Genomic DNA, 57671 nt, shown 5'->3' with positions numbered 1-57671 from the left:
AGTATTTTATATTATACGGGTATTATGGGACTCGCTCGATTATTAAAAAAGCCGTATTATATTTATTCACAAGGAATAGGGCCAATTACAAAAGGATATAATCGTCTATTAGTAAAATGGAACTTGTCAAAAGCTTCCTATGTATCCGTTCGAGATGAGGATTCGTTTTTATATTTAAAAGGACTTGGCATAAAAAATGATATTGAAATTGTTCCAGACCCTGTTTTAACATGGAAACGGACAAAACAATCGGATTGGTTACAAAAGCATTCGATACATGGAAAAGTAATCGCGGTTAGTGTGCGTTATTGGAATGCAAAAGAAGATTATATAAAAAAATTAGCTATAGCATTAAAAAAATTAAAGCAAGAAGGATACCAAATTTTATTTGTTCCAATGCATGAGCCATTTGATCAAAAAGCTTCACGTGAAGTAGTAGACTTAATGGGAGAAGAGACCTATATGCTTCCATATAAAATGGATATTGACGAGAAAATATTCATTTTATCACAATGTTCACTGCTAATTGGTATGCGTCTTCATGCACTTGTTTTTTCTGCTGTAGCCAAAACTCCAATGGTCGGGATTTCGTACGATCCAAAAATTGATTCGTTTTTAAGTCAAGTGAATCAGCCAGTTATAGGAAGTGTGGATGGCGAATGGAGTGCTGAGTATTTATATGAGATTGCGAAAAAGCAATTAATGCAACAAGGAACTGTGCAGCAAGAGTTACAATTGACAATAGATAAGCTTCGGTTGCAAGGCGAACAGGCAACAAAGAAACTCATTGGTCATATGGGAAAAGGCACTTTATTAAAAAAATAAAGTGTCTTTTGTTTTGTGTGGAATTTAATGAAAATTCTAAGTATAAAAACGTTTTATGTTAATTTCTATTTATTATGCTAAATTGATTGCGATTATTATATAATCAAATTTGTGATAATAAATTCGTAGATTACGAGGAGGATAACCTTGAAGACTTTTTCAAAAGGTATAACAGCAGTGGCATTAACGGGATCATTACTTTTAACTCCTATTTCAAGTTATGCGGCAAATGATGATATTACAGGACATATGTTTGAGACTCATATGCGTTCACTTATTACTAAAGGAGTTTTAATGGGGTATGGTGAGAATGTATATGCGCCTGATAAATTAGTAACAAGAGCAGAGTTTGCTACATTCATAGCAAGGGCTTTAAATTTACCGAAAGCTGATTCGAATTTCGAGGATGTGCCGAAGACTTACGGTTTATATGATGGTGTAAGTAGAGCATATGGAGCGAAAATTATTAATGGTCGTACTAACGAGACGTTCTCACCAAATGATGTGATTACACGTGAAGAAATGTCGATAATGGTAAAGCGAGCGTTAGACTATAAAAATATTAAAGTAGCTGTAAGTCCGCTTACCTTTACTGATAAAGATAGTATTAACTATAAAGAGCATGTACAAGTTATGGTAGCTACTCAAATTATTAAAGGGTATCCAGAAGATAATACATTTAGACCACATTTATCAGCTACAAGAGGTATGGCTTCAGCTATGTTGGATCGTATGCTTCAGACGATTGAAAAAAACGGAAATAGCAATCCTGTAGAAACTAAGAAATATGTCGTGACAAACGTAAGAGAAAACGGAACAGAGCAAGAAGTAGAGCGCTATAATACGTATAAAGAAGCGGTTACGGCTGCTCAAAATAAAGGTATGAATGCGGTGAAATACGAGAACGAATTTTTATGGATTAAAGATGGTTTTGCAATTGCGAAGAGAATAACTGGGCAAAACATTATTAATATTTATGATGAGAATTTGTCAACAGTATATACGTATCTTCAGTATGGAACAGAATTTAAAGTGTTAGAAGTTAGCGAAGATCGTGTGAAAGTTCAACTTTCTGGTTTAACAGGTTATGTGAAGAAGAATGAAATCAATTTAATTCCTACAAATGAAATGAAACAGTCGTCTTATTATGTGAAAACAGATGGATATTTATACCATAAATATTATACATATAATACAAGCTCACCTGGATATACAGAATTTAGATATGGTGTGGCACCTTCTTTCATGAAGCAAGGACAGCAAATGTATAGTGTAGATGGAAAGACATTTGGAGACGAAACTTTCTATCAATATTTCAATTATTTATCATTACGTTCGAAAACAGATTATACAGCTGAACAATTAGATAGTTATGTGAAATCGATTAAGCCAGACTCTCCATTAATTGGTTTAGGAAAGAAAATTAAAGAAGTAGAAAGTAAGTATAATGTAAATGCATTATTCTTATATTCATTAGCAATTCATGAGAGTTATTATGGAACAAGCGCTCTTGCAAAAGACAAAAATAATTTATTTGGTTTAAAAGCAACAGATGATAGCCCATATGGTAATGGGGAAGCATTTAATTCAAAAGAAGATTGCATTGAACATGCAGCGAAAGTATATATGAATGAAGGATATTTAAATCCAGGGCATTGGCGTTATACAGCAACATATACAGGTGATAAAGCCGCTGGTTTAAATGCGAAATATGCATCTGATGCGAACTGGGGTAAAAAAGTAGCGGGGCATATGAATCGTTTTGATTCTTATTTAGGTAAAAAAGAATACAACAAGTACAAACTTGCACGTGTGATGAATAACGTGGAAGTGAAAAAGAATCCTAGCATATCAAATGAGCGACTGTATCGTTTAAATACAAATGCGGTTGTCACAGTTACTGGTGAAGAAATAATAAATGGAAAAGCATGGGTTAAAGTTATTTCAGATAATCCTACTGTAACTGAAGCGTATATCGCAAAAGAAAGTTTAGAATACGTAAAACATTAATTAAATAAAAAAGAAGGTGCTACTGATAGTTCGTAGCACCTTCTTTTTATCCCGCATTAACTGCCCGTAAAACCCCCGCTAAATAAAGTTTCACTTTATTCAATTTCAAAATCAACAATGATATAAGCGAGTATAACAACGAAGAAAATACTAACGGCTGGCGCTGTTAATACGTGGCCAGACATAAAGCCAATACCCAGTGATAGAATGAGTGTGCTCGCTAATAGCATATACTTTACGGTCATGATTTTCTTAAAGTTCGTGATCATGCGGATGAATAACTTAATACCAAAGTATAGAAGCGGTATTAAGTAAATAAGGAAACCGACAATTCCAAATGCGAAAAATAGGTCATGGAAGTCCATTTCAATTAACTTAATTTTATCTGTGTAGTTACCAGCGTAACCCATTCCGAATAGTTTTTGTGAGAGCGGTGCGTCTTTATAGTATTGTTTGTATGTTTTTAAGAATTTGTCGCGATCACTGTAAATCAAACTTTTCATTTCAGAATCTGTAAGTTCACCTTTTGCATGTTTTTTTGCATCTTCTGGATCTTCTTTAATTACTTTGCCTTCTTTTCGATCTATTTCTTCTTGTACTGATTTTTTGTATTCGTATATTTGCATGTGAATACCCATATTTTTTGCGATAGGAGTATGCGGTGTAAGAGCAATTAAACCTCCTAGTATAACCGCGGTAACAACGGTATTTACAATATGTGTGAATCCTTTACCTTCTTTTTTACGATTTATCATATATTCAATGAATGAGAAGAAAAGTGCTACGCCTAATGTAATAACAATTGCGCCATATCCGACTTTCGTTCCGACCATAATACTTGCATACATCGCAAGTATTGTTGGAATCCAGTAATATATTTTCGAGAAAGAAGTTGTTTTATGAATCGAATATAAGACAATGATTGGGAACATAATGGCGAAAAGAGAACTTAAATCATTTCCAGCGAAGAACCAACCTCTTGAGCCGATTTTTGAGTGAGGATAGCTTGGAAAATCCGTTCCAGTTTGCATTGCGACAATCATTGTAATGCTTAAAATTAAAGTTGCATATAAGAAATATGTAATGATTTTATGAAACACATACTCTTTATTTTTTAGCTCTTTAAAGGCGATAATATATCCAAACAGTAGCACAATTGGATATACGCTCTTTAAAATGAATTTAACTTCTTCTCCAAATGAAACTGGAGATTTAACCATCATATTATTTACAAGACCGATTGCGAGTGCGATTCCAAGTAAACATAAATAGAGAATGTACTTTTTCGTATCTTGTTGTTTGTGATGAAGAAGTAGGTATCCTAATGCAAGAAGCATAAAGGCGAAACGGACTACAACTCCAACTGTTGCGCTCATGTGTAATATATAGATTGAAAAAGATGTTAATAAATCTAAGATTGGTTGAAACACAATGAATAGCAATAGGAGATGTGGGAAGTAGTTATCCGTTTGTTTCAACTTATTAACCATATGTTCCTCCAGTTCTTCATTCCTTTATTACAACACCTAAAATAGGGGTATAAAGCCTTTTTTTACATAGTAAGGCGAATGAATTTCAATATTTGTTTTTTATCAAACTTAAGAATACACCATTTCATTGTAATGGTAAATAGATGAAAAGCATGGATAAACCGACTTTAATTTCTATATTTTTCAACGGAATTGTATGTTTTATACGATATATGTACAAATTGTGAGAATATTAGACAGAAAATTAAGAAAAAAGAAGGATTTTTCAGTCGCTTTCTATAATTATATAAGTATAATCTTTATGGAGAAAAGAGGGGTATGTAATGGAAGTAACGAGTAAAACAGAATCTGTTATTGTGAAATATGAAGGTAACGTTGCAACGGTTATGGTCAATCGCCCAGAGGTGTTAAATGCGTTAGATGAGCCGACATTAAAAGAGTTATTACAAAAGTTGAAAGAAGTAGCGGAAAGTTCTGCGCATATCGTTGTGTTATGCGGGAACGGCCGTGGTTTTTCTGCGGGTGGAGATATTAAGTCGATGCTTTCAAGTAATGATGAAAGTAAATTTGATGGTATTATGAATACTATTTCTGAAGTCGTTGTGACATTGTATACGATGCCGAAGCTTGTTATTAGTGCAATTCATGGACCAACTGCAGGTCTTGGGTTAAGTATTGCGTTAACAGCTGATTATGTAATGGCGGATATATCATCTGTTATTGCGATGAACTTTATTGGAATCGCTTTAATTCCAGATGGAGGCGGTCATTTCTTCCTTCAAAAGCGCGTCGGTGAAAACATGACGAAGCAAATTATTTGGGAAGGCAAGAAATTATCGGCGACCGAAGCGCTTGATATCGGCTTAATTGATGAAGTAATCGGTGAAGAGTTCCAAACGGCTGTGAAGAAAAAAATTAATGAATGGTCACAAAAACCGATTAAAGCAATGATTCAAACGAAGCAAATTTTATGTGAAGTAAATCGCTCTAATTTAGAGCAAACATTACAACTTGAAAAACGCGGTCAATATGCGATGAGACAAACAGTGGATCATAAAGAAGGAATTGCTGCGTTTTTAGAAAAACGTCTACCGGCATTTAAAGGAGAATAAAGTGAAGTGGGGATTTTGTCCATTCCTCACTGATTATTAGTCCGTTAATTCTGGATAAAAGGGAGAAAGTGCTAACACATTTTAGTATAATTGTGTTAGCACTTTTTTTAAGGAGTAATAGATGAAAAAAATGATAGGTGTTATTGGTATAATCTTGTTTATATATTATGCTTTGCACAGTACACCATCTATGGCGGTGCGGACTGCATTGTTTTTTGAAGGGCATCCAAGCGTTGCATTTTCTGGCGGGGTGACGAAAGAAAAGGACGTGAAAAAAGAAGCAATTCCGGATGAGTACCAAACTTTATATGGTAAGGAAGAAGAAGGATCAGAACACTATTTCTTTCCGCATGTAAGAGCACACGGATCAGGAATTGATATGATTAGTGCATGTGTGAAGAAGGAATGGTTTTTCTATAAAGCAGAGCTCGGGTGCTATTAAATATAGGAGGATGAATGATGTCGACGTATAATAAATTAGTAAGAGATCGTGTTCCAGAGAAGATTTTAATGTCTGGAAAAACGTATACAGCACAAAAATTAACAGGGCAAGCATACATACAAGCTTTAGCGAAAATTGGAACGGAAGAAATTCGTGAATTTGCTTCTATGAAAGAACGCGAACATGCACTAGATTCTCTTGCAGATGCGCTAGAAGTTATCATCTCATTAGCACGTGCAGAAGGTGCATCGATTGAAGATGTAGAACGTCTTCGTAAGAAAAAAGAAGTAGAGCGCGGTGGATTTGAAAGAGGGATTTATTTATTAGACGTTTCGGAAGAATAGTTTTATAGGAAAAGCATAGCGTTAATGAGTAACGCTATGCTTTTTTGTTGCAATGAAGCTAATAATGAAGAAGATAGCTGTTAATATCCAGCCAATTGTAATAGAAGTAGTGGTATGAACGGCATAAGAAACCTGTAAACAAAATAATGATGCTAAAAACCAAATGAGTGCAATGTGTATATATTTTTTTGATATATTCATATCTCAGGACTCCTTTTGTATATTAAAAAGAATTTTACTATAATTTAGAAAATTAAGCTATATAAGTAGAGGTTTTCTGGCGAATTTTGTATACTGAATAGTAGAGAAAATGAGGAGGAAACGACAATGGCACATCATACGAAAGAAACGATGGAACTGATTAAGGAGCTTGTCTCTATTCCAAGTCCATCTGGAAATACAGCAAAAATTATTAATTTCATTGAAAACTATGTAAGTGAGTGGAATGTAGAAACGAAACGTAATAATAAGGGTGCTCTTATTTTAACGGTAAAAGGGAAGAATGATGCGCAGCATCGTTTATTAACTGCTCATGTTGATACGTTAGGTGCGATGGTAAAAGAAATTAAATCTGACGGTCGTCTTCGTTTATCTATGATTGGCGGATTTCGCTGGAACTCTGTAGAAGGAGAATATTGTGAAATTGAAACGTCAAGCGGCAAGACGTATACAGGAACGATTTTAATGCATCAAACATCTGTACATGTATACAAAAATGCAGGTGAGGCGAAACGTGATGAGCAAAATATTGAAGTGCGTATTGATGAGCGTGTCTCTTCTGCAAATGAAGTACGCGAATTAGGAATTGAAGTAGGAGACTTCGTTTCATTTGATCCGCGCGTTCAAATTACAGAGAGTGGATACATAAAATCACGTCATTTAGATGATAAAGTAAGTGTTGCGATTTTATTAAAATTAATTAAAAGATTACAAGATGAAAACGTAACATTACCATATACAACTCATTTCTTAATTTCTAATAATGAAGAGATTGGATACGGCGGTAACTCTAACATTCCAGAAGAAACTGTTGAATATTTAGCGGTTGATATGGGAGCGTTAGGTGATGGACAAACATCTGATGAATATACAGTATCTATTTGTGCAAAAGACTCTAGCGGCCCGTATCATTACGCTTTACGTAAACATTTAGTAGAGCTTGCGAAAACGAATCATATTGAATATAAAGTAGATATCTATCCGTACTACGGATCTGATGCATCAGCTGCGATTCGCGCGGGATTTGATGTGAAACATGCGTTAATTGGAGCAGGTATTGATTCTTCTCACGCATTTGAACGTACGCATGAAAGTTCTATTGCGCATACAGAAGCATTAGTGTATGCATATGTAATGTCTAATTTAATTGAAGAATAATTTCATAGATAATAGAGAGCTGATTAAAAATACTATTTTTAATCAGCTTTTTATTTGGCGAAGCGATTAGGAGATATGTCCTAATCGCTTTTTTAGCCCGCTATTTGCAGGCTGATTAAAGCTTTACTTTATATACATTCACTATAAGTTATATATATGCGATTTTTGTTATACGGCGGGAAACGTGTTTACTATAGATATATAATGTTATACACTATGAAAGGAATTAATTGATAGTTAATATATTTTAGTTAGATTGATTGAAAAAGTTGTATGAATATGAAGTTTTGAGAGGAGATTTATTTTTTATGAAGTACAAAGCAATAGCCGCAGGTTTATTAGCAGCAAATTTACTAGCACATCCAATTAGTAGTTTAGCAGAAACGAAGAAATTTCCTGATGTTTCAGATAGTGCGTGGTCGAAAGACGCAATTTATTATTTAGTAGAGAGAAATGTAATTAATGGTATGCCAGATGGTAACTTTATGCCATACGGAAATTTAACACGTGCCCAGGCTGCAAAGATTATTGCAACAGCAATTGGTGCTAAAGTAGATCCAAATGCAAAACCGTCTTATAATGATGCAAAAAATAATTGGGCAGCTCCATTTATTGCAGCTATGGAAAAAGAGAATATTATTAAAGGGCGAGAACCAGGAGTATTTGATCCTGAAGGAAAAGTAACTCGTGCTGAAATGGCAGCTATGCTTGTAAGAGCATATAATTTGAAAAGCAAAGTAACAGGACCAGTGCCTACAAAATTCGCCGATTTAGAAAATCATTGGGGTAAAGAAGAAGTTAATATTTTAGTAGAATTAAAACTTTCTTTAGGTACAGAGGATGGCTGGAAACCGAATGATTCTATTACGCGTGAACAAGCAGCTCAGCTTACTGCCCAAACAGATAAATTTAGCAAAAATAGTGATCGTCCAGTAGAAACAAAGAAAATGTACATAGATAGAAAATTCATTACATATCACGCACCATCATTAAGTTCAGGTATTAGTGCAAATCAGCATAATCCACAAATGGTTGAAATTAAAGAAGAACGAGATGGATGGATCAAAATTGCAACAAGTAACGGTGATAAATGGACACCTTTAGTAGAGAAAACAGAAGCTATTAAGGAAGGATTCACTACTTATGCAGAAGCTTCTTCTTCTTCAAAAGTAATGGGAACACATAACGCACAACAAGTAACTGTTATTGAAGAGAATGGCAGCTGGATTCGTATCCGCATGGGCGCTGGTTTCCAATGGGTTAATAAAAGCCAATTAAACCCAGTGAAGCAAGGTAACTTCTTAGAAGGAAAAGCGATTATCATTGATCCAGGTCATGGTGGAGCGGATTCAGGTAATCCAGGTTATTATGAGAAAGAAAGTCAAACTGTATTAGATGTATCATTACGATTACAGAAGATATTTGAGAAAAAGACACCATTTACTGTGTTATTCACTCGTACAGATGATACACGTCCAGGAACAAGTGCTTCTGATTCTTTAAAGAAACGTGTAGAATTTGCTCAAAAAAATAATGGGGATATCTTTGTAAGTATCCATGGTAATGGTACGGAAAGTAAAAATGGACAAGGTACAGAAACGTTCTACTATGAATCAGCGACAGCAAGAGGAACAAATCCTAACGTATCAGAAAGTCGTTTACTCGCAGAAAAAATTCAAGAGCGTCTTGTAGATGCACTGGGAACAAAAGATCGTGGTGTGAAAAAAGGCGATTTATACGTAATTAGAGAAAATACAATGCCAGCTGTATTAGCAGAATTAGCATTTGTAGATAATAAAAGTGATGCAGATAAAATAGCTACACCAGCGCAGAGACAAAGTGCAGCGGAAGCTATTTATCAAGGTATTTTAGATTACTATGAAGAAATGGGTAACAACGTGTCTTCTTTCCGTTAATAAATAATAAGAGATTGCCATTGGCAGTCTCTTTTATTTATTAACGTTTCTCTTTATTTCCGGCATATGATATCATTTAATTTTATATACAAAAGAAAAGTATTTGAGTAATTGTAATCATAACAATTTTAAACGATAAAGGATGATAATAGATTGAGTAATCATAGTAAAACACCTGCCTGTATATATACGTATGCATTTCGTGAGGAGGAGCGTGCTTTATGTTACTTGGAAATGCGCTCGTTCTTTGGAATGGAGTCCCACGTTAATATTTTAAAAAGTGATGTCAAAATTGACCCGAGTAGAAGTGCGTTTATTAAAGAGCGAATTGAAGTTATGTATGAAGGAGACGACTTAGAAAGTATCTTAAAACAAGTGGAACAAATTGACTTGGCAGGAGCGACGTTCAAAGTCATCTTCGTTAAAATCAATGACCTCGTTGGGGAGAATAAAATTGAATATGGAGAAAGACGTCTTATTGAACGAGACCTTGGCATGCATATTGAAGGAGAAGCGGATGTTCGTAATCCAGAGCGTGTCTTCGGGATTGTTCCTCTTGGAGGACGCTGGTACTTCGGGCACTATGTAGAAAGCGAACCAGTTTGGTATCATCACATAAAAAAACCGCATAGTTATTCGACATCTCTTAGCACACGTGTTGCGAGATCAGTTGCAAATATCGCTGTACCAAATCCAGAGGGAGTACGAGCAATTGACCCGTGCTGCGGTATTGGAACAGTAGTAGTAGAAGCACTTTCTATGGGGATTAACATCGTTGGTAGAGATATAAATCCACTTGTAGTTCTTGGAACGAGAAAAAATATCGCACATTTCGGATTTGAAGGAACAGTAACAAAAGGTCCAATCGAGGAAATTACTGAGAACTACGACGTTGCCATTATCGATATGCCGTACGACCTATTTACGCATGCCACACCAGAAGACCAGCTCTCCATTCTTTCAAGTGCGCGCCGCATCGCTAAAAAGGTAGTCGTTGTAACGATGGAGACAATGGACGACATGATCCATGAAGCAGGATTTGAAATTGCAGATCGCTGTATTACAAGAAAAGGATCATTTACTAGACAAATTCTTGTTTGTGAATAAGAAAGGAAGGTCACCCGTTTGGGTGACCTTTTTAGTGTAGTTTGATGTGTGATTGATTGGCAGTTTGCAGGTGGCGTTTACTGTGAGGTGTCGATATTGTGATATGGGTCTATTACTGTTCTTTTAATTTTTCTTGTTGTGCGATGAGTAAATTGCGTAATATGTGTCCGCGGTAACTTTCTAGTTTTCGACCTTCATGATAGCGCACGCCTAATTTTTTTAGTTCAGCTACGTACCAGCCTTTTGTTCCGTAATACATGGGATCACTTCCTTTTGCTTTTGAACAGTATATGTTGGGGTGCGAAGTAACTTTACATTGAAAATAATAATGGTAAAAGGAATCCTGCATGTGTGTACCAGTGAAATTGCAAAGTTATCGAGGTGTTTTATAACGTAACATCCACGCCGTGTATAAAAAAGTAGACAGTTGTATATGGATTTGTTGAAAAAAGAATACACATTGCTGAGGGGATTTGAAAAAAGTAATGCTATACGATTTGGCATGATACTTGCGTTGGAAATAGTATCAACGTATAGGGGAGAGATAGAAATGAAGGTTAGTAAAATATATACAACGATTGATGCACATGTAGCTGGGGAGCCGCTTCGAATTATTACGGGCGGAGTGCCAGAAATAAAAGGAGAAACGCAGCTGGAAAGACGTGCCTACTGTATGGAACATTTGGATTACCTTCGTGAAGTTCTGATGTATGAACCGAGAGGACATCACGGAATGTACGGTTGTATCATTACACCGCCAGCAAGTGCCCACGCTGATTTTGGTGTTTTATTTATGCACAATGAAGGCTGGAGTACGATGTGTGGTCACGGCATTATCGCCGTTATTACAGTTGGGATTGAAACGGGCATGTTTGAAGTAAAGGGTGAAAAACAAAAGTTTATTATTGATAGCCCTGCTGGGGAAGTTGTTGCGTATGCAAAATATAACGGGAGTGAAGTAGAATCTGTATCATTTGAAAATGTCCCTTCCTTTGTATACAAAAAAGACGTTCCTATTCAAATAGATAACTATGAATTTCAAGTAGATATTGCGTTTGGTGGAGCATTTTACGCTGTTGTAGACTGTAAAGAATTTGGTTTGAAAGTTGATTTTAAAGACTTGCCCGCTATTCAAACGTGGGGCAGTAAAATTAAACATTATATAGAGAGCAAAATGGAAGTGAAACATCCACTTGAAGAAGGTTTGAAAGGAATATACGGCGTTATCTTTTCAGATGAACCGAAAGAAAAAGGTGCTACGCTACGAAATGTAACAATTTTTGCTGATGGGCAAGTAGATCGTTCTCCTTGCGGCACAGGAACTTCTGCGAGAATCGCAACTCTTTTTGAAAAAGATGCCTTACAAAAGGGAGAAATGTTCGTCCACGAATGCATTACTGATGGGAAATTCGAGGGAGAAGTATTGTCGGTAACCGTAGTAGATACATATAAAGCTGTCGTTCCGAAAGTAACGGGGAATGCATTTATTACAGGGTTTCATCAGTTCGTTGTAGATCCGAGGGATGATTTGAATCGGGGATTTTTGTTAGGATAAAGTGAAACTTTAATCAGTGGAGGGGTTCCCCACTGATTATTAGTTGAACCAATCGGGTTTTTACGGGCAGTTGATCTCCCGTGTAACTTCTTTGTCCAACCGAATTTTTAGATGGGAGTCTTACTGCCCGTTAATACGGGATAAGAGGAGGAGGTGAACAAATATGCTAGTCATAAGCGCGAACGAACAAAGAAACTTAGTAAATATGAATGAAGTTATTGAATACGCGGCGCTTGCTTTACAAGAATTTTCCGCAGAAAGAACGATCACACCAATACGTACTTCATTACCATTTGCAAGCGAACAAAATACTGCATTAATTATGCCTTCAGTAGCGGAAGGGCTTGAGGCACTTGGAGTAAAAATAGTAACGGTAGTTCCGCAAAATAAACAGGTAGGAAAGAAAACGATAAACGGGATTGTGATGCTATCAGACTTTCAAACGGGAGAACCGCTCGCACTTTTAGAAGGATCGTACTTAACGATGATCCGAACAGGCGCCTTATCAGGAGTAGCGACAAAACATTTAGCTCGTCATAACGCAAAAACTTTATGCATTATCGGCACGGGCGAACAAGCGAAAGGAATTGCCGAAGCAATATTTGCAGTTAGAGATATCGAAAAAGTCATTTTATACAATCGAACAGAAGAAAAAGCATATGCATTTGCGCAACATATACAAGAGAAATTTGGTAAACCTGCTTACGTTTACAGGGATCCAAATGAAGCAATACGTGAAGCAGACATCATCGTCACAACTACGAACGCAACCACACCAGTCTTCTCAGAAACACTACAAAAAGGCGTCCACGTAAACGCCGTCGGCTCATTCAGACCGAGCATGCAAGAACTACCCTCACACGCCATCACAAGCGCAAACAAAGTAGTAGTCGAATCAAAAGAAGCAGCACTAGACGAAACAGGAGACCTTCAAGTTCCGATAAAAGAAGGTCTATTCAAAGCAAACGCCATTCACGCTGAACTTGGTCAAATTATAAGCGGAGAAAAAGCTGGACGCGAAAATGATGAAGAAATTACTATTTTCAAATCAGTTGGTTTAGCGGTAGTAGATATTATCGTTGCGAAGTATTTGTATGAGAAAGCGTTGGAGCAAGGGGTGGGGAATAAGATTGAGTTTTGAGACTGCCTTTTGGTGGTCTTTTTAATTTGGGTTATAAGTTATTCTATTTGGTGCTTCGTATATTTTTGTGTATGAAAGTGTATTGAGATTGTGGTGTTCTTTTTGTTTGTAATGCGCTTTTGCATCTCAAATGTAATGCAAAAGCTAGTGTTAAAGAGCAGTCACAAATAGTTGTTGAACTCCTGGGAAAGGGGGAGCTTGAATGATAAGAAAGCAGCCGACTTTTATACAAAGAGTCGGCTGTTTTTCTGTTTATTTAATAATCTAAAGATACACATCTAAAAAAATATAAGATATTTATGTTCAAAATACCTTGGTAATTGATTAAAAAATGAGTTTGGGAAATAGATTAATTTTATTTAGAGAAGAAGAACTTAGAAAAACATCTAATCATATTATTAATTTGAATAAAAATTTTAATATATGTCAGTATTGGGTTCTATTGGAGTTGTCTTTGTTTGTCCCTTATTTTCTAATTGAAGAATAAGGGGACAAAGTTTTATGAAGGAGTAAATTTAGACGCCACGTATGCAGATTTTTTTACCATTCACGCCATTCTTCTGTTATGTCTTCTTCGGATTCTAGACCCGCTAATCGTGCTGCTGTATCGATAAATTCATAGAGATCTTCTCGTTCCGTTGTTTCGATAAAATAGTCATGTTCGTCATTTAATTCATTTATGTTAATAACAACCTCTTTAACAACATGCATTATTTCGACTTCGGTTGGATTCTCTCCCAATTGCTCTAAATTATTTATGTAAGTATCAAGAACTTTATTTGTTGCGCTTATATTTTCTTCAGTGAAAAATTCCCCATCTTCATCATTTTCAATCCATTGGGTTGTTGGTTTGTTTTTTTTCAGTTCATTAAACGTCATAATAGCCCCCTTAAAATATCTTTAATCCCATTCTACATTTTTGATTATATATAACAACCATTTTAGAGAGATTTCTTGTAGGTTGTTAGTTTTTAATCGTACTTTAATAATGGAGGTATGGAAGTTTTCCATTTTTACAAAAAAGTTTGACTTTACATACGGGTAGTGGTAATTTAAAACTTATAAGAAAACTCGGGATTAATTCCGAGTTTTCTTATGGGCATAAACAGTTCGAGGGGGCCGAAAGATGAAACAGAATTTATTTGCATTACCATTTGTTCTAATACTACTTATTGCATTAGCTGCTTGTTTAGGGGAAAAAGATTCGAAGCAAGCAGGAACTAGTAAATCAGGGACTCCGAAAGACGGAGGGGCGTTAACGATTGGTGTTAGCGATAATCCAGATACGATGAATCCGCTTTATGCGAATGATCGTGTGTCATTAACTGTGCAGCAAGCTTTATATGCGCCGCTATATCATATGGAAGACGGTAAGAAAAAGTTTGTTCTTGCTGAGAGCTTTACGCCTTCAGAAGATCAATTAACGTGGACATTGAAATTAAAAGATAATTTGAAATGGCATGATGGTAAGAAAATTACATCAGACGATATAGCATTTACATTCCAATCTATTTTAGATGAGAAGCAAAATAGCTCAAGTCGTGAAAACTTTATTTTTAAAGGAAAGCCGCTTGAGGTGAAAAAGGTAGATGAGTTAACAACTCAATTCGTTTTACCACAAGTAAGCGCATCTTTCGAAGGTGTGATGAATGATTTCTTCCCAATTCCGAAACATGTATTTGAGGGGGAAGCAGATTTAGCGAAGAGTAAGAAAAACTTACAACCTGTAGGGTCAGGTCCGTTTAAGTTTAAAGAATATAAATCAGATGAGTACGTTGCATTAGATCGATTCGATGATTATGTAGGTGGGAAAGCTAAATTAGACTCTATCGTATACCGTGTTGTAAAAGACCGTAATACAGCAAATGTTTCACTGCAAAATGGTCAAATCAACATGAAGATGATTGAGCCGCAAGACTTTAAGAAATTGGATAGCACTGGGAACTTCTCAATGGTGACATTCCCTGAAGGTAGATTATTCTACTTATCTTATAACATGAATACAGATTTGATGAAGAAAAAAGAAGTGCGCCAAGCAATTGCGCATGCGTTAGATAAAAAAGAAATGATTAACTCAGCATTCGTTTCAGGTGAATTTGCAGAACCAGCAAATTCAATCTTAACGCCAGACGCTATGTATTATGCGAAAGATATTAAAGACTATAAGTATGATAAAAAAGAGGCGAAAGATTTATTAGCAAAAGCTGGCGTGAAAGATAAAGAAAAAGTACGTGTGATGTATGTAACGAATAATAAAATTATGGAAAGCTTAGCCCTTTATACACAACAAAAATTAAAAGAAGTTGGCTTAGAAGTTGAACTAAATGCATTAGATGCTAGTGCGGCAAGTGAAAAAGGCTTAGATAAAGAGAATAAAGAATATGACATTACATTTGGTGGTTACATAATGGGACCTGAGCCAGATTCATATAAGAGCTTATTCTTAAGTAATGCTGAATACAATTATGCACGATATAAAAACGCTGATTTCGATAAGTTATGGGAAGAAGCTGCAGTTGAAACAGATAAAACAAAACGCGCAGAGCTATACCATAAAATTCAAGAGACAGCTAGAGAAGACGTACCTTATCTACCAATCGCGTATCCGAAAGCAGTTATTGCAGTAGATAAAAAGTTTGATGGATTAAAAGAAGCGAAAGCAATTCCTGTCACAATGTTTGAAGATCTATCTAAGATTTATGAAGTGAAATAAGAAACAATAAAGAAGCTGGTGGAAATCAGCTTCTTTATCCCGCTTTAACGGGCAGTAAGGCTCCCACCTCAAAATTTGACGAATGCGAGGAAGTAGATGGGAGATCAACTGCCCGTAAAAGCCCGATTGGTTCAACTAATAATAAGTGGGGGATGGACACCCCCCACTTATTAAAGTTTCACTTTAGCTTGAGGGGGGAAGTTTGTGTATAAAGTAATTACGAAGAGGTTTTTAAATGCAATTCCGCTTTTATTTGTTATTTCTATTATTTCTTTTCTATTAATAAAACTAGCACCGGGGGATCCCGTTCGAAACTTTGTCACACCGAATATGAGTCCAATTGATGTGGAGCGTATTCGCAAAAGTTTAGGACTAGATCAACCAATTTACGTGCAGTATTTTTTATGGTTAAAAAACATTTTAACAGGAAACTTTGGTTACTCACTTCAAAATCATCGTCCTGTTTTGGAACTTATCACAGAAAGATTACCTGCAACAATTGGGTTAATGGGATCATCTTTACTCGTCTCATTCGTAATCGCAATACCACTTGGACTATTTACAGGTGTGAAAAAGAATTCATTCTTTGACCGCATTGTAAACTTTATTTCATACGTTGGTATTTCTATGCCGGTTTTCTGGTTTGCATTACTATTAGTCTACTTATTCTCTTTAAAATTGAACCTACTTCCGAGTATGGGTATGCGCACCGTTGGTAAAGACTCTGTGTGGGATATTGTGCAACATGGTATTTTACCTTGTATGGTGTTAGCGTTTCAAAACGTATCTGTTTATATGAGATATATTCGTTCAAGTACGATTCAGCAATTAGAAGAAGAATATGTGCAAATTCAATATGCATACGGCGCTTCAAAGAAAACGGTTTTATTTAATCACGTACTTCGAAATGTATTAATCCCGATCATTACAATTTTCGGATTATCGATTCCAAGTTTAGTAGGCGGAGCGTTTATTACGGAAACAGTATTCTCATGGCCGGGTCTTGGTTCACTTGGGGTAAATGCTATTTTTAGATTTGATTATCCGATTATCATGGCAATTACATTACTATCATCATTCATGTTAATTCTCGGTAACTTAATTGCTGATATTTTATATGGCGTAGTAGATCCGCGCATTCGAATGAGGGGGTGATTTGGAATGAATAATAGGAGATTTCAAACGATAAAACATAGTTTTACGAAAAATAAGTTTGTTGCAATGGGAGTTATCATACTTGCGGTTTTAACGGTCGCATCAATTTTCGCATTCGTATCACCGTACGATCCTAGCAAAATGTCGATTCCAGATCGCTTACAAGAACCGAGTATGAGTCATCCTTTCGGAACGGATGATTACGGAAGGGATTACTTAACGAGAGCGCTATATGGCGGACGAGTTTCGCTTGCAGTTGGTTTCCTTGCGATGGTTGTGTCTATTACAATCGGTACAGCAGTTGGAGCCATTAGCGGCTATTTTGGCGGAAAGTTAGACAACTTTTTAATGCGAGTTGTTGAAGTACTGATGTCAATTCCATCATTCTTCTTAATGCTACTATTAAATGCGTATTTAAAACCAGGAATTACAACGTTAGTTCTTATTATAGGATTACTAACATGGATGGACACCGCCCGTATCGTAAGGGCAGAAACGCTATCTGTAAAAGAGCGTGAGTACGTTTTATATGCAAAAGTGTCAGGACAAAAATCACTTATGATTATTGTAAGACATATCATTCCTAACATTTTATCGACGATTATAATCGCAGCGACATTAACGATTGCGACATCGATTTTAATGGAATCATCACTTAGCTTCTTAGGATTAGGTATTAGAGAACCAGATTCTTCTTGGGGCAGCATGCTAAACAATGCGCAAGGATATATAGGTGAAGCTTGGTATTTAACACTCTTCCCAGGATTCCTTATCCTTTTAACGGTACTTAGTTTTAACGTAATTGGTGAAGCATTGAAGAAAGCTTTCGCACCAAAAGGAGCTGGACATGAAAACTAAAGTGTTAAGTGAAAGGAGTGAGAAGCGTGTCTGAAAAACTACTAGAAGTGAAAAATTTAAAGACTTCTTTTTTCATAGAAAGTGGCGAAGTCGAAGCGGTTCGAGGCGTTACATTTCGCTTAAATAAAGGAGAAGTAGTTGGTATCGTTGGGGAATCTGGAAGCGGGAAGAGTGTAATGGCGAAGTCCGTTATGTCTCTCGTTACGTCACCAGGGAAAGTGAAAGAAGGAGAAATCCTTTTTCATAATGAAAACATACTTTCTAAATCTGAAAAAGAATTGCGTTCTATTAGAGGAAATCAAATTTCACTTATCTCTCAAGACCCAATGTCAGCGTTAAATCCAGTCGTAAAAATTGGGAAACAAATGACGGAAGTAATTATAAGGCATCAAAAAGTGAAAAAGAAAGAAGCTGAGCAAATCGCAGTCAATTTGTTAAAACAAGTCGGCCTTTCGTCGCCAGAAGAAAGGGTAAAACAATATCCGCATGAACTAAGCGGCGGTATGAAACAGCGGGTTATGATCGCAATGGCTATGTCGTGTAACCCAGACCTTCTCATTGCGGACGAACCGACGACTGCACTTGACGTAACGATACAAGCACAAATACTAGATTTAATGAAAAACTTAAAAAACGAAACGAATATGGCGTTACTTCTTATTACGCATGACTTAGGAATAGTCGCGCAAAACTGTACACGCGTTATCGTTATGTATGGCGGGCTTATTATGGAAGAAGGACCTGTACTTGATATTTTTCAATCGCCGAATCATCCATATACGAAAGGGTTATTAAACTCTTTGCCAAAAATATCGAACGGCGTAAAAGAAAGACTCGCTCCTATTCAAGGTGTAACACCAAACTTATTAAACCCGCCACAAGGTTGCCCATTCGCAGAGCGTTGCCCGCATGCGATGGACATTTGTGAAAAAGAACGTCCGCCATATTTTGAAATCGGAAACGAAAGACGTTCTATGTGCTGGTTAAACGATAAGACAGTAGGTGATTTCCATGCATGAAGAAAACTTAATTGAAGTTCGGAACTTAAAAAAGTATTTTCCTATTAAAAAGGGGCTATTCGGCAGAAAAACAGAGCAGTTAAAAGCAGTTGATGACTTAAGCTTCACAATTAAAAAAGGTGAAACATTCGGATTAGTAGGAGAATCTGGCTGCGGAAAATCAACGACAGGAAGAAGCATCATTCGCTTACACGATGTCACTTCAGGTAACGTTTTATTCGACGGAAAAGATATCGCAAGTTTAAAGGAAAGTGAACTAAAAGAATATCGAAAACGAATGCAAATCATTTTCCAAGATCCATACGCATCATTAAACCCGGCAATGAACGTATTCCAAATTATTAGCGAACCGATGAACATTCACGGTTCCTACGAAAAAGAAGAACAAAAAGAAATCATTTTAGACCTTCTGAAAAAGGTAGGATTAAAAGAAGAACACTTATATCGCTATCCGCATGAATTTAGCGGAGGCCAAAGACAGCGCATTAGCATCGCGCGCGCACTATCTGTAAAACCAGACTTCATCCTATGTGACGAACCAATCTCAGCACTCGATGTTTCAGTCCAAGCGCAAGTCGTAAACATGCTGCAAGACATCCAAGAAGAAACAGGAGTCACATACTTATTCATCGCACATGACCTATCGATGGTAAGACACATATCAGACCGAATCGGAGTCATGTACTTAGGAAACATAGTAGAAATTGCCGACAGCGAAGACCTATACACAAACCCGGCACATCCATACACACAAGCACTACTCTCATCTATGCCAGAACCAGATCCAACAAACACGGGCATAGAACGGATCATCCTAGAGGGAGAAGTACCAAGTCCACTAAACTCACCATCCGGCTGCAAATTCAGAACGCGCTGCAAATTCGCCACTGAAAAATGCGCACAGGAAGTACCGAAGATGGTGGAGATTGCGAAAGGGCATGAGGTGGCTTGTCATTTGTTTTAGATTTGAGGAAAAGCATTGGGGGGACCTGGTGCTTTTTTTCTTTGTAGGTGAACGTGATGTGGGATTGGTTGTTAGTTTAGGAGATAACGCGCTCGAAATTTGTCGGTAAATCGATATGTTGTGTCGAAACGTTGATATATTCGGAGTTACGATCGATATAATCGAATAATCGTTGATATATTTTTTTAAAGAGTGGGATTGGTTGTAGATTAATGTAGAAATTTAATGTTTTCGAAAAAAAAGAATTGACTTCTATATTAGTTGTAACTAAAATAGTTACATAAAGATGTAATCGATTTAGTTACAACTAATATCTGCTAAAAATATGATTTATATATTTAATTAAGGATGGTGGTCCATACGTTGCCACCCGGTGTAGAAAGTTACTAACACATTCAAATCAATGCATATTCTAAGCTTTAGTATTTTCTGTTACGGGGCAATAAGTTGCAATGTTATCTTTTGTTAAAAACCTTGGTGGATCTTTCTTTGGAAATATTAGTTTTGGGGAAATATAGTAAGGTATCTAAAAAAGAACAAGGTATAAAAAGATGTACTTATATAAATCAAAAATTTAGTTGAGCTGGATAATAAAAAAAAAGGTAGGAGATTTAAATGGAGACGAAACAAGATAACCTTATTTACGTATGGGATGCATATTGTGGATGGTGCTATGGTTTTTCAGAAAGTATTAAAGGATTTTACAAAAACCACACTGAAGTGCCATTAACGGTTTTATGTGGAGGGTTATTTTTAGATAATTTACCAATGAAAAACTTCTCATATATAGAAGAAGGAAATAAAAGAATTAATCAACTTACAGGTGCTGAATTTGGTCCTTCATATCAAAAATTGGTGGAGGAAGGGACTTTTAAAATGAATTCGAAAGATGCTGCAATTGGTTTTTCAGCTTTACGCTCATTAGCGCCAGACCGTTTATTAGAATTCACTTCGGCTATGCAAAAAGCGTTTTATTATGAGGGCCAAAGTCTGAGTGATCCTGAAACATATCGCAAAATTGCAATCGAGCATGGTTTGGACCCTGAACAAGTATTAGAACGTTTAAACGCTCAAGAAACAATAATAGATGTCCAAAATGATTTCAATAAAGTTCGACAGCTTGGTGTTAATAGCTATCCTTCCTTACTTTTACAAAAGGATAATCAAATTATTCCTATTGGTGGTGGCGTAATGACGCCGGATAAAATTGAAGCGCGTTTTAAAAATTTATATTAAGAAAATTTAGGATATAGTAGCAAACATGTTATCTTAGGCCACCTGACATTCATCTCCGGAATATTCGCCAGTACTATTACACTTTCAGATGAATGGGAGTGGGAGATTTTATCCCGCTTTAACGGGCAGTAAGACCCCCACCTCAAAATTCAGTGGAAGCAAAGAAGTTAGGTGGGGGATCAACTGTCCGTAAAAGTCCGATTGGTTCAACTAATAATCAGTGGGGGATGAACAAAACCCCCACTGATTAAAGTTTCACTTTATCGGAACAAGATAAAAATATGATAATTAGTTAATAACTTTAACAAAAGGAGAATAACATACTATGTTTAAAACAATCGATACAAATCAAAAAGATGTGAAATTAACGGTGTTTAGTTCGGATGAAAAAAGCTTTATGGTCACAGCAACATTAGTTGAGAAAGCAGGACATGCATTTTTAATAAACTCAAAATTTACGCAGTCTGATTCGAAAGAAATTGTAGAGTATTTGAAAAAAAACAACTTATCTCTAGATAAAATCTTTATTATTCATGGGGATCCAGACTACTACTTTGGATTAGAGAGCATTAAAGCCGTTTACCCAGAAGCTATAGCGTATGCTACGGAGTCTACTGTTGAACATATCGTTCATTCTGTCTTAGGGAAATTAAAAGTTTGGAAAGACGCTCTTGGAGAAAATGCACCAAGTAACGTGGTATTACCTCAAGTGTTTAAAGAAAACACAATTGATTTTCAGGGGTTAACATTTGAACTAGTAGGCTTAGATCATTACAGAACTAGCTTATTTAATAAAGAGCTGAAAGTATTAATTGGTGGTATTGATGTATTTAACGAAATACATGTATTCTTAGCGGATACTAGTTCAAAAGCGGCGATGGAGGCGTGGATTGAGAACTTGAAAGTGTTACAAGCATTACATGCTGACATAATTGTACCTAGCCATGGATCAATCGAAAAATCCCTAAATAATCAAGCACTTACTGCGACAATGGATTATCTAAGAACTGCGGTTCAAGCTTCTGAGGAAAGTGGAACTTCAAAAGATTTTGTGGCAAAACTTGAAGCAGCATATCCAGGCTATGCAAATAAAGGTGTATTAGAATTAAGTGCAAAAGTTGTAACAAAAGAAATGCCTTGGGGTTAATGATATGAATAAATATCAAAAACTATTACATGAAACGTATGTGTTAACTGGCGAAGGGAAATTGGATGCGTTCAAAACGTATTTAAGTGAAAATGTATCTTGGACAGAAGCTGCTGGGTTTCCATATGCAGGTACTTATATAGGTCCAGATGAAGTAGTGAAAAACGTACATGAACGTCTTGGCACAGAATGGGATGACTATAGCGCTAAAGATGAAATTTATACTTTTAATAACGATACTGTTATTGTGTATGGAAAATATAGTGGAACATATAAAGCTACAGGGAAGTCATTTGTAGCAGATTTTTGTCATCTTTATAAGTTTGATGAGAACGATAAGGTTAAGAAGTTTATACAAATTGTGGACAGTGCAACTGTTAATGAGGTATTAAGTTAGAGTTAATCGTTTCTAATATGCCTTGTATAGGGGAGGATAAATGAAATTCCTAACATTACCCCTGACATTACATTTTTGGGAAGGTTTCTCCTTCTTCAAACTTTTTATAGAAGAAAACTTATTTAAGTAGAAGAGGTAGGTATATATGAAATTAGAGAAAAGTTTAATCATAACAATTATTTCTGTATTTATTTTAGGAGTAGTTTCGACTTTGGTATATCAAGCTTCCACCGGTAATAACAAAGGGAACTCAATAAAGAGCGAGAATGTTGCTTCTGTATCAAAAGAAGTGAAAGAAAATGAAAAGAATAAAAAGATGGTAGTTGATTTCTATAATGAAGTTTTTAACAAACATAATATCGATATTATCCCTAAATATGTTAGCGAAGATTATAAGCAACATAATCCTTTTGTTGCTGATGGACGAAAAGCCTTCATGGATTTCTTTAAGGAGGATTTTGTTAAAAATCCTAATTCCTCTGCAGAGATTAAACGTGTAGTAGCTGAAGGGGATACAGTTGCTCTTCATGTACACTCTCGTACTAATTCTCAAGATAAGGGAGTTGCTATAGTGGATATATTTCGTATCAAGGATGGAAAGATTGTCGAACACTGGGATGTAATTCAAGAGATTCCAAGTGAAGCAGCTAATGATAATACGATGTTTTAGATAGAAGATATATTTAATAATTGTTTAATTGATAGTGCTGTATATAATTTGGAAATTTAGATAATAAGTTATCAAATTTAGAAAATATTTTAAAATAGCATATTAAATGATGACACAAATTAATACGAAATAGCTCTTTAATAAAAAATCCTACTCATTAAAAAATGATTAGGATTTTTTATTAAAGAATAGTGCTAATTTTGTGATTCGGCACCATCTAAATTTGGAAACCATGAAAGTATAGGTACTCTATATCCACGTAAAGTAAAATCGTAATTTTTTCCTTCTTTTATGTTTGCTTGCAGATCCACTGAATGAAACTTCATCATAAGAAGGCTATCCTCATTAGAAATAACTTTTTCGGTTCCATTTTTTTGCTCAACCTAGTACAATCTCATCAATATAAAAAAGGACCACCATTACTGGCAGTCCTTTTTTGGTAGTTTTAGAAATTAAATTATAACATATTAATATACAAATTAAAAATATACCTTTACAAAAGATACTATAAGTTTTTTATAATTCTTGATTTCTCAATTTTCATTGCATAATGAATTTTTCTATGGGTATTAACAACTAACATTAAAATTATCAATTCACTAGATTATTAGAAAAAACTGGTTATCTATATAATTATTTGGTAAAATATAGATATAATTTAAGAGGGTAAAGTTAATATAGATCAACTAAGTAATGCTAAGAAAATGTTTTATTGCATAAAAAAAGGCTCCATTGCTGGAGCACTCAAAATAAACAAACGAATTAAAACAAGAAACAGACAATTTAACTATATAGATAAAACATAAATAAATCTATATATATGTAAAAATTCATATAAAAACTCTATTTATTGATGCTATAATAGGTTTACTCGATGATTGTTATATTTTTTTATGGTTTTTAAGCAATAAATACCTTCTTAACAACAAGTGTACAAGTAAAAGAAGACATCTTAAGCGATGTCTTCTTTTCTTATATAATAACAACACAATAAAATTAAGATGGTTCAAGTCGGAAAAAGGCACCTTTGGGTGTCTTTTCTTTGTCGAATTTGCCTAATAGGTGCAGCACCACATTGCTATCAAGTTAAAAATTTTTTCACCCAAAACAAAAAAACGAGCTGAATTCACATAAATAACTATGGAAGAAAACAAAAACTTGGGATTAAAGAACTTGTGATGTATGACTATATTGGCTGTTTTTATCCAGAAGGATACATGAATCCTGATTATACATTTGTATTTAATCATGAGGATATTGAAGGAATTATATTTGTAGGTTTTATAGATGAGGAAGAAGAGGCATTTGTAGGATTGCTTAATTGAATAGGATCTAGAAACAGGTAATCTTCAAATTTTGATAAAACTAGCAATCTCCACGCCGAAATTGGTTAAATTATAAGGGGGAAAAGCTGGTCACGAAAATGATGAAGAGATTACTATTTTCAAATCAGTTGGTTTGGCTGTAGTAGATACTATCGTTGCGAATTATTTGTATGAGAAAGTAGTGGAGCGCGGGATGGGATTGAGTTTTGAGGGACTGCCTTTTGGTGGTCTTTTTTGCATAAAATCTTGTAAAGTAAGAAAAAGTTGAATATTAATATTCTAATATTCAATAGAAAGATAAAATGTTTTAAAGTTCAAAATAATACATTATAATATATTTAGTAAAATTAACCAATTTATATTTTGCTCATTATGTATTAAAGGGGAAATGAAAATGGCTGGACAAATTCGTATGTCACCAGAGGAGCTTAAATCGAAAGCAGCTCAATATGGACAAGGTGCAAATCAAATTGAGGACATTTTAAGTCAACTACAAAATTTACAAAATGAATTAAGAGGAGAATGGGAAGGTCGTGCTTTTGAAGGTTTTGACCAACAGTTCAATCAATTAAAGCCAAAAGTACAAAACTTCGCACAGCTATTACAAGAAATTAATATGCAGCTTAATAAAACTGCAGAAGCTGTTGCTTCTCATGATGAAGAATTATCACGTAATTTCGGTTTGAAATAAAAATTGTCATACTCTATATAACAGGCATTTCAAATGAGCCATACAGCTTATAGTGTATGGTTCATTTGATTGCATGCCCAACTTAGCTGGACACACGTTTAAAAAGAGTGATATTAATAGGGAATTTTCATATATTTATTGGGATTTCTTTGGCATCTTCTGAAAATTAGAGAAAGGATTTGAGTGATGGGACAATTTCAAAGTAATTTTCAAACGGCACAACAAATTGCTACGCAGATGAGAACAGCTTCGAATATAATCCAAAGTGCAACAAATCGTTCTATAACAAAGGCGACGCGTACAACATTATCTGTTAATTCCAAAGCACAAGAAGCGAATCAACAAATGTTAGATTTTACGAAACAATTTTCCACTGCCTTTCAACAAGCGGTCGATAATATTCATTCAGTAGCCCAAGAGTTTGAGAGAATGGATAACGAACTTCACAACACTTTTCGCTAATGTGACAACCTACGTAAAGGTAAAATAGTAGGAGGAATATAATGAGTCAAGATATTGAAAAACAAATCAATCAAGTAAATCAAAAGTTAAGAAGTGTATTTGAAGAACAAGACCGAAATCAATCCGCGATTCACATTCAGGAGCAAGCGGAAGCAGATTTTTATGAATGGAGAGGTCGAAACCATCGTTTGTTTGATCGAATTTTAGGAACTTGGCATGGTGATAGAGAAATGTCTCAGTTTTTTATGAATACATATCAAGAGGCACAACATATTGAACGAAAAGTCACATTTGAATTAGAAAACCAAAAAGAAACGTTGCTTAAAGAAAGACGAAACCTTAGTGATTTAGAAAACGACCTTTCCTATCAACAACAACAATTAGCGAGGGAGGTCAATGCATGAGCTTAAATATGTATTTAGGAGAAGTACAAGGCCAAACTCAAAGTATGAATGCTGTATGTACCGCTACCATTCAAGGTATGGAACAAGTCATTCAGTCAATTGATGCCTTTGCAATTGATACTGTTCTACAAGGACAAACTTATAGCAGTGCAAAATCATTTTTTGTACAAACCTTTCGTCCTTTGGCACAAGGAATCATTTATTTGTGTGAAGAATTAATTCGTCAGAATGATGCTTTTCCAAGTCAATTTCAATCACAAGTCGCTTCTACAGATGTAATTGAACAAGAGATATTAGAACAAATTCGGGAAATTGACCGAATGATAGCAAGTACAGAAGCGCTCAATCAAACTATGCCAATCCCAGGTATGGACGCTATGGTAAATCTTTTTACTGTCATGAGGCAAAAACTGCAAGAAAAACTAGAACATCTATATGAATTTAATTATACTTCTAGTAGTAATTATGATACTGCCCTCCAACTAGTCGCTAACATTGCGATGGGTTTAGCGGAAGTCCAAAGTGGAAAAGGTTTTAGTCCCGTAAGTGGTACATTTAGTACACAGGGGTTGAATATGAACTGGACGACTTCCATTCAAAAAATGACAGAAGCTAAGGCACGCGAAGCGGACAATTTTGTAAATAATAATTTATCAGATGATAATATCGAAGAAGGTACAATGTATGATAACCCCACTGAAAAATCTATGCTCAGAAAAATTTTGGATGGTATATACGTTGGTTCTGGGCAAGTTATTGGAGGTATTGTAGAAGGGTTTGATTCATTAGACGATACAGTAACAAAAGAAAATATTAAGTATGCTATAGGTCACCCTCTAGAGACGGCATATACTATGTGTAATACTTTTTCGGATTCATTTATGAATGATGTTTGGCATGGTGATGCGGAAAGTCGTACAAAATGGGGAACAAGTATTTTTATGGAATTTGGGTTAGGATGGATTGGGGATAAAGGGATAAGCAATGTAGGGAAAGTAACTACACTCGGTGAAGGTGTAAATCTAGCAAAGTTTTCTACAGGAATCTCTTCTGTTGCGAATAAATTACCGTTGACAGAACGCTTTGCATTCGCAGGTGCTAGTGGCTTTGGAAGTGCACAGAGAAAAGCTTCTGAAATGTTACAAGAAGCCCGTGATACATTTATGTTTTCCAAAACTGGTGGAAGAAGTAGGGTCAAAGATGTTCAAGAAGTAATAAAGGAATATGCAGATAAAGTTCTTGATAGAGTAGATGTAAAAAATGATTATCCCGATTCGTATACAGCATCTCAAAAATTGCGTGCAGAACTTAAAGAAGCAGGGATTGAACCACCACCGTATCCTAATGCGGCACATCATATTGTACCTTGGAATGATGGTAGGGCTGTGGAAGTACAGGAATTATTAAAAGAGATTGGAATACACCATGATGCTGCTGTCAATGGGGTATTTTTACCGTATAAAGTGAATGATTATGTGACCACTGAAGTATTGCATATAGGTAGCCATTCTAAAGAGTATATAAGAGAAGTAACAGAACGACTAAATAGTGTTGTGGAAATGGGTGGTACTCAAGCTGATGTAGCTGAAGTTTTACACAAAATAAGACAAGATTTATTAGAAGGTAAGATAAGATTAAATGAACCAAAGAAATAACTATATGTCAATAAATGGTGAAGGAGAATATACATATGAAGATTTGGCAATTAAAAAGTTCAACTAGTGATTATCAAACTTTTCAATTATTAAATTATGAAGAGGACAAAAAATATTTTAAAAATGATTTTAACTCTACAGTGAGTTTGTCAGATTCTTGGACAGTTAAATTTATTGAGATTATAGATGAAGGGTATCAAAGTGATTGTCCTATTTTTTGGGGGAAATCTGGTGTACAAATAATTAGTGAGAAAGCTAAAGGAGTATTAGAACCCTTAGTAGGCAATAATGTTGAATTTTTACCATTAATTCATAAAACAACAAACGAAAAGTACTATGCTATTCACGTTTTATGTGTGTTAGATGCACTTGATATTAATAATACAATATTTGAAAAATTAAGTTCAGGTTTAATAATAGGCTGTGAAAAATTTGTATTTATTCCTAGTGTTGTTCAAAATGAAATGTTTTTTAAATTGTATATAAATGGAAAGATTCACCCGAACTATATTTTGGTAGCAGATGAATTTAGAAATGCAGTTTTAGAAAGTGATTTAAAAGGTTTTGAATTTGTAGAGATATGGGATTCAGAAGCAAATATGTAGTTAAATTGACTTTCAAAAGCTGACAGACATTATAAAAAAGCAGAACCTCAGCTTTCATCAGGTTCTGCTTTTTTGCTACCTACTACCTCACATATACATAGGCTTCATTTGCTGTTACATAGTATGTTTTGCCATTGTAAATGGTAAATTAAAATTAAATAAACCGAAGAAGGAATAATTTTATTTATGCTAGAAAAATAGTAAAGGAGAAAAAAGATGAAAATTTGGCAATTAAAAAGTTTATTTGATAACTATAAATCTTTTCAACTATTAAATTTGAAAGAAGACCGTAAAAAATATTTCGATGAAAAAATTGATTTGGCAATAAAGCTATCTGATTCATGGGGAGAAATTCTTGTTGAATGTGTAGAAGGAGATAACCATAGTGATTGTCCTATGTTCTGGGGGGAACTTGACACGCCAATGGTTAGTAGAAAAGCAAAAGAGGTATTAGAACCTCTAATTTGTAATAATGTTGAGTTCCTTCCGCTAACCCATGATGTTACAGGTGAAGTTTATTACCTAATAAACGTTTTAAATACAATTGATGCAATTGACTACAATAAAGCAGTTTTTGAAAAACTAAGTACAGGATTAATAATAGGTTTCGAAAAATACGCATTTTTGCCTAATATAGTTGAAGGGCAGATAATATTTAAAACCTATTTAAATCAAAGATTACACTCCTCTACTGTTTTAGTGTCTGACGAATTTAGAAATGCAGTTTTAGAGAGTGATTTAAAAGGCTTTGAATTTGTAGAGGTATGGGATTCAAAAGCGGACATGTAAAAGAAAGTCCTAAAATAATTGATAGGAGTTAGTGACATGGATGCAAAGGTTTTAGGAATTCTAAGAATGTTAAACAATTATGAGGGAAATGAAAAAGAAATTTTTGAACTGATTCAAGCTGAAGCAATGGTGAAATTTATATGTGGAAAAATCTAATTTTAGAAATTGAAAAAATAGAGAAAAGTTTTAATGATAAACTGAATACACCAGTAACAGATAGTGAAGTTAAGAAATTAAGAGAACGCATGAAAAAGAATTTTAATGTTGACCTACCGAGTGAATATGAGGAGTTTCTTAAAACTGTAAATGGATTAGATTTTAACGGGCTAGTACTTTATGGAGTTGACTCTTATTTGTTAGATACAGAAAGGGACGAATCAATTTGCGGGCTTATAGAAACCAATGAGATTTGGTATGAAAATGAATTTCAAAAAGAGTATCTTTTCTTTGGGGATTCAAATATTGCGTGGTTTTGCAAAAACTTATCAGACAGTACTTATCTAGAACTCGATAAACCATCTGGCACAGTGATGAACACATATAATGATTTCAATACAATGCTTGAGGAAGCATTGAAAACAGCCCTTCTGTAATAAGGAGGTAATTAAAACATGTTTAATTTTTTGAAGAAACACATTGTAGCAGACGAGAGTATTAAATCTAATCAAACACCTATTTTTTATCCTTTACCAAAAGAAGAGATAGCAGAAGCAGAAGGTTTGTTGAAAATGCAATTTCCAAAAGAATTAAAACGTTTCTATGAGGAAATTGGCTATGGATTTTTAAAGACTAATAAGACTCTTATTAACAGATTCATGGACCCATTTTCTGTTGCAGATTTTCGTTTAAGACAAGATGTTTATGAATATAATCCTAATTTGGACGATGTCGATGATGAAGAATCACTAGTATTTTTTGAAGTATCAGAGATTAGCTTTTTAACAATTAAATTTAAGCAGGAAAATGAATTAGGTCAATGTCCTATATATTATGGTTCAACGAAAATAGCGGATTCTTTAGAAGAATTTTCAATAAAAATGGAAGGAAATCCTGATTATTATATTTAATAGATATCAATTCTCTTTTTTTTAGAGTGGTGCATTATTGGTTCATCATTTTAAGAAATGTTTTCTAGCTTATGTGATTGCGAAGACAAATAATAATTAATTATGAGTAACAAAAGTAAGACTTATGTGAATTACGCATAAGTCTTTTTAATATTATCTCAAAGTTAAGAAAATTGAGGGGGAAATTTCTCATGAATCTAGGAGAGCTAGTTTAAAAGAAATTAAATATACCTAGATTTCAACATCCGATTAGTAAAAAAATGGTACCATTAACAGATAGTAATGGTAAAAGGATATTAAATGATAATAAACAGCCTATTATGATTCGAGAATTAACATATGAAGTAAAAGGTCAAAAAATTATAATTCAAGATCATTCAGAGAGTCATAAGTTTGGAGAAGGTGGAATTGGAGATCAGCCACTGCATCATAATGTAAGACCTGAATACAATACACGAACAGGACAGGTAGATGGTATGGAGAATCATTATTATTTTGAGGAGAGAAATAATAAATAGGGAGTGTAAAAATGGTTGATCAATTTAAATTTTTAAATCCACAAGCGTTAATTAGTATTTTTGGGAAAATACCAAAGTTTGAAGAATCAGAGTTATTAGATGTACGTCTTAAAAGAGATGGTCCTACTTTAGTTATTCAATTGATGACAAAGGAAAATGTTGAAAACAAGCCAAAACAATGGAATAAGTGGGATGTAATTTATGTAGAGATATCTTTCTTTACTATTCATAATTTAACAATAAAAGGTTTAGGGACAGAAAATATAATTGATTATTTTGAAATAAATACGATAGAAGAAGAAGGTTTATTAAAAATTAAGTGTAAGAATCAAATGTTAGTTGAGTGCTCGTTTGAATGGGCAAAGGTAGAAGGGGTAACCCCAGGTTTAATAGGATTACCATAATTTTGATGGGAAGTAGATAGTTAATTTTTATAGTATTCATATTTTAATATTTTGGGGTTAAATAAGGAATGTATAAAGGACATTTGAAACGTTGATAGTGTTGCAAACATATGAAGCGGAAATTACTAAAATTAAGATACCTAATTATATACCTGTATTAGGTGATTATGATATAAGTTCTAAAGGTGAGATTGTAATAGGTGGGTATGGTTATAGATTCCGCAGGAGTTTCATTTAAGTTTGAGAAGGAAGCGAGATAATAGAATGCGAAAATTTTCAAAAATAGTTATATGTGTTGGTGCGTTAATAATGATTATACTAGGCATGATTGTATATGATATATGGAAGGATAGGATTTATTTTTCTTTAGCTGTACTTTTTGTTACCGTACTTTCTTTACTATGGAATATAGTTGCTCATAATATTATGGATAAATTTAGGGGGAGAGAATGAATAGTTATGAAACTTTTACTGATTGGAACAGTAGCGGGGTGGTTTAATTAATATGAAAAAAAGTATAGATTTTAATAAGAAAGCTTTTGCACATTATATGGCTCTTTATCCTGTAAATGAAATAAGAGTCCATGTAATTGTCCTTGTCCTTTTGGGGGCAGACGTGTTTGTTCTCTTGCCTGCGTTTGCGAATCCTTTTCGATTACTCTATGTATATATAGTAACTCCTCCAGTTGTTTTTTTAAATTTGTGGGCGATATGGATTGCTATCAATCCTCGGAAACGATAATTACAATACACTCTATTTCGAGGAGTATATGGCACCATATGTTCAGTCGGATTATTAGTTATAACTCAAAAATATGCTTATGAAGTGTTACAATTACAAACTCCTATCTATTGTATTCTTTCATTTGGTTTGTATAGTTTTGCTTTGTATCATTTTTATAAAAATCATATTGAAAAACTTCAGGAACCAAGAAAAAAATCAAAATCATCGAAAGGAACTGGTGGTGTAAAAGTAGCAGCTATTGCAGCGGGATTGGGGCAGTTAATTGCTAATATAATTCTTAGCATTGCAACACAACAGATGGGTGCGATTGTATTTATGTGTGCATGCACAGTGTTTTCGTTTGGTTTGTTTTATATGATTATAGAACTCCATAAGTATTATTATTTACGGAAGCATATAGAAGATGGAAGGAAAATACGTATAGGCTTTTAAAGAGAATTTGTTGCATTTCAAGTATATAATCGCATTCTTCTTATGGAAGCCATTCACGAGGCTTATAGCAATAAAAGATGTATAGGTGGAAGATTATATTCTAGTAAAACATCTGAAGGAATGGAAATTAGGTTTGTTCTTATTAATGATAAGATTATAACTGTTTATCCAAAGTACTAAAGATGGTGAGGTATCAAAAATGAAATATGATTATAAAATAACAAAATATGAAGATGTAGATTCTTTAAAAATAGAATTACCTAAAGAAATAGAAATTGTAGCCACATTTTTAGAAGATGATATCCAAGGGATTCCTATTAAATGGTGGTTACAACAAATCGATGAAGTATTAAACAATATAAAAGAATATAATGAATTTCAAGGTAATCTATGTGCAGTTCAAGTGAAAAAAGAAGAAACTCTACTAGTCGATTTATATTCTAATCATGATCCTAATATATGTAAAATAGAAACAACTGAACTTAGAGATTTAATTGAGATATGGGGACAAGCACAAAAAAATGTATAAAAATAACAATTGAAAAGTTAATTTTTATAAGAACATTTAAATTAAGACTCTTCTTAATTGTGGGCTAGATAGCTCACGCTTTTTATTTTGGGTGACTATAACATTTATTTTTAAAATTTATAATCATACTATTTGTTGCGAACAAACATTCAAAGAATCTATTGGTGCTACAGCTAATTGAAGGCGTATTAACAATTTGAGAGTAGTTATTGATAAGAATGGAAATGTAATAGCTGTGTTCCTAAAGAATAAGAAAAGTTTAATATGAGTTTATGTTTTTTTATTCGGGGAATATGGGCGTAATTGGTTATCGAGAAAAAATTCAGGAGAATAAAATTATGAAAAAAATAAACCATGAATTATTTGGTGAAATTGTTCACGATTTATATTGGAGCGGACAACAAAAGATAACTATTTTTGGGCAGGAAAAAATAGTTTCTTTAACTATTGATGGAGAAGAAGATGATTTAATTCCTAAAGTTCAAGAAGAAGCATATAGGAAGTTCATTACTGATATAAACAAACTTACAAAAGAAGCTGAACAAGCAATATTCGAGTATTATGAAGAAGAATATATGGAATATAGAGATATGGTAGGTGATGAATCTGCTGATAAAATAGCGCCGATTATAACAACCATTCAAGAACTAGGAAAATTGGTGGAACCTGTTGGGTTAATTATATTACCAGATTTTGAAGATGGAATTAGAAGAGTTGGATTAATATTCAATTGTACCTGGGAAGAGGACGGTGTCGGGGTGAGATTTGAAAATGAGCAAGTTGTAGAAGTTGGTTATCAAGACATCGTTATTTAAACTTCAAATTAATGTAATACTAAGAATCCTATTAGATAAAGGGGATTCTTAGTATTACTTCACACGTACATAAGCGTCATTTGCTGTTACATAGTATGTTTTTCTGTTGCTATTGTGTACTTAAATATAATCCCAGTGCCAACCTTTACCATCTAACCAGCTAGTAAAGTCATCTGAAAAAGAAAGAAAAGATTGTCCATCTTTTTAATTAGGGGGACAGCCAATGTACTAACATAAAATCGATGCTAAGGATTATTTGCAAAGTAACAATACTGTACATTTTTGTTACTTTGCAATCTGATAATGGAAAAAAATACAGACTTTAATCTAAAATTACATGTATTTCAGCTGAATCCTAATGAGATGTTTTTTTGATTATTTACCTTCTATTTCTTTGTTTACAACGCTTTGAATGTATACTTTTCTTGCTAAATTTGAGGATATCAGGGGAATTGGGATGCAGTCAATATTTTTACAGATTCGAATGTAAACTAATAATAAAAAGTTTGCTTTCATATTAGAAAAGGTTAGTCCCTCACTTCACTCCAGCTAAAAACCTCACACCCAAAAACAAAGGGGAACTCAATTATTCAAATTCATATAAAGTTTCAATCTTGTTTAAGCATCCATTAGGATATACAATGGATCATCCATTTTTCTTTACATAATCTCCAGATGCAGTCCATATCAACTATAGATTCTTGTCTTATGCTAAATGTAATCAAAAAGCAAGTAGATAAAGATAATGACTAAAACATTAACTCTAGATACTTTTTTGATGAATATTACAAATAAACAGGAGGTAATGAAAAATGATTAAAACATTATTAGCAGGAGCAATTTTAAGTACAGGATTGGTAGCGGGAGGTGCAGATGATGCGAAAATGGACAATTTAAAGTCAAATGAAGATAGTTCAAATCAAGTAATTACACAGAGTGTAGATGGAACAACGTCTTTCTCACAAAACTTTGATTTACCTAAAGATGCAGTGCCAGCAACTCCTAAAGGAAACGCAAAAACTGTTGAAAGAACAGAGGGGACAGGTTCTCAAGAAGGAAAAATGGTACCAACAAAAGAAGGAAATTAAATACTATATAGTTATAACGAAGAGCATCCAAAAAGTGGTGCTCTTTTTATATTATAGGGATCAACTGGTTTTACTCAATATAGAACTGTAGCGGGAATTCAAGCTAGAATATGGGTTACTGTCTCTTCAAATCATGGTGTTTGAAGCACTAGTTTTGATGGTAACGTTACAACATAAACATTTTATTAGAGATTTTTTGAATTTACATACACTCTAGATAAACTACATATCAACTTCAGATACTTGTTTTATGATACAAGTAATCAAACAAAAGGAGGGCAATATAAAATGATTAAAACAGTATTAAAAGGGCACTCTTTTAAGTACAGGAGATTATTAACAGGTGGAGAAAATGTTGAAGATGTACAGGCAGATCAACATATTCCATATGAACAAAATGAATTGCAGCAAACTCTAGAAAAGTACGATTCGAAGAAATTTGAGTTATAAAAAGAAAATAGATAAATATAGTGAAAATAGATAAATTGACAAGAGAAAAGCACTTTGTGTATATCACAGGTGATTTTTATTTTCATTTGGATATAGAACTTGAATCAAACTTTTATACTAAAATATATAGGGCAAAAAGGAGGGAGTACATTGCACAAAATTATTTATGGAATATTAATTTTAATATATACTTTTTATTCATTTTTTGTAAGTGAAGTAAGGTTTATTATGCTGTTAACTATAGTACTTATCTTTTCTGTGGTTTTAGAAAAAGGAAATGCAAACAAAAAGACTGATTAAGGGTCGTTTTGTTTGCATTTTTTTAATTGGCTATTACAGTCCAGATGTTTTAGGAGAGCACCAAATTTCATTTTTGGGGCACTATTAAATTTTTAGTTGATGAAAATACGGTGCCACTCCTACTAGAGAAAACACCACCTAAAATAGAAAACTTTTAACCTATTATCCTCTATTCCGTAGCTTTTAAGGTATTTAACACGACTTTGGTTGCATCTGCAATAAGTTTATCGTCATATTTAGCATCTTCTTTATCATGATTAGAAAGTATAGCAAGAACAATTGGCTTTTTATTTGGTGGCCAAATAATTGCGATATCATTTCTTGTTCCGTAAGATCCCGCACCTGTTTTATCAGCTACTTCCCAACCTTTTGGTACGCCCGCACGAATCAATTTATCTCCAGTTGTATTTCTCTTCATCCAATCTACTAATAGTTCACGTTTTTCTGTTGGAAGTGCAGTCCCTAATGTAAATGATTGAAGCGTCTTAGCTATTGCTTCTGGTGTACTGGTATCATGTGTTTCTCCTGGATGCACTTCATTTAATTCAGGTTCAAATCGTTCTGAAGTAGTAACAGTATCTCCCATTTCTCTCAAGATTTTTTCAAATTCAGAGGGACCTCCTAACTGTTTAAGAATCAAATTATGTGCTGTGCTGTCACTATATCGAACTGAAGCATCTGCAAGTTCTTTTAACGTCATTCCTGTATCAACATGCTTTTCAGTAATTGGATTATAATTAGAAAGATCTTCATGAGTATACGTAATTCTTTGATCAAGAGCTTCTAATGAGTTCTTGCGTAAAAGAGCGCCCACAGCTAATGATTTAGATGTAGATGCAAACGCAAAACGATCATCTGAATGATAAGCAATCGTTTGATTCGTACCTGTGTCCAGTGCATAAATACCAAGCTTAGCATCATATTCTTTTTCAAGTTTAGCAAAAGATTGATTACCTGTATTTTCTTGTTTAATTTGATTAGCTTGATTCGTTTGTTTAGGTGGTTCAGATTGAGCATTACTATTGGAACAGCCTATAAGTGATACACATGAAAGTAATACTACAGGTACAATCTTTTTGTAATGTAAAATGTTATAGAACTTGTTTAAAACGAACATAAATTTTCAACCTCTTTCAAGAATATATGGATTTTGTCTAGGTATTCTAAATACCGATGCAATTAAAGATGACATAAGGTAACAATACTACTGCAGCTGAAATTTCACAGGTTAAATGACATCCAAAACGTTTATCCCGCTATTTGCCGGGCAGTAAGACCCCCGCTGATTAAAGTTTCACTTTATATGATTGATAAGTCACGGTTTGGGTTGTTTCTTTTTTGTTTCCACTTGTAATGGTTCACCTGTGAAAGTATTACAATACATGTTTTTTACTTTTGGGAATAATAAGTCCTTTCATTTTTTTGTAATACATAAAAATAGATGTCAAACGGGATATGTTGTATCCAATCTGGACAACTCATATTAGAAATACACTTATTAGACACTCTAAGTAATAAATTTGTTCCACTTTAAGATGAGGAAGAATTTGGGATTTGTAAAATAACAATGGAACTACGTGTTTTTTCGTCATACAAAAACCTCTACATATAAGTAGAGGTTTTTAAATTGCATATTAATGAATTATGCTTTTTCAGGTAAACGAAGAACATAGAATACATAATTTTAACTAGACTTATTATTAGCTAGTTTATCCCCACCACCAAGCTCCGCCTCAATCTGCGAAGTCTTCGATGACTCATCCATACGCCAATACGTAATGAAGCTTATCGCGATACATCCAGCTACGTAGAAGTAGAATAGTGATTCCATACCGATACTTTTTAGCCATAATGCGATGAACTCGGCTGTTCCACCGAATATCGCAACGGTTAGTGCATATGGTAAGCCTACGCCAAGTGCGCGAATTTCGGTTGGGAAGAGTTCTGCTTTTACAATTGCGTTAATGGAAGTATAACCGGTAACGATAATGAGACCGACCATCATAAGTAAAAATGCTACCATTGGTTCTGTCGTTTTTTCCATAAAGAAGAAGATTGGCGCTGTTAGTAACGTTCCGAGAATACCGAAAGCCATTAATAGTGGGCGGCGTCCAATTTTATCGGATAATAGCCCCGCAATTGGTTGAAGTACGACGAAAATAAGTAGTGCGGCAAAGTTAATCCAGCTTACAACTTCTTTCGGAAGACCGACTGTGTTTACCATGAACTTTTGTAAATATGTTGTGTACGTGTAGAATGCGACAGTGCCTCCTAATGTTAGACCGACTACTGTTAATACTGCTTTCGGATGTTTCATAAGAGCGCGAACGGTTCCTGCGCTTTCGCGTCTTTGCGATTTTATGTTTGCGAACTGCTCTGATTCATCCATCGTGCGGCGAAGCCATAATACAGCTACTGCACCCATCGCTCCAATAATGAATGGAATACGCCAACCCCAAGCTTTCATATCTGGTTCGCTTAGTAATTGCTGAAGAACAATTTGAACGCCTAACGCAACCATTTGTCCGGCAACGAGCGTGACATACTGGAAGCTTGAATAAAAGCCGCGGCGACCACTACTAGCCATTTCAGATAAATACGTTGCGGAAGTTCCGTACTCTCCGCCGAGTGATAACCCTTGCAGTAAACGGGCAAGAACTAAAATAATTGGTGCCATAATACCGATACTTTCGTAACTAGGTGTACAGGCGATAATTAAAGAACCACCGGCCATAACTGTAATCGAAAGCGTTAATGCTGCCCGGCGTCCGTGCCGATCCGCATAGCGTCCCATTAATAAACTTCCGATAGGGCGCATTAAAAAACCAACTGCGAAAATAGCCGCTGTGTTCAGTAACTGACTCGTTGGATCGCCTTTAGGAAAGAACTCTGCTGAAAAATAAACAGCGAAAGCAGAGTAAACGTACCAGTCGTACCATTCAATTAAATTGCCGACAGAACCTTTAAAGATATTGCCGGCGACTCGGTTAGATTTTGCTTGAGCCATAATCATTCCTCCTCTTGCTTATAAATAAAAGGTATATATGAAAGCGTGTTCATTGTGTTTAAATTGTACTGTTCTTTGTTTGAAATCTCAATATTATGACAATTTCATTCTTTTTGTACTTTATGTACATGGGGAGTTTTAATAGTTGCTTCATTATTCGTTTTGTCATAATAATAGAAAAAGGAGATTGATAGTTTTGAATATTTTATCAAAGGATATGAAGCATGAAGAAATCACGCAAAGTGTCATTACAAACGAAAATAGTAAGCTTAATTATCGCGTTAATTTTATTTGTCGTTCTCCTATTAGCGGGAATATTTGTTTACATTCAGTCCGTTGATACGAAGCGCCAAGTGGAGCAGCTAGCACTGCAAACAGCTAAATCTCTTTCTTTTATGCCAGCTATAAAGGATGCTTTTCAAAATAATGAGCATAAAAGTACCATTCAATCCATTGCGGAACAAGTTCGCGAGCAAGCTGGTGCAGATTATGTCATTATAGAAGATCGCTTTGGGGTTATGTATTCCCATTCTAATTCGGAGTTGATTGGTACAAAGAGTAACAATCCATATAACTATGAAGCACTCACTTTTGGTGGTTATTATACGCTTGAAGGAAAGGGAGTAAGTGGTCCGGCTTTAATGGCGAAGGCACCTATTATTGTTCATAACGGAGATTACGATCAAGTCGTAGGCGTTGTGACAGTGGAGTTTCTAATAAAAGGTATTGAATCTAACATATTGAGCAGAACGAAAGAAATTATCTTCTTTTCCTTAGCTGTATTAGTAGCCGGCATTGTTGGTGGCATCCTTTTAGCGCGTAGCATTCGAAAAGATACACTCGGTTTAGAGCCGAATGAAATCGCGGCATTATACCGGGAACGAAGTGCAATATTACTATCTATAAAAGAAGGAATTATCGCCATTGATCAAAATGGTTTTATTACGATGATGAATACGTCAGCAGAAGAGATGCTACATGTAAATGATGATTATATGCAGCAACACATTTCAAAAGTTTTACCGGATTTTCATATGGAGAGAGTGCTAGAAATCGATCAAGAAATAGCATTTCAAGATAAAGTATTCATTTTAAACATGACACCAATACTCGAAAATAGCAGTACAGTAGGCGTTGTATGTAGTTTTAGAGATAAAACAGAACTGCAAAACTTAGTGAACACAATATCTGAGGTAAGAAAGTATTCCGAGGACTTACGCGCTCAAACACATGAATTTACAAATAAGCTGTTCGTCTTATCAGGATTACTTCAGTTAGGACATTACAAAGAAGCGATTGAATTTATTCAGCAAGAATCTAACATTCATCAAAGCCAAAACCATATTTTATTCCATCAAATTCATGATGCGAAAGTACAAGCTATTTTATTAGGAAAAATCGGAACAGCATCGGAGAAGAAAATTGATTTTCATATTGAAGGAGATAGTGCGCTTCATCCGTTACCAGACCATATAAAAGTTTCGCACCTTATTACGATACTTGGAAACATAATCGACAATGCGTTTGATGCGGTGAGTGAGCAGGAGGAAAAGAATGTTTCCTTCTTTGTTACGGATATTGGGTACGATATTGTGTTTGAAGTGATAGATAGTGGAGCAGGGATACCGGCAGAAAAAATTACGACCATTTTTCAAAAAGGGTTTTCAACGAAAGGAAATGATCGTGGTTACGGACTAGCAAACGTGAAAGAAATGGTAGATCTACTAGAGGGAACAATTGAAATTCAAAACGAGAAAAATGGGGGAGCTATTTTTACAATTTACCTTCCGAAAACATTGAAAGAAAGTACATGACGAACAGGGGGATGGACATATGTTGAAGGTTGCAATTGCAGAAGATGATTTCCGCGTCGCGCAAGTTCAGGAAGAGTTTTTATTAAAAATAAAGGATGTAAAAGTGATCGGAAAAGCATTAAACGCAAAAGAAACGATGGAACTACTACAAAGGGAAGAAATCGATTTGCTTCTATTAGATAATTACTTACCAGATGGAATTGGAACAGACTTATTGCCGAAAATTCATGCTGACTTTCCGGACGTTGATGTCATTATGGTCACTGCGGCAAATGAAAACTATATGCTAGAAAAAGCAATTCGAAACGGCGTAAGCAACTACCTTATAAAACCGGTCACGTTAGAAAAATTCGTTCGCACCATTGAAGACTATAAAAGAAAGAAGCAACTATTACATAGTAACAATGAAGTAAATCAAGCACTCATCGATAATTTCTTCGGGACTTCGCAAACACAAGACATAAAAAACTTACCGACAGGTGTGGATCCGTTAACACTGCAAAAAGTGAAAGGCATTATAAAAGGATTCGAAGAGGGCATTACAATAGAAGAAATGGGAGAACAAATGGGGGCCTCCAGAACAACCGCAAGAAGATACTTAGAATATTTAGTAGCGACAAACGAATGTACAGTAGAGTACACATATGGCATTATCGGACGACCAGAACGAAAATATCGAATAGGAAGAGGACTATGAAAAAACGATTATTACTATGTATATGGATCATGACAGGAGTAATAGCTGGTTGTTCCTCGGAAAAATCCCATACGAATAAAGTGAACATCGACAAATTAGAAATCGTTGCGCCAAACGTTCAAGGTGCCGGATGGGACTTAACAGCACGGGCAATGCAAAAAACACTAACGGAAGAAAAAATCTTCACAAAACCAATCACAGTCACAAACAAAGTAGGTGGCAGCGGTGATGTCGGATGGAAATATACGAAACAAAAAGGTGGTCACGTACTGGTGATTAACTCAAGCTTACTCATAACGAACAACCTACTAGGCCACAGTAAACTAACATATAAAGACTTTACCCCGCTCGCAACACTCGCATCGGACTGGGAAGTCGTTGTCGTATCAAAAGACAGCACCATAGATAACGCAAACGAACTAATGGAACAACTAAAACAAAACAAGGAAAACTTCAAAATCGGAGTTGCCCCCGGCCTAGGAAACGACGATCACCTATCCTTCGTACAAGTAAGCAAAGCATTCGGCATAAACCCTGCCGAACTACAATTCTTCGCCTACGAAAACAAAGAAAAAATCATAAACGCCCTAACGAACAAACAAATAGGCGCCGCAACCATGACCCTATCCGAAGCCGAAAAACAATACAAAGCCGGCAAAATAAAAATACTAGCCGTATCCGCACCAAAACGACTAGACCGACTACCAGAAATCCCAACATGGAAAGAACAAGGAATCGACGTCGTCTTCCAACACTGGAAAGGAATTATGGGCCCAAAAGATATGACGGAGGAAGAGGTTGCTTATTGGGATGGTGTTATTAAGAGGATGGTGGAGAGTGATAGTTGGAAGGGGATTTTGAGGGAGCGGGGTTGGGAGAGTTTTTATAAGGGGAGTGGAGAGACTAGGGGGTTTTTGGAGGAGAGTAGTGGGTGGTATGGGGGGATGATTGGTGGAGATAGAGGAGATAAGTAATTTTAGTGCTTTGTACTTATAAAATATCGATATCATTCTTAGTATATACATTTATATAAAAATTTCCTTTTATAAAAATAATGCGTTATTATAATTTTATAAGTTAAGATAGAAAGGGAAATAAAATGGATGTTAATAATATAGAGTTACCAGAATCACTAAAAGAAGTACTTTGGGACGGGTGGATACTCCTTGGTGTCATATTTATTATATGTACTTTGCTTGTGATTATTAGATCTTATATACCAGATGATATGCTACCTATCATTAAAGGTGCTATAGCATTAGTTATTTTAGGTGGGATATTTTATCTAGGTTATTAAAGTAATTATTATAGTTTATGAGTGAAAAGGAGTTAAGATGGCTAAGCGAAAGAAGAAGCAAGATGAATCAATATTGGGATCTTTACTAGTTATTACGTTTTTCGGAGTGTTGTGGAAACCGGAATTTTTAGTACCAATAGTAATGGTATCAGCGGCAATTATATTATTATATATGTATGTGAATGTAAAAAAGCTAAGAGAACTTCGGCAATCAGGAATTTATGATATTGATAAAATGAGCGGACACCAGTTTGAAAAATATTTAGGAAGTCTATTTTCGGCTTTGGGTTATAAAACAGAGATTACTAAAGCATCTAACGATTTTGGTGCAGATTTAATTTTGAGAAAAAATGATAAAAGAATTATTGTACAGGCAAAACGCTATAAGAATAACGTTGGAATTAAATCTGTTCAGGAGATTGTTGGTGCAAAAGAATTGTATAAAGCTGATGAAACATGGGTTGTTACAAATAGTGAATTTACAGCTGCAGCATACAAACTCGCTAAAGTGAATCGAGTTGTATTAATTAATCGAGAGAAACTTATTAAGTTAATTGGTCAGGGCAAACGAGAAAAGAGAAAGTAGTGATACAAAAGGTCAGGTATAGACTTATGGAAAAGGCACTATGAAAAGTGTCTTTTTGTTTTGAATATAGAAAAATAATCCAGAAAACTTATATTTTAGTATATAATTTAAAATGAGAATGGCGTGTAATAATATTTTTAATAGTAAAAGAGAACTTTTGATCACTTTTTATTATCGAAACTTATTTATTTGTATATTTTTATATTTAATTTATATAAATGAAAAACACGCATAATATGAAAAAAGAGGGGATTCTTGTGGGTTTACATATTATACCGAATGATTTGCCGAGCTTAACTCCAGGTGAGAGAAAAGTACTTGAAAAGGTTCGGTCTTTATATAAAGATGTGCAAAGAGAAGCGTATTTATATATTCAGCCAAGAATTAGACATTTAGAACCTGATTTTATTTTAATTGATTCACAAAGAGGTGTAACAATCTTTGAAGTGAAGGATTGGGAACTTTCTTACATTAGTAGAGCAGATAGAAGAAAAATAGATTTAGCAGATGGAAAACAGGTAGATAATCCATTTTGTAAAGCTAACTTATACCATACTGCAGCACAGAGGTTATTTAGGTTGCACGATATTTTAAAAAATGAACGGAACGAATTAAAGTTTAAATTACATACTAATGTTATATTTCCGTATCTTCATTCTAATAAGATTGAAGAGAGTGGATTAGATCAAGTATTTAATCAGCCACCAGCGCAGTGTATTTCATCTGACATGTTAAGTACAGTAAATATAAATCAATTATTTAAAAATGAATTTAGTTTCGTAGAAGAAGATGAAATTATTGCAATACGAACACTATTATTTCCAGAAATTAAGGTTAGTTGTAGCGATAATCAAATCAGTACAAAAGAATTAATTACAGCACTAGATGCAGAGCAAGAGCGTTTCGCGAAGCGTGTACCATACGGTCACTATATGGTAACTGGAGTTCCGGGTAGTGGGAAAACGGTTTTATTGCTAGCTCGTGCAATTCATCTAGTACGTGAACATCCAGAATGGAAAATAAGAATATTAACGTATAATAGGTCGTTAAAAACAAAAATTGAAAACAAATTGAATTCTTTAGCAGCTGATCTTGCCTTTATGAATGTGCGCTTGGAGAATATAGATGTTAGCACTTTTCATAAATTTGCGTTAGATACAGCAAGTATATGTGTACCCCAAAAAAATACAGTGAAGTGGTGGAATGAAGAATTGCCGGAAGTAGCTATACAGCGAGCTCAATCATCATATGATGCTGTTTTAGTGGACGAATACCAAGACTTTCTAGATGATTGGATTCGATTATGTGTGAAGTCTTGTAAAGAACATACGTATGTTAATAATCAAAAGGAAACTGTTAAGGGGATAAATTTATTTTTAGCAGGAGATAGACTACAGAGCATCTATAACAACTCAGATCATAGTTGGAAGAGCTTAGGTATTGAGATGCGCGGGAGAAGTTCTTTATTAAAGAAATCTTATCGTGCCGGTAGTCAACATATAGATTTAGCCCTTAATTTCTTGAAACAAGAAAAGAAATTGGAAGAGGAAGTAAATAAATTTTATTGTCCAATGAGCGAACTATCTTTTGAGAATGAAATGAAAGATGGAGTTAGTTTTATTGAAGGATCGTATGAAGATATTAGTAATAAAGTCTACGAGCTTATTAAGCGCAAGGGCTATAAGCCAGAAGATATATTAATTTTGTGTAGAGAAGGAAAAGATTGTGAGAATATACAAAAGAAATTAAATCGTGAGATACGTCAAAAAGTAAAAGTTACAAAAAATATTACTGAAGGACATTTAATTATAACAACATATCATTCATCAAAAGGTCTTGAGGCACCAATTGTCTTTTTAGTTGATGTGGACAAGTTTGAAAGAATGGAGCTTGAACAAAATGATATTAAACTACGTAAGCTATTATATGTAGGCATGACAAGATCATCTGAGCATTTATACATTCATGCTGGAAGTTATGATAAACCTTCCTTTGGACAAGTATTAAGGAACGAAATATCTTGAGGGTATCCTTGAAAATCTAAAGAGGAGTATAATTGAACTGAATGTTAAAACATTAAAGGTGTAGGACGGGGGAATTATGATGATACATACTTTAGTAAGGGGACAAAAGATAGACGTCACAAAGAATCATCCGGGGATTAGAGGGGGAAATAATCACAAATAATTAATAAGAGATACTGGAGAAACTAAGACTAAGCTAATAGTGAAGGGGAATAAAGTATGAAACAAAGTGAAGTTTTGTTCCGAAATGTAGAGGAAGTTATGAGCTTTGATCCGATAAATGATATATATGAGTATGAATTAGGACCTGTTAATTATAGGGGGGCTATAAAACTTTCATATTTGATTCGCACTTTAAATCGATTAGAGAAGGAAGGGAAATTGATCGTATGTCTTCGTGGTTTTTCTTTACCAGACGAGCATGAATGGTTTATTAAAGAGGATTTAAATAAATTTTTTGTTGTGGGACAAAAGGGAAGAGAATATTTGCAGAGAACAGAAGGAAAAAGAAGTAATTTATATACATATGAAATGAACGACAGGGAAGCGCTGGTAAAAGAGATTCAGGCTTTGTATAAAGAAGCGAATGGTTTATTAAAGAAAAAGAAGAGCGAATGGGTTGATGGGCAAATATCTGAAAAGTTTACTAATACTGATGAGGATAAAACTATAGAAGAGCTTCAGTACAATAAAGTTTTTTTAACAGCATTTTTACATAATATAGGTAATTTATGGTCAGGGAAAAAGACTAGCCCGCTAATTTCCGCTACATATGGAAAAAAGAAAAAGGAAATAGCTAGAAAGTTTGCAACTAATAGTTTGGATGGCGTACCTAGAAATAATGGATTTATTACTTTGGGGTATATTCCAATAGAAGAAAGGTGTTTTGAGGTATTAACAGAGGATTTAAATAAAGAATTAGAAAGACTTGGGGTGAAATGGTATAACGATATTCACCAAGAAGTAATGCTTCTTGATGGTATAATGCCTCAACGTATCATTGGTGTGTTTGAAGTATTTCAGGATTCGCCTATAGAAAAATTCATTTTAAATCCATGGGTGTATAAAATGTTTTTAGAGAATGAACATTTTAATTACAAAAGAGGTATTAATATTAATCAAGAGAATTTTGATGAATTTGCTCAAGATTTGAAATATGGAGCTTATATCTTAGAAAATGAAAGTGGTAGATATAATAAGAGATTTGATGAAGACTATTACCACAGGGTACCGAGTGTAAGAAGACGTTGGAATTAGTGCATTAAGACTAATTGAATTATTCTCAAATATAAATATGTATTGCTAAAAAGGATTGGTACGGATTACGTGCTAATCCTTTTTAATAGTTTATATTTCTCTAATTGTAAATATAAAGTTTATTTGAAAATATTTTTAAGTGACGTGAATGTTACCTTTTTTAGAATTAAAATTTAATTAAGATATTCGATGAATGGGAGTTCATTAGTATAATTTGTTATTTAGCTTAAACTATGAGAAGGTACATTTTTATATTATAATTGTATGTAATAAAATGTAAGGTGATGAGCGATGAATACTACTCTTATAACAGAAGAACAAAAGTATTTAGATAAAACGGTAAAAGTAATAGATAGTTTGTTAGATCAAACAGAAGATGAGATGAAGAAGGAAGTAACATCTCAGGTTGAAGCTAGTTTACAAGAAATAAAACATAAGCAAATAAAGAAGTTAAATGAAGCACGAAAAAGTCCGTATTTTGGTAGGTTGGATTTTGAAGATGACTATGGTGAAGAGACTATTTACATAGGAAAAAAAGGTATTGATGATGATGGGGATCTTATTGTTGTAGATTGGCGTACTGATTTAGGTAAGCTTTACAATGCTTACCAAGGCGTGCAATCTCGCTTTTCTATTGGAAATGATCAAAGTCAATTTGTTCAAATTCTTGGTAAGCGCGGTATTATTATTCAAGATGGAACGATTAATAGTGTAAATGAAATTGGCCAAAGCGGAATAGTGGAAGAGGAAGATGGCCAGCAAGTAAAATATATGGATGATTATTTGAATGAAATTTTGTCTAATACAGGTGAATCGCATCAATTACGAGATATTGTTTCGAGTATTCAAGCGGAGCAAGATGAGATTATTCGTTTACCGTTAAAAGACACTATTATTGTTCAAGGAGCGGCGGGAAGTGGAAAATCTACAATTGCTCTCCATCGTATATCTTATCTTCTATATCAATATCATGAACAAGTGAAGCCGCAAGATGTTTTAATTTTGGCACCGAATGAAATTTTCTTATCCTACATTAAAGATATTGTTCCTGAAATTGAAGTAGACGGTATTGAACAACGTACATTCTATGATTGGGCATCGACTTATTTTACGGATGTAAACAGCATTCCAGAATTGCATGACCATTATGTAAATGTCTATGCTTCTTCTAATAAAGAAGATCTTATAAAAGTTTCAAAATATAAAGGATCTCTTCGCTTTAAAAAGTTATTAGATGACTTTGTTGAGTATATCGGGAGTACAATGATTCCGCATGGTAGTATTATTATTGGATCAGATGTTATGTTGCAAAAAGATGAAATTCATAATTTCTATCAAACGAAGGAACATTTGCCGTTGAATGTTCGTATGAAAAAAGTAAAAGATTTCATTACAAGTTGGAGCATAGCAGAGACGAAGAAGAAAATACAGCAAATTGAAGATGAGTTTGAAGATGCTTATCAGAAGTGGATTATTACGCTTCCAGAAGGAGAAGAGCGTAAAGCAATTTATGAAGCATTGGAAAAAGCGAAGGAATTACGTGAGAAAGTATTCCGGGAAAAAATGAAAAGTGAAATTGAGTTATATGTGAAGAAGATGCAACATATTTCTGCAATACTTATGTATAAATCTATTTTCCAAAAGAAAGTATTTGATACATTCCACAAAGGTATTGAACAAGATCTACTTAGTTTGCTTCTGAAAAACGGCAGACAAGTAAAGCAAGAGAAGTTTACATATGAAGATATTGCACCGCTTATTTATTTAGACGCAAAAATTAATGGGAAAAAATTAGAATATGAGCATATCTTCATTGATGAAGCGCAAGATTATAGTCCATTCCAACTTGCAATTATGAAAGATTATGCGAAATCAATGACGATTTTAGGTGATATTGGACAAGGAATCTTCTCGTTCTATGGTTTAGATCGCTGGGAAGAAATTGAGTCATATGTATTTAAGGAAAAAGAATACAAACGTCTTCACCTGCAAACGAGTTACCGTTCTACAAGACAAGTAATGGATATGGCAAACCGTGTGTTGCTAAATAGCAACTATGATTTTCCGCTTGTAATCCCAGTAAACCGCCCAGGCGCAGTACCTGCTATTCAAAATGTGGCAAGTGCCGGAGCGTTATATGATAAAATGGTGAGTTCTATTCAAGAGTTTGATGGAAAAGGACATAAAACAGTTGCTATTTTAACAGATACAAAACAGGCAGCTATTGACACTTATGATGAATTGGAAAGACGAGGAGTCAATAGTATTCAAGTAATTTCAGAAGGAAGACAAGAATTATATGAAAAAATTGTTATTATTCCATCGTATTTAGTAAAGGGATTAGAATTTGATGCAGTAATTATACATGATGTAAGTAAAACAACCTTTAAAGATGAGACGTTACACGCTAAAATGTTATATATGTCCATTACGCGTGCCCACCATGATTTGCACATGTTTTATCGTGGTAACATATCACCGTTATTGGAGGATCGTGATCCAAATGCACCTCCAAAACCGAGAAAATCTTTTGAAGACTGGTTAATCACAGATATTTCTAATCCAAACATCGAACCACAAGTGGAAAAGATGAAAGTAGTAGAACAAGAAGATACACTACGATTGTTTGACGATGAGGAAGAAGAGGTAGTTATGGAAGCATTTGAAGAAGATCGTGAACGCTACTATGACTTTTATGCATGGTTGAAAGTATGGCATCGTTGGGCAGAATTAAAGAAGAGGCTACAGGACTAGAAATTAGAAGGTTGTGATATAGAAATGAAAGTATATTCTGGTGGTTTTACAGCCGAACATTTATATCGTAATGAAATGAAGATAGTGGCAGACCTACAATTAAAAGGTATGTCAAAGCAAGCTATTAAAGATAAAATATTTGAAGAGAACCTCTTTCATTGCCGCAGTGAAGCGGCAATGAAAGATATTTTTCCACGTGTGTATAGAAGAGCGGAAAAGTTGAATGATACATTACGTAACATGCTAGTAAATGGTTCGCGCTCAGACAATAACGCCATTTTGTTATATGCGTTCTTAAAGCATTTTAAGTTTCCTCGTGATTTTGTATTAGAAGTAATCCATTATAACTTGAAACGCTTTAAGAATACGGTAAAAGAAGGTAATGTCATGACCTTCTTTGAAGAAAAAGGTCAACAATATGAAGAAGTTCGAAAATGGACGGACCAAACAAAGTATAAGCTAAAGCAAGTTACATTAAAGATCCTGGTGGATGGAGAGCTTCTTTTGAAGACAGGAAATGAGTATGAAATTAAGTCGATTCCGTTAAGTAAAGAGTTACGGGAATACGTAGAGAATAATTCCGAGTACAGTGACTTACTTATGCTTACATTAAATGATTGATGGTGAAAGAAATGGAAATAATTCAAAAGAAATTGGATCGTTTTTTTAAAGAAATTCAAAAAGAGGATTTTTTGAAGATGCGTGGACTCGGAAATGAAGTCCCTTATTTTGTGTTTGACTATAATCCTGAATATGAATTGATGGTTAGAAATTCAGTAAAATATTTTTCAGATAAAATGCAAGTAAATGTAAAAGTCTTAAATTTATTCGACATGATCATTGACTTGTTTGAAGACATTGGTGGTATAGAGGGATTAAAGCAATTTGAAGAAGAGCAAGGAACAGAAGAATTATTCGAAGCAATTCTTCCAACTTTAGAAGAAGAACAATTAGTAGAACGTATTGGAGAAGAAGCTACTGATGCGCAAATGGTCTTTGTTACAGGTGTGGGCAGTGTATTTCAACTTGTAAGTACACATGAGCTCTTAAATCAACTACATGCACGAGTAACAAATACACCAATTATTATCTTTTACCCAGGAAAGTATACAGGCCAAGGGTTAAGCTTATTTAATCGTTTTGAATCAAACGGATATTATCGTGCGTTTTCGATATAGAAGATAAGGGGAGAAACAGGTATGTTGCAAGACTCTTTTACAATTAAAGAATTATTTAAAAAAGATATTGATCGTGAAATTAATGGTGTTGTTCAGGCTGGGCAGCGAGATGAAGATGTTATTCAAGATGAATTAGATGAGTACGTAATGACAAAAGAAATTAGAGAGAATATGGCGTACTTCTTCAAAAATTATGCATATAGCTTTGAAAATCAAACAACAAAAATGGGTGTATGGATTTCTGGTTTCTTTGGATCAGGTAAATCTCACTTCTTAAAAATTTTATCTTATTTATTAAACAATGAAAAAGTATATGGCAAACGAGCTGTAGATTTTTTTGTGAATAAGACTGATGATCAGGAGTTATTAAATATCCTTCAACAATCTGCAAACTATAAGAGCCAAGCAATCTTATTCAATGTAGATTCTAAATCAGCAAGTGGGAAAAAAGAAAAAGCGACGATAGTAGATGTATTTTTCAAAGTGTTTAATGAATATTTAGGTTACTCTTCTACACCATGGATTGCTAATTTAGAAAGACAACTTGCAGAAGAGGGAATTTATAATCAGTTTGTTGAGCGTTTTGAAGAGATAGACGGTACGAAATGGGTAGATAGCCGTGCGCGTTTACTATTTAAGAAAAAATCATTTGTTGAGGCATTAACGCAATTAGGCTATACAACGGATACAGCTGAATCTGTATTATCTGCATCTAACAAAAATTTCGAGATGAGTTCTGCAGACTTCGCTAAGTTAGTTGCTCAACATGTGGAAAATCAAGGTGAAGAGTATCGTCTTACATTTTTAGTGGATGAAATTGGTCAGTATATTGGTGACGATACGAATTTAATGTTAAACCTTCAAACGGTAACAGAAGATTTAGGAAATCATTGTCATGGTAAAGTGTGGGTTATTGTTACATCTCAAGAACAAATCGATGCTGTAACAAAGATTAAAGGGACAGAGCAATTTTCGAAAATCCAAGGCCGTTTTGCAACAAAAATCCACCTTACAAGTTCTAATACAGATGAGGTTATTAAACGTCGTCTTTTAGAAAAAACAGCAGCAACAGCAGATCGCTTACAAATTGATTTTGATCAAATTGGTCAAAGTTTAAATAATACATTGACGTTTGAAAAAGATAAATCAGTACTACAAAATGGATTTAAAGAAGCGGATGAATATGCATCTATTTATCCATTCGTTCCGTATCAAGTAGAATTATTACAACGTGTATTCAATAAAGTTCGCCGACAAGGAGAAGCTGGTGCGCACTTATCACAAGGGGAACGTTCTTTATTAAATGCTTTCCAAGAAGTTGCGATTCAGTTGAAAGATGAAGATACAAATCAATTAGCACGATTCTCTCAGTTTTACGAAACAGTAAAACGTTTCTTAAGCACGTCTGTTTCGGCTACGATTATTGAAGCTGGCAAGCGTGAGGGTATTACTGAATTTGATATAGAAGTACTTAAAGTATTATTCATGATTAAAGGTATTGATGAAGTAAAAGCAACTGTTGAAAACATTACAACTTTGCTTGTAGATAGTGTAGATTGCATTAAAAATGAATTGGAAAAAGACGTAAAACAATCGCTATACCGCCTTCGTCAAAAAATGCTAATCGCAGAAAATGCAGATCGTACATTCGTTTTCTTAAGCGATGATGAGCAAGAAATTAACCGTGAAATTCAAAGTGAGAATTTAAATGAAGCAAATGTTGTCGATGCATTAGGTAAAGTGTTCTATGAAGATATTGTGAAGGTAAAATCATATCGTTATCAGAAAACGCATGATTTTGAATTTAATAAAGCATTTGATACGTATAATCGTGGCGGGAAGACAAATGCGTTAACACTGCAAGTATATACAGGGGATATATCAGAAGAACAATCGCGTGCAGATGCACATTCTGGAACGATGATTATGTATATTCCGGATCATTACGCTGAAAAATTCTTTGAACCAATGCAATATGCACAAAAAATACAGGCATTTACTAATAAAAAGAGTTCAACAAGTTTAACAGAAAAACAAAAACAAATATTAGACGAAAAGCGTGCACAAATTGGTCAATTTGAGAAGAAAGCGACAGAAGCACTAGCTGAAGCAGCAACAAATGCAAAATACTTTATTCAAGGGCAAGACTATGAATTTAAGGGTACGTTAGAAAATCAATTGCAAAGTGCATTTGAGATCTTAGTTCGAAATACGTATAGCTATTTAAGCTATATTGATGTACCAGTACCTGTGAAAAGTGCAAATGATATCATTCTTGAGTGGGCAACGAAGGGGCTACCAGCAAGATTAGATGGAACATTTGAAAACCACCTAGCTTATGATACGATTGTTCGTTTCTTAGAGGAAAGCCGTGGTAGACAGATTGCTACTATGAAATTGTTAGTAGAGAAATTTAAAGATGTACCATATGGATGGAGCGAAAATGATATCGCTGGTATGGTTGCAGCAGCGTTATACAATAAAAAAATTAAGCTGATGTATTTAAATGAAAGTTTCGATACAACAAACTCACAGTTTATAGCCCGAATTACAAAGGCTTCTGAAAGAGAAAAAGTTGTGATTGAGGCGCAAATCGGTATACCACCGCGTGTGCGTAAAGAAGTTGTAGAAACAATGCGTGAACTGTTCAACTTCTATGATATTGGTGAAACTTACGATGAAGTTGCGAAAAGTATTCGTATTCAAATTCAAAAACATTTCATAGAGACAATTGATGATATGCAGCGTACGAAGCAAGGTGAAGACCAACAATATCCATACCCAGGTGGAATTGCACTTTCTAAAATTAAAAATAGCATTGTAGATTTATTGGCTATTACAAAACAGGAAAACTTTGTAGAAGAGTTTGTTGAACTTGATGAGGATCTAGAAGAATGGTTAGAAGATGTACAGCATTTGAACTCATTCTATAATGGTAATGCAATTCGTCATTTTAAAGAAAGTGTACATGTATTAAAAGAACGCCGTGATGATTTAGATGTAGCACAGCATGATGCAGAAGTACAGAAAGTGAAGAACAGCATTATAAATATTTTAACGAGTGATAATCCATTCAAACAGATTCCAAATTTGCCTATTTTAAATGATCAATTGAAGCAAGGTCTTTCTAATTTTGTAAAACTCGAACTTGGTACACAATTAGTACAAATGGAAGCAATTCGTAGTGATATGGAGAATCTACAAATACGATATGAAAATATATCTTCCATTAAAGAAGTGGTCCAAGAGAAGGTGGATGAATTACAGAAACGCATTGAACAAATGCAAAATCTTGAAAGTATTTCACGTGTTTACACGTATACACAAATGGTGAATAATGACTATCGTCGTTTGGAGAGCAGGGTCAATGAACTATTCAAAGATTACGTAGATGACCAATATGTCCCAGACGGTACGGATCAAATTAAAACTGTAGAAATGAGCGTCTCGCAATTAATGGCGGATGCACTACCAGATGGTCAAGTAGAGATAGAAAACAGTCAAGCTTTAAAACGTTGGTTGAAAAAGCTTGAAGATGCAGTGAGTAAAGAATTAAATCAAGGAAAAACAGTACGGATTAAAAAATAAAGGAGAACAAATGCGATGAATAAAAAAGCACTAAAAGAATTTGCAGTCTATGCCCGTAACGAACTTCGTGAACAAATCGCATTACGAGCACAAGCCTTTGGGATCACTCCCGAAGGCTCTCCTGTGCTTGTAACAGGGGTGGATTATGTAGAAATAAACGAGAATAAATATCCATTATCTTACAAAAATAGTATTCGAAAATTGTTAAAAGAAGTTGAAACAAAAGACTACGATAATGTAATTGAAGAAGTAGCATACACATGGTTTAACCGCCTTATCGCCATTCGTTATATGGAGGTACATAACTATCTTCCTTCAAAAGTACGTATGCTTTCTAGTGAAACGAAAGGGAAAGTTGATCCAGATATTTTAACAGAGTATCAATATACGGATTTACCGGTGAATAAAGAGGAAGTAGCTTCTTTGTTAGCACAGGGAAACCGTGACGAAGCATTTCGTAAGTTGTTAGTGGCACAGTGTAATGAGTTAAATGAAATTATGCCATTTTTATTTGAGAAGTTAGCGGATTTTACAGAGTTGCTATTACCGGAGTCTTTACTTCATGCGGACTCATTAATTAATAGATTAGTGAGTGAGTTAGAAGAATCTGATTTTCAAGAAGTTGAAGTTATTGGATGGTTGTATCAATTTTATATGTCAGGGAAAAAAGAACAGGTTGGTGGACTTAAAAATAATGCTGTGAAAAAAGAGGATTTACCCGTTGTTACTCAGCTATTTACACCAAAATGGATTGTGCAATATATGGTGCAAAATTCGTTAGGAAAGCTGTATGATGAGTGGAATCCTGAGAACAACCTTGTAAAAGGTTGGGAGTACTACCTCAAATCATCTGAGAAATTACCTATTCCAGATATTACAGTTTTGGAAGAAATAAAGGTGATTGATCCAGCTTGTGGATCTGGCCATATTTTAGTTTATGCTTTTGATATGTTGTATGATATGTATTTAGAGGCAGGGTATTCGGAACGTGATATTTCAAGGTTAATCATTGAAAAGAATTTATACGGTCTTGATATTGATAAACGAGCAGTACAAATAGCTAGCTTTGCATTAATGATGAAGGGACAAGAGAAATATCGTCGCTTCTTAAAAAAAGCAAATGATTTGCAGTTAAATATTCATGAATTTGTGGATAGTGAATCTATATCTGAAGAAGCATTAGAATTTTTGGGAGAAAATGTAGGAGATATAAGTTGGATTGATTCTTTGCAAAAGCAATTTGAACATGCAAAACAATTTGGTTCGCTTGTGGTTCCAAAGGAATCTACGTCTGGATATTTGGAATGTATCAGATATATTGAATCTTGTAAATTAGAAACAGTAGATTTGTTAGATGAAGCTAATATTATGGAATTAAAGGAGAAATTAGTCCCTCTATTAGAGCAAGCATATTTGCTGGGTTTAAAATATGAAGTGGTCGTTACAAATCCACCTTATCATAATAAATATAATCCAGTTTTAAAAAGTTTCATGAATACTAAATATAAAGAATGCAAATCCGATTTGTATGCAGCTTTTATGGATCGATCAATGTATTTAGTCAAACCAGATGGTTTTGTCGCCATGATTACACCTTTTAACTGGATGTTTATAAAGGCATATGAGCAAATTAGGTATAAGATAATTAATAATCAGGAAATTGCTACCTTAATCCAATTGGAATATAATGCTTTCGAAGTAGCGATGGTTCCAGTTTGTACTTTTGTACTTCATAATGCGAAAACGAACGTACCTGGAGAGTATATTAGACTTTCTGATTTTAGAGGGGCCGAAAATCAGCCTTTGAAAACTAGGGAGGCTATCCTCAATCCTTTTGTAAATTATAGGTATAAAGCGCCAACTGAAAAATTTCTTGATATTCCAGGTGCTCCTATAGCCTATTGGGCTTCAAATCATATCAGAGAAATCATAAAAAGCTCATCAACAGTTGGAGAATTATATGAGTTAGGAGAAGGGTTGAAGACTGCTGATAATAATAGATTTTTAAGATATTGGCATGAAATTTCGCTTAATAAATTAGGATTAGGATATAAAAGTTTAGAAGAAGCAACAGATAGTAAAAAGAAATGGTTTCCTCTCAACAAGGGAGGAGAGTTTAAGAAATGGTATGGGAATCATGAATATGTGGTTAATTATGAAAATAATGGAGAAGAGCTAGATGATTTCAAAAATGCAAGTAAAAATAAAAAGGTACACTATTTCAAACAAAATATAAGTTGGTCTGATATTAGTTCATCTTCGTTAAGTATGAGATACTTTCCTGATGGTTTTATCTTTGATAGTAAGGGACCTAGTATTTTTGTAACAACTTCTGATAAATATGAGTTGTTAGGATTTTTAAATTCAACTGTAGCAAAGTTAATCTTGTCGTTACTTAACCCTACTTTAACTTTTAAAGCTGGTTATATAGCTAAACTTCCTATTATTTCTAAATCTCAGTACCGCACACTAATTGAAAAGTTGGTAATGGAAAATATAGACATTACAAGGGGGAATTGGGATAGTTTTGAAGAGTCTTGGAATCTTCAAAAGCATCCGTTCACTATATACATGGACAAAGTTTCAAACTTAGAACAATGCTATAATGCCTGGGAAGAACATACCAAAAATCAGTTTCGCCAAATCAAAGAAAACGAAGAGGAACTAAATAAAATTTTCATCGAACTGTACGACTTACAAGATGAACTTACACCCGAAGTACCAGATAAAGAAGTAACAATCCGCTGTGCCGACCGCGTGCTTGATACAAAATCCTTCTTATCCTACTGCATCGGCCTCATGATGGGACGCTATTCACTAGATGTAGAAGGCCTAGCATATGCAGGGGGAGAATGGGATGCTAGTAAGTATAAAACATTCCAACCAGACTCCGACTGTATCATTCCATTAACAGATACGGCATATTTTGAAGATGATGTTGTGGCTCGTTTGCAAGAGTTATTAGTGCTTATGTTTGGACAAGATACTCTTGCAGAGAACCTTCGTTGGTTAGCAGAGTCACTTACAATGAAAAATAATGAAACGCCTGTTGAGCGTCTTCGTCGTTATTTCTTTGATGAGTTTTATAGTGATCACTGCAAGGTTTATCAAAAACGCCCAATTTACTGGATGGCGGATTCAGGTAAGAAGAAAGGCTTCCGTGTATTGTTTTACTTGCATCGTTATACACCAGAAACATTAGCAACAATGCGCTTCTCCTATGTGCAGAATTTACAAGAGAAATTGAGCCAAGAACAAAAACGTTTAGAACAAGATCTTGTAAATCCAGATTTAACAGCTGCGATGAAGAAACGTTATAATAAGCAGTTAACTACGATTAAAGCACAGCAAGATGAGCTTATTGATTTTGATAAGGAGATGGCTGAACTTGCAAATCAGCGTATTGCACTTGATTTAGATGATGGAGTAGTTGTGAATTATGAAAAGCTGAAAAATATCTTAGCTAAAATTAAATAGTTTAAATATGAAATTAGGTGATGGTATGAACAAAAAAGCATTAAAAGAATTTGCGATTTACGCCCGTAACGAACTTCGTGAACAAATCGCATTACGAGCACAAACCTTTGGGGTCACATCCGAAGGTTCTTCTGTGCTTGTATCAGGTGCGGATTATGTAGAAATAAACGGGAATAAATATCCAGTATCGTATAAAAATAGTATTCAAAAATTGTTAAAAGAAGTTGAAACAAAA

50 protein-coding genes and 5 pseudogenes (2 of these 55 cut by a window edge) are annotated in these 57671 nt (G+C 34.4%); 49 read left to right on the top strand and 6 right to left on the bottom strand.

Annotation, left to right across the window (positions count from 1 at the left end):
* Nucleotides 1-825, top strand: the 3' portion of a protein-coding gene (csaB, locus tag COK05_RS16350) for a polysaccharide pyruvyl transferase CsaB (RefSeq protein ID WP_098613405.1). It extends 264 nt beyond the left edge of the window; 825 of the gene's 1089 nt are visible here — the last part of the coding sequence; its start codon lies beyond the left edge, outside the window; the stop codon is at nt 823-825.
* A gap of 147 nt (nt 826-972) precedes the next feature.
* Nucleotides 973-2835, top strand: a complete 1863-nt coding sequence (locus COK05_RS16345) for an S-layer homology domain-containing protein (protein ID WP_098613404.1) — start codon at nt 973-975, stop codon at nt 2833-2835.
* Between the two features lie 95 nt (nt 2836-2930).
* Here the strand turns inward: COK05_RS16345 and COK05_RS16340 are convergent, their stop codons facing one another.
* Nucleotides 2931-4325: an O-antigen ligase family protein gene (locus COK05_RS16340; protein WP_098613403.1), complete on the bottom strand. Its 1395-nt coding sequence runs from the start codon at nt 4323-4325 to the stop codon at nt 2931-2933.
* Between the two features lie 323 nt (nt 4326-4648).
* Between COK05_RS16340 and COK05_RS16335 the strand changes: the two genes are divergently transcribed.
* The 3 genes from COK05_RS16335 (at nt 4649) to COK05_RS16325 (ending at nt 6223) form a co-directional block, all read left to right on the top strand.
* Entirely contained in the window at nt 4649-5437 is a 789-nt protein-coding gene (locus COK05_RS16335) for an enoyl-CoA hydratase (RefSeq protein WP_098613402.1), read from the top strand.
* 121 nt (nt 5438-5558) lie between these two features.
* A complete protein-coding gene (locus COK05_RS16330) occupies nt 5559-5879 on the top strand; it encodes a hypothetical protein (RefSeq protein WP_098613401.1) in 321 nt (106 codons plus the stop codon).
* Nucleotides 5880-5896: 17 nt separating this feature from the next.
* A complete protein-coding gene (locus COK05_RS16325; RefSeq protein ID WP_098613400.1) occupies nt 5897-6223 on the top strand; it encodes a nucleoside triphosphate pyrophosphohydrolase in 327 nt (108 codons plus the stop codon).
* 21 nt (nt 6224-6244) lie between these two features.
* Here COK05_RS16325 and COK05_RS16320 read toward each other — a convergent pair whose 3' ends face one another.
* Complete coding sequence (locus tag COK05_RS16320; protein WP_001027087.1) at nt 6245-6424, bottom strand: hypothetical protein; 180 nt, start codon at nt 6422-6424, stop codon at nt 6245-6247.
* A 126-nt stretch (nt 6425-6550) separates the two neighbouring features.
* Between COK05_RS16320 and COK05_RS16315 the strand changes: the two genes are divergently transcribed.
* From COK05_RS16315 to COK05_RS16305, 3 genes are all read left to right on the top strand, one after another.
* Nucleotides 6551-7600 (top strand): M42 family metallopeptidase, encoded by a 1050-nt coding sequence (locus tag COK05_RS16315; protein WP_098613399.1) that lies wholly within the window; start codon nt 6551-6553, stop codon nt 7598-7600.
* A 308-nt stretch (nt 7601-7908) separates the two neighbouring features.
* The gene (locus COK05_RS16310) at nt 7909-9516 is read left to right on the top strand and encodes an N-acetylmuramoyl-L-alanine amidase (RefSeq protein ID WP_098613398.1); all 1608 of its coding nucleotides are present in this window, start codon (nt 7909-7911) and stop codon (nt 9514-9516) included.
* Between the two features lie 153 nt (nt 9517-9669).
* Nucleotides 9670-10623: a TRM11 family SAM-dependent methyltransferase gene (locus tag COK05_RS16305; RefSeq protein ID WP_098613397.1), complete on the top strand. Its 954-nt coding sequence runs from the start codon at nt 9670-9672 to the stop codon at nt 10621-10623.
* Nucleotides 10624-10735: 112 nt separating this feature from the next.
* On the opposite strand, the pseudogene COK05_RS31015 reads toward COK05_RS16305, so the two are convergent.
* Nucleotides 10736-10965: pseudogene (locus COK05_RS31015) on the bottom strand (YflJ family protein).
* Between the two features lie 208 nt (nt 10966-11173).
* Between COK05_RS31015 and COK05_RS16295 the strand changes: the two are divergent.
* On the top strand, nt 11174-12178 hold the full coding sequence (locus COK05_RS16295) for a proline racemase family protein (RefSeq protein WP_098613396.1): 1005 nt from the start codon (nt 11174-11176) through the stop codon (nt 12176-12178).
* A gap of 163 nt (nt 12179-12341) precedes the next feature.
* Nucleotides 12342-13319, top strand: coding sequence for an ornithine cyclodeaminase family protein (locus COK05_RS16290; RefSeq protein ID WP_098613395.1), 978 nt, complete (start codon nt 12342-12344; stop codon nt 13317-13319).
* 540 nt (nt 13320-13859) lie between these two features.
* Here the strand turns inward: COK05_RS16290 and COK05_RS16285 are convergent.
* Nucleotides 13860-14198, bottom strand: coding sequence for a hypothetical protein (locus COK05_RS16285; protein ID WP_098613394.1), 339 nt, complete (start codon nt 14196-14198; stop codon nt 13860-13862).
* Between the two features lie 247 nt (nt 14199-14445).
* Between COK05_RS16285 and COK05_RS16280 the strand changes: the two genes are divergently transcribed.
* From COK05_RS16280 to COK05_RS31365, 26 genes and pseudogenes are all read left to right on the top strand, one after another.
* Nucleotides 14446-16032 carry an ABC transporter substrate-binding protein gene (locus tag COK05_RS16280; protein ID WP_098613393.1) on the top strand — a complete coding sequence of 529 codons (1587 nt, stop codon included), beginning with the start codon at nt 14446-14448 and terminating at the stop codon, nt 16030-16032.
* Nucleotides 16033-16236: 204 nt separating this feature from the next.
* Nucleotides 16237-17187 (top strand): ABC transporter permease, encoded by a 951-nt coding sequence (locus COK05_RS16270; protein ID WP_098613392.1) that lies wholly within the window; start codon nt 16237-16239, stop codon nt 17185-17187.
* Between the two features lie 6 nt (nt 17188-17193).
* Nucleotides 17194-18045 (top strand): ABC transporter permease, encoded by an 852-nt coding sequence (locus COK05_RS16265; RefSeq protein WP_098613391.1) that lies wholly within the window; start codon nt 17194-17196, stop codon nt 18043-18045.
* 26 nt (nt 18046-18071) lie between these two features.
* Nucleotides 18072-19064 (top strand): ABC transporter ATP-binding protein, encoded by a 993-nt coding sequence (locus tag COK05_RS16260; RefSeq protein ID WP_098613390.1) that lies wholly within the window; start codon nt 18072-18074, stop codon nt 19062-19064.
* The gene (locus COK05_RS16255) at nt 19057-20028 is read left to right on the top strand and encodes an ABC transporter ATP-binding protein (protein ID WP_141539123.1); all 972 of its coding nucleotides are present in this window, start codon (nt 19057-19059) and stop codon (nt 20026-20028) included. The genes COK05_RS16260 and COK05_RS16255 overlap by 8 nt, the downstream gene beginning before the upstream one ends.
* A 615-nt stretch (nt 20029-20643) precedes the next feature.
* Nucleotides 20644-21264 carry a DsbA family protein gene (locus COK05_RS16250; RefSeq protein ID WP_000448622.1) on the top strand — a complete coding sequence of 207 codons (621 nt, stop codon included), beginning with the start codon at nt 20644-20646 and terminating at the stop codon, nt 21262-21264.
* A gap of 325 nt (nt 21265-21589) precedes the next feature.
* On the top strand, nt 21590-22411 hold the full coding sequence (locus tag COK05_RS16245) for a cytoplasmic protein (protein ID WP_098613388.1): 822 nt from the start codon (nt 21590-21592) through the stop codon (nt 22409-22411).
* A 4-nt stretch (nt 22412-22415) separates the two neighbouring features.
* Nucleotides 22416-22808, top strand: a complete 393-nt coding sequence (locus COK05_RS16240; RefSeq protein WP_001046364.1) for a nuclear transport factor 2 family protein — start codon at nt 22416-22418, stop codon at nt 22806-22808.
* A 145-nt stretch (nt 22809-22953) separates the two neighbouring features.
* Entirely contained in the window at nt 22954-23478 is a 525-nt protein-coding gene (locus COK05_RS16235) for a nuclear transport factor 2 family protein (protein WP_000764214.1), read from the top strand.
* Nucleotides 23479-24617: 1139 nt separating this feature from the next.
* Nucleotides 24618-24803, top strand: a pseudogene (locus tag COK05_RS16225) (DUF4176 domain-containing protein); the annotation flags it as partial.
* A gap of 76 nt (nt 24804-24879) precedes the next feature.
* Nucleotides 24880-25071 (top strand): annotated as a pseudogene (locus tag COK05_RS16220) (hypothetical protein); the annotation flags it as partial.
* Between the two features lie 126 nt (nt 25072-25197).
* A complete protein-coding gene (locus COK05_RS16215; RefSeq protein ID WP_000918587.1) occupies nt 25198-25494 on the top strand; it encodes a WXG100 family type VII secretion target in 297 nt (98 codons plus the stop codon).
* Nucleotides 25495-25680: 186 nt separating this feature from the next.
* A complete protein-coding gene (locus tag COK05_RS16210) occupies nt 25681-25956 on the top strand; it encodes a TIGR04197 family type VII secretion effector (protein ID WP_000529655.1) in 276 nt (91 codons plus the stop codon).
* A gap of 41 nt (nt 25957-25997) precedes the next feature.
* Nucleotides 25998-26360, top strand: a complete 363-nt coding sequence (locus COK05_RS16205; protein WP_000076120.1) for a DUF3958 family protein — start codon at nt 25998-26000, stop codon at nt 26358-26360.
* Complete coding sequence (locus tag COK05_RS16200; protein WP_098613387.1) at nt 26357-28015, top strand: AHH domain-containing protein; 1659 nt, start codon at nt 26357-26359, stop codon at nt 28013-28015. Before COK05_RS16205 ends, COK05_RS16200 begins: the two co-directional genes overlap by 4 nt.
* A 35-nt stretch (nt 28016-28050) precedes the next feature.
* A complete protein-coding gene (locus COK05_RS16195; protein ID WP_070173760.1) occupies nt 28051-28620 on the top strand; it encodes an imm11 family protein in 570 nt (189 codons plus the stop codon).
* A 216-nt stretch (nt 28621-28836) separates the two neighbouring features.
* A complete protein-coding gene (locus tag COK05_RS16190; RefSeq protein WP_098613386.1) occupies nt 28837-29409 on the top strand; it encodes an imm11 family protein in 573 nt (190 codons plus the stop codon).
* 140 nt (nt 29410-29549) lie between these two features.
* Nucleotides 29550-30002, top strand: coding sequence for a YrhA family protein (locus COK05_RS16180; RefSeq protein ID WP_098613385.1), 453 nt, complete (start codon nt 29550-29552; stop codon nt 30000-30002).
* 18 nt (nt 30003-30020) lie between these two features.
* On the top strand, nt 30021-30476 hold the full coding sequence (locus tag COK05_RS16175; protein WP_098613384.1) for an SMI1/KNR4 family protein: 456 nt from the start codon (nt 30021-30023) through the stop codon (nt 30474-30476).
* A 260-nt stretch (nt 30477-30736) separates the two neighbouring features.
* Nucleotides 30737-30994, top strand: a complete 258-nt coding sequence (locus COK05_RS16170; protein ID WP_098613383.1) for an HNH/endonuclease VII fold putative polymorphic toxin — start codon at nt 30737-30739, stop codon at nt 30992-30994.
* An 11-nt stretch (nt 30995-31005) separates the two neighbouring features.
* Nucleotides 31006-31398: an immunity 50 family protein gene (locus COK05_RS16165; RefSeq protein ID WP_098613382.1), complete on the top strand. Its 393-nt coding sequence runs from the start codon at nt 31006-31008 to the stop codon at nt 31396-31398.
* A gap of 505 nt (nt 31399-31903) precedes the next feature.
* Nucleotides 31904-32575, top strand: a pseudogene (locus COK05_RS31800) (hypothetical protein).
* 199 nt (nt 32576-32774) lie between these two features.
* Nucleotides 32775-33104, top strand: coding sequence for a hypothetical protein (locus COK05_RS16145; protein ID WP_000872946.1), 330 nt, complete (start codon nt 32775-32777; stop codon nt 33102-33104).
* A 338-nt stretch (nt 33105-33442) separates the two neighbouring features.
* Nucleotides 33443-33919, top strand: a complete 477-nt coding sequence (locus tag COK05_RS16140) for a DUF6985 domain-containing protein (protein ID WP_098613379.1) — start codon at nt 33443-33445, stop codon at nt 33917-33919.
* An 812-nt stretch (nt 33920-34731) separates the two neighbouring features.
* Nucleotides 34732-35001 (top strand): annotated as a pseudogene (locus COK05_RS16135) (alpha-ketoglutarate permease); the annotation flags it as partial.
* A 294-nt stretch (nt 35002-35295) separates the two neighbouring features.
* On the top strand, nt 35296-35457 hold the full coding sequence (locus COK05_RS31365) for a hypothetical protein (RefSeq protein ID WP_176539449.1): 162 nt from the start codon (nt 35296-35298) through the stop codon (nt 35455-35457).
* Between the two features lie 469 nt (nt 35458-35926).
* Here the strand turns inward: COK05_RS31365 and blaIII are convergent, their stop codons facing one another.
* Nucleotides 35927-36874 (bottom strand): class A beta-lactamase BlaIII, encoded by a 948-nt coding sequence (blaIII, locus tag COK05_RS16125; protein WP_050842691.1) that lies wholly within the window; start codon nt 36872-36874, stop codon nt 35927-35929.
* A 567-nt stretch (nt 36875-37441) separates the two neighbouring features.
* Complete coding sequence (locus COK05_RS16115) at nt 37442-38764, bottom strand: MFS transporter (protein WP_098613378.1); 1323 nt, start codon at nt 38762-38764, stop codon at nt 37442-37444.
* A gap of 224 nt (nt 38765-38988) precedes the next feature.
* Here COK05_RS16115 and COK05_RS16110 point away from each other — a divergent pair, with 224 nt between their 5' ends.
* From COK05_RS16110 to pglX (COK05_RS16050), 13 genes are all read left to right on the top strand, one after another.
* Nucleotides 38989-40578, top strand: coding sequence for an ATP-binding protein (locus COK05_RS16110; RefSeq protein ID WP_098613377.1), 1590 nt, complete (start codon nt 38989-38991; stop codon nt 40576-40578).
* A 19-nt stretch (nt 40579-40597) separates the two neighbouring features.
* Nucleotides 40598-41275, top strand: a complete 678-nt coding sequence (locus COK05_RS16105) for a response regulator (protein ID WP_098613376.1) — start codon at nt 40598-40600, stop codon at nt 41273-41275.
* Complete coding sequence (locus COK05_RS16100) at nt 41272-42249, top strand: tripartite tricarboxylate transporter substrate binding protein (protein WP_098613375.1); 978 nt, start codon at nt 41272-41274, stop codon at nt 42247-42249. Before COK05_RS16105 ends, COK05_RS16100 begins: the two co-directional genes overlap by 4 nt.
* Nucleotides 42250-42374: 125 nt before the next feature.
* Nucleotides 42375-42572, top strand: coding sequence for a hypothetical protein (locus tag COK05_RS16095; RefSeq protein WP_097995572.1), 198 nt, complete (start codon nt 42375-42377; stop codon nt 42570-42572).
* Between the two features lie 37 nt (nt 42573-42609).
* A complete protein-coding gene (locus COK05_RS16090) occupies nt 42610-43158 on the top strand; it encodes a restriction endonuclease (protein WP_098613374.1) in 549 nt (182 codons plus the stop codon).
* A 257-nt stretch (nt 43159-43415) separates the two neighbouring features.
* Nucleotides 43416-45182 carry a UvrD-helicase domain-containing protein gene (locus COK05_RS16085; protein WP_098613373.1) on the top strand — a complete coding sequence of 589 codons (1767 nt, stop codon included), beginning with the start codon at nt 43416-43418 and terminating at the stop codon, nt 45180-45182.
* Between the two features lie 219 nt (nt 45183-45401).
* A complete protein-coding gene (locus tag COK05_RS16080; protein WP_098613372.1) occupies nt 45402-46439 on the top strand; it encodes a hypothetical protein in 1038 nt (345 codons plus the stop codon).
* Between the two features lie 291 nt (nt 46440-46730).
* On the top strand, nt 46731-49193 hold the full coding sequence (helD, locus tag COK05_RS16075) for an RNA polymerase recycling motor HelD (RefSeq protein ID WP_098613371.1): 2463 nt from the start codon (nt 46731-46733) through the stop codon (nt 49191-49193).
* A 24-nt stretch (nt 49194-49217) separates the two neighbouring features.
* The gene (locus COK05_RS16070) at nt 49218-49814 is read left to right on the top strand and encodes a DUF1819 family protein (protein WP_255290335.1); all 597 of its coding nucleotides are present in this window, start codon (nt 49218-49220) and stop codon (nt 49812-49814) included.
* 11 nt (nt 49815-49825) lie between these two features.
* On the top strand, nt 49826-50371 hold the full coding sequence (locus tag COK05_RS16065) for a DUF1788 domain-containing protein (protein WP_255290334.1): 546 nt from the start codon (nt 49826-49828) through the stop codon (nt 50369-50371).
* A 21-nt stretch (nt 50372-50392) separates the two neighbouring features.
* Entirely contained in the window at nt 50393-53959 is a 3567-nt protein-coding gene (gene brxC / locus COK05_RS16060) for a BREX system P-loop protein BrxC (RefSeq protein WP_098613368.1), read from the top strand.
* Nucleotides 53960-53974: 15 nt separating this feature from the next.
* Complete coding sequence (gene pglX / locus COK05_RS16055; RefSeq protein WP_098613367.1) at nt 53975-57436, top strand: BREX-1 system adenine-specific DNA-methyltransferase PglX; 3462 nt, start codon at nt 53975-53977, stop codon at nt 57434-57436.
* 25 nt (nt 57437-57461) lie between these two features.
* A protein-coding gene (gene pglX, locus COK05_RS16050) for a BREX-1 system adenine-specific DNA-methyltransferase PglX (RefSeq protein WP_098613366.1) crosses the window boundary here: on the top strand, nt 57462-57671 show its beginning. It continues 3291 nt past the right edge of the window; the window shows 210 of its 3501 coding nt (coding positions 1-210); the start codon lies at nt 57462-57464; its stop codon lies off the right edge, out of view.

The sequence above is a fragment of the Bacillus cereus genome, from assembly GCF_002567495.1.
In the GTDB taxonomy this organism is placed as follows: domain Bacteria; phylum Bacillota; class Bacilli; order Bacillales; family Bacillaceae_G; genus Bacillus_A; species Bacillus_A cereus_AQ.
This window is presented reverse-complemented; position numbering and strand designations above follow the sequence as displayed.

What these genes read in the sequence shown, in the direction of transcription:
- brxC (WP_098613368.1), top strand. Translation starts at nt 50,393, where the DNA reads ATGTTGCAAGACTCTTTTACAATTAAAGAATTATTTAAAAAAGATATT.
- COK05_RS16325 (WP_098613400.1), top strand. Translation starts at nt 5,897, where the DNA reads ATGTCGACGTATAATAAATTAGTAAGAGATCGTGTTCCAGAGAAGATT.
- COK05_RS16215 (WP_000918587.1), top strand. Translation starts at nt 25,198, where the DNA reads ATGGCTGGACAAATTCGTATGTCACCAGAGGAGCTTAAATCGAAAGCA.
- pglX (WP_098613367.1), top strand. Translation starts at nt 53,975, where the DNA reads ATGAATAAAAAAGCACTAAAAGAATTTGCAGTCTATGCCCGTAACGAA.
- COK05_RS16245 (WP_098613388.1), top strand. Translation starts at nt 21,590, where the DNA reads ATGTTTAAAACAATCGATACAAATCAAAAAGATGTGAAATTAACGGTG.
- COK05_RS16095 (WP_097995572.1), top strand. Translation starts at nt 42,375, where the DNA reads ATGGATGTTAATAATATAGAGTTACCAGAATCACTAAAAGAAGTACTT.
- COK05_RS16335 (WP_098613402.1), top strand. Translation starts at nt 4,649, where the DNA reads ATGGAAGTAACGAGTAAAACAGAATCTGTTATTGTGAAATATGAAGGT.
- COK05_RS16330 (WP_098613401.1), top strand. Translation starts at nt 5,559, where the DNA reads ATGAAAAAAATGATAGGTGTTATTGGTATAATCTTGTTTATATATTAT.
- COK05_RS16250 (WP_000448622.1), top strand. Translation starts at nt 20,644, where the DNA reads ATGGAGACGAAACAAGATAACCTTATTTACGTATGGGATGCATATTGT.
- COK05_RS16175 (WP_098613384.1), top strand. Translation starts at nt 30,021, where the DNA reads ATGTTTAATTTTTTGAAGAAACACATTGTAGCAGACGAGAGTATTAAA.
- COK05_RS16310 (WP_098613398.1), top strand. Translation starts at nt 7,909, where the DNA reads ATGAAGTACAAAGCAATAGCCGCAGGTTTATTAGCAGCAAATTTACTA.
- COK05_RS16255 (WP_141539123.1), top strand. Translation starts at nt 19,057, where the DNA reads ATGCATGAAGAAAACTTAATTGAAGTTCGGAACTTAAAAAAGTATTTT.
- COK05_RS16280 (WP_098613393.1), top strand. Translation starts at nt 14,446, where the DNA reads ATGAAACAGAATTTATTTGCATTACCATTTGTTCTAATACTACTTATT.
- COK05_RS16285 (WP_098613394.1), bottom strand. Translation starts at nt 14,198, where the DNA reads ATGACGTTTAATGAACTGAAAAAAAACAAACCAACAACCCAATGGATT.
- COK05_RS16180 (WP_098613385.1), top strand. Translation starts at nt 29,550, where the DNA reads ATGTGGAAAAATCTAATTTTAGAAATTGAAAAAATAGAGAAAAGTTTT.
- COK05_RS16165 (WP_098613382.1), top strand. Translation starts at nt 31,006, where the DNA reads ATGGTTGATCAATTTAAATTTTTAAATCCACAAGCGTTAATTAGTATT.
- COK05_RS16110 (WP_098613377.1), top strand. Translation starts at nt 38,989, where the DNA reads ATGAAGAAATCACGCAAAGTGTCATTACAAACGAAAATAGTAAGCTTA.
- COK05_RS16210 (WP_000529655.1), top strand. Translation starts at nt 25,681, where the DNA reads ATGGGACAATTTCAAAGTAATTTTCAAACGGCACAACAAATTGCTACG.
- blaIII (WP_050842691.1), bottom strand. Translation starts at nt 36,874, where the DNA reads ATGTTCGTTTTAAACAAGTTCTATAACATTTTACATTACAAAAAGATT.
- COK05_RS16200 (WP_098613387.1), top strand. Translation starts at nt 26,357, where the DNA reads ATGAGCTTAAATATGTATTTAGGAGAAGTACAAGGCCAAACTCAAAGT.
- COK05_RS31365 (WP_176539449.1), top strand. Translation starts at nt 35,296, where the DNA reads ATGATTAAAACAGTATTAAAAGGGCACTCTTTTAAGTACAGGAGATTA.
- COK05_RS16115 (WP_098613378.1), bottom strand. Translation starts at nt 38,764, where the DNA reads ATGGCTCAAGCAAAATCTAACCGAGTCGCCGGCAATATCTTTAAAGGT.
- COK05_RS16195 (WP_070173760.1), top strand. Translation starts at nt 28,051, where the DNA reads ATGAAGATTTGGCAATTAAAAAGTTCAACTAGTGATTATCAAACTTTT.
- COK05_RS16070 (WP_255290335.1), top strand. Translation starts at nt 49,218, where the DNA reads ATGAAAGTATATTCTGGTGGTTTTACAGCCGAACATTTATATCGTAAT.
- COK05_RS16295 (WP_098613396.1), top strand. Translation starts at nt 11,174, where the DNA reads ATGAAGGTTAGTAAAATATATACAACGATTGATGCACATGTAGCTGGG.
- COK05_RS16205 (WP_000076120.1), top strand. Translation starts at nt 25,998, where the DNA reads ATGAGTCAAGATATTGAAAAACAAATCAATCAAGTAAATCAAAAGTTA.
- helD (WP_098613371.1), top strand. Translation starts at nt 46,731, where the DNA reads ATGAATACTACTCTTATAACAGAAGAACAAAAGTATTTAGATAAAACG.
- COK05_RS16080 (WP_098613372.1), top strand. Translation starts at nt 45,402, where the DNA reads ATGAAACAAAGTGAAGTTTTGTTCCGAAATGTAGAGGAAGTTATGAGC.
- COK05_RS16065 (WP_255290334.1), top strand. Translation starts at nt 49,826, where the DNA reads ATGGAAATAATTCAAAAGAAATTGGATCGTTTTTTTAAAGAAATTCAA.
- COK05_RS16290 (WP_098613395.1), top strand. Translation starts at nt 12,342, where the DNA reads ATGCTAGTCATAAGCGCGAACGAACAAAGAAACTTAGTAAATATGAAT.
- COK05_RS16145 (WP_000872946.1), top strand. Translation starts at nt 32,775, where the DNA reads ATGAAATATGATTATAAAATAACAAAATATGAAGATGTAGATTCTTTA.
- COK05_RS16265 (WP_098613391.1), top strand. Translation starts at nt 17,194, where the DNA reads ATGAATAATAGGAGATTTCAAACGATAAAACATAGTTTTACGAAAAAT.
- COK05_RS16090 (WP_098613374.1), top strand. Translation starts at nt 42,610, where the DNA reads ATGGCTAAGCGAAAGAAGAAGCAAGATGAATCAATATTGGGATCTTTA.
- COK05_RS16340 (WP_098613403.1), bottom strand. Translation starts at nt 4,325, where the DNA reads ATGGTTAATAAGTTGAAACAAACGGATAACTACTTCCCACATCTCCTA.
- COK05_RS16315 (WP_098613399.1), top strand. Translation starts at nt 6,551, where the DNA reads ATGGCACATCATACGAAAGAAACGATGGAACTGATTAAGGAGCTTGTC.
- COK05_RS16140 (WP_098613379.1), top strand. Translation starts at nt 33,443, where the DNA reads ATGAAAAAAATAAACCATGAATTATTTGGTGAAATTGTTCACGATTTA.
- COK05_RS16240 (WP_001046364.1), top strand. Translation starts at nt 22,416, where the DNA reads ATGAATAAATATCAAAAACTATTACATGAAACGTATGTGTTAACTGGC.
- COK05_RS16190 (WP_098613386.1), top strand. Translation starts at nt 28,837, where the DNA reads ATGAAAATTTGGCAATTAAAAAGTTTATTTGATAACTATAAATCTTTT.
- COK05_RS16100 (WP_098613375.1), top strand. Translation starts at nt 41,272, where the DNA reads ATGAAAAAACGATTATTACTATGTATATGGATCATGACAGGAGTAATA.
- COK05_RS16170 (WP_098613383.1), top strand. Translation starts at nt 30,737, where the DNA reads ATGGTACCATTAACAGATAGTAATGGTAAAAGGATATTAAATGATAAT.
- COK05_RS16235 (WP_000764214.1), top strand. Translation starts at nt 22,954, where the DNA reads ATGAAATTAGAGAAAAGTTTAATCATAACAATTATTTCTGTATTTATT.
- COK05_RS16320 (WP_001027087.1), bottom strand. Translation starts at nt 6,424, where the DNA reads ATGAATATATCAAAAAAATATATACACATTGCACTCATTTGGTTTTTA.
- COK05_RS16105 (WP_098613376.1), top strand. Translation starts at nt 40,598, where the DNA reads ATGTTGAAGGTTGCAATTGCAGAAGATGATTTCCGCGTCGCGCAAGTT.